This window comes from Lysinibacillus sp. 1 U-2021 (assembly GCF_029916965.1).
GTDB classification, from domain to species: Bacteria; Bacillota; Bacilli; order Bacillales_A; family Planococcaceae; genus Lysinibacillus; species Lysinibacillus capsici.
This window is the reverse complement of record NZ_CP123966.1, coordinates 1,614,805-1,672,475: the sequence shown is the minus strand read 5'-3', so window position 1 is coordinate 1,672,475 and position 57,671 is coordinate 1,614,805. Positions and strand designations below refer to the sequence as shown.

General features: G+C 37.6%; 61 protein-coding genes and 1 pseudogene (2 of these 62 only partly in view). 18 read left to right on the top strand and 44 right to left on the bottom strand.

What is annotated here, in order from left to right:
- The 3 genes from QH639_RS08570 to QH639_RS08560 form a co-directional block, all read right to left on the bottom strand.
- Positions 1–31, bottom strand: partial view of an enoyl-CoA hydratase/isomerase family protein gene (locus QH639_RS08570; RefSeq protein ID WP_016992547.1) — the 5' end (the start) only. It extends 737 nt beyond the left edge of the window; 31 of the gene's 768 nt are visible here — the first part of the coding sequence; it begins with the start codon at positions 29–31; the stop codon falls past the left edge of the window.
- A 163-nt stretch (positions 32–194) separates the two neighbouring features.
- A complete protein-coding gene (gene rpmF, locus QH639_RS08565; RefSeq protein ID WP_004224819.1) occupies positions 195–368 on the bottom strand; it encodes a 50S ribosomal protein L32 in 174 nt (57 codons plus the stop codon).
- 24 nt (positions 369–392) lie between these two features.
- Positions 393–926, bottom strand: a complete 534-nt coding sequence (locus QH639_RS08560) for a YceD family protein (protein WP_004224818.1) — start codon at positions 924–926, stop codon at positions 393–395.
- Positions 927–1,093: 167 nt separating this feature from the next.
- Here QH639_RS08560 and QH639_RS08555 point away from each other — a divergent pair, with 167 nt between their 5' ends.
- The gene (locus tag QH639_RS08555) at positions 1,094–2,305 is read left to right on the top strand and encodes a nucleotidyltransferase (protein ID WP_131521634.1); all 1,212 of its coding nucleotides are present in this window, start codon (positions 1,094–1,096) and stop codon (positions 2,303–2,305) included.
- Positions 2,306–2,349: 44 nt separating this feature from the next.
- On the opposite strand, the gene QH639_RS08550 is transcribed toward QH639_RS08555, so the two are convergent.
- A complete protein-coding gene (locus QH639_RS08550) occupies positions 2,350–3,396 on the bottom strand; it encodes a SepM family pheromone-processing serine protease (RefSeq protein WP_131521635.1) in 1,047 nt (348 codons plus the stop codon).
- A gap of 118 nt (positions 3,397–3,514) precedes the next feature.
- Here QH639_RS08550 and QH639_RS08545 point away from each other — a divergent pair, with 118 nt between their 5' ends.
- Entirely contained in the window at positions 3,515–4,414 is a 900-nt protein-coding gene (locus QH639_RS08545; RefSeq protein ID WP_227744967.1) for a hypothetical protein, read from the top strand.
- Positions 4,415–4,472: 58 nt separating this feature from the next.
- Here the strand turns inward: QH639_RS08545 and coaD are convergent, their stop codons facing one another.
- The 3 genes from coaD to QH639_RS08530 form a co-directional block, all read right to left on the bottom strand.
- Entirely contained in the window at positions 4,473–4,964 is a 492-nt protein-coding gene (gene coaD / locus QH639_RS08540) for a pantetheine-phosphate adenylyltransferase (RefSeq protein ID WP_237899535.1), read from the bottom strand.
- A 1-nt stretch (position 4,965) separates the two neighbouring features.
- The gene (rsmD, locus tag QH639_RS08535) at positions 4,966–5,532 is read right to left on the bottom strand and encodes a 16S rRNA (guanine(966)-N(2))-methyltransferase RsmD (protein ID WP_048394681.1); all 567 of its coding nucleotides are present in this window, start codon (positions 5,530–5,532) and stop codon (positions 4,966–4,968) included.
- 71 nt (positions 5,533–5,603) lie between these two features.
- On the bottom strand, positions 5,604–7,025 hold the full coding sequence (locus QH639_RS08530; protein WP_131521637.1) for an RNA polymerase II: 1,422 nt from the start codon (positions 7,023–7,025) through the stop codon (positions 5,604–5,606).
- Between the two features lie 56 nt (positions 7,026–7,081).
- On the opposite strand from QH639_RS08530, the gene QH639_RS08525 reads away from it, so the two are divergent.
- On the top strand, positions 7,082–7,471 hold the full coding sequence (locus QH639_RS08525) for a DUF7147 family protein (protein ID WP_036077099.1): 390 nt from the start codon (positions 7,082–7,084) through the stop codon (positions 7,469–7,471).
- Between the two features lie 2 nt (positions 7,472–7,473).
- Here the strand turns inward: QH639_RS08525 and QH639_RS08520 are convergent, their stop codons facing one another.
- The gene (locus QH639_RS08520) at positions 7,474–7,746 is read right to left on the bottom strand and encodes a YlbG family protein (protein WP_004224806.1); all 273 of its coding nucleotides are present in this window, start codon (positions 7,744–7,746) and stop codon (positions 7,474–7,476) included.
- 403 nt (positions 7,747–8,149) lie between these two features.
- Here QH639_RS08520 and QH639_RS08515 point away from each other — a divergent pair, with 403 nt between their 5' ends.
- Positions 8,150–9,061 (top strand): glycerophosphodiester phosphodiesterase family protein, encoded by a 912-nt coding sequence (locus QH639_RS08515; RefSeq protein ID WP_131521638.1) that lies wholly within the window; start codon positions 8,150–8,152, stop codon positions 9,059–9,061.
- A 90-nt stretch (positions 9,062–9,151) separates the two neighbouring features.
- Here QH639_RS08515 and QH639_RS08510 read toward each other — a convergent pair whose 3' ends face one another.
- Both QH639_RS08510 and QH639_RS08505 read right to left on the bottom strand, forming a co-directional pair.
- Positions 9,152–10,204 (bottom strand): tartrate dehydrogenase, encoded by a 1,053-nt coding sequence (locus tag QH639_RS08510; RefSeq protein ID WP_131521639.1) that lies wholly within the window; start codon positions 10,202–10,204, stop codon positions 9,152–9,154.
- Between the two features lie 108 nt (positions 10,205–10,312).
- Positions 10,313–10,759 (bottom strand): YlbF/YmcA family competence regulator, encoded by a 447-nt coding sequence (locus QH639_RS08505; protein ID WP_004224800.1) that lies wholly within the window; start codon positions 10,757–10,759, stop codon positions 10,313–10,315.
- Between the two features lie 87 nt (positions 10,760–10,846).
- Here QH639_RS08505 and QH639_RS08500 point away from each other — a divergent pair, with 87 nt between their 5' ends.
- Entirely contained in the window at positions 10,847–11,347 is a 501-nt protein-coding gene (locus QH639_RS08500) for a PaaI family thioesterase (RefSeq protein WP_131521640.1), read from the top strand.
- Here QH639_RS08500 and QH639_RS08495 read toward each other — a convergent pair.
- Both QH639_RS08495 and QH639_RS08490 read right to left on the bottom strand, forming a co-directional pair.
- Positions 11,328–12,800 (bottom strand): UDP-N-acetylmuramoyl-L-alanyl-D-glutamate--2,6-diaminopimelate ligase, encoded by a 1,473-nt coding sequence (locus tag QH639_RS08495; RefSeq protein ID WP_281115954.1) that lies wholly within the window; start codon positions 12,798–12,800, stop codon positions 11,328–11,330. The genes QH639_RS08500 and QH639_RS08495 overlap by 20 nt on opposite strands.
- A 151-nt stretch (positions 12,801–12,951) precedes the next feature.
- Positions 12,952–14,106 carry a CAP domain-containing protein gene (locus tag QH639_RS08490; RefSeq protein ID WP_237899524.1) on the bottom strand — a complete coding sequence of 385 codons (1,155 nt, stop codon included), beginning with the start codon at positions 14,104–14,106 and terminating at the stop codon, positions 12,952–12,954.
- A 147-nt stretch (positions 14,107–14,253) separates the two neighbouring features.
- On the opposite strand from QH639_RS08490, the gene QH639_RS08485 reads away from it, so the two are divergent.
- Both QH639_RS08485 and ytvI read left to right on the top strand, forming a co-directional pair.
- A complete protein-coding gene (locus QH639_RS08485; RefSeq protein ID WP_004224795.1) occupies positions 14,254–14,655 on the top strand; it encodes a YugN family protein in 402 nt (133 codons plus the stop codon).
- Between the two features lie 145 nt (positions 14,656–14,800).
- Complete coding sequence (gene ytvI, locus QH639_RS08480) at positions 14,801–15,862, top strand: sporulation integral membrane protein YtvI (protein WP_131521643.1); 1,062 nt, start codon at positions 14,801–14,803, stop codon at positions 15,860–15,862.
- A 14-nt stretch (positions 15,863–15,876) separates the two neighbouring features.
- Here the strand turns inward: ytvI and QH639_RS08475 are convergent, their stop codons facing one another.
- The 7 genes from QH639_RS08475 to cyoE all read right to left on the bottom strand — a co-directional run bounded on the left by QH639_RS08475 (position 15,877) and on the right by cyoE (position 22,483).
- Entirely contained in the window at positions 15,877–16,338 is a 462-nt protein-coding gene (locus QH639_RS08475; protein WP_016992774.1) for a DUF420 domain-containing protein, read from the bottom strand.
- A 40-nt stretch (positions 16,339–16,378) separates the two neighbouring features.
- Positions 16,379–17,302, bottom strand: coding sequence for a cytochrome c oxidase assembly factor CtaG (ctaG, locus tag QH639_RS08470; protein WP_131521644.1), 924 nt, complete (start codon positions 17,300–17,302; stop codon positions 16,379–16,381).
- Positions 17,303–17,483: 181 nt separating this feature from the next.
- Positions 17,484–17,828 (bottom strand): cytochrome C oxidase subunit IV family protein, encoded by a 345-nt coding sequence (locus tag QH639_RS08465; RefSeq protein ID WP_004224789.1) that lies wholly within the window; start codon positions 17,826–17,828, stop codon positions 17,484–17,486.
- Positions 17,828–18,454 (bottom strand): cytochrome c oxidase subunit 3, encoded by a 627-nt coding sequence (locus QH639_RS08460; RefSeq protein ID WP_004224788.1) that lies wholly within the window; start codon positions 18,452–18,454, stop codon positions 17,828–17,830. The genes QH639_RS08465 and QH639_RS08460 overlap by 1 nt, the downstream gene beginning before the upstream one ends.
- Positions 18,454–20,337, bottom strand: a complete 1,884-nt coding sequence (ctaD, locus tag QH639_RS08455; RefSeq protein WP_131521645.1) for a cytochrome c oxidase subunit I — start codon at positions 20,335–20,337, stop codon at positions 18,454–18,456. The genes QH639_RS08460 and ctaD overlap by 1 nt, the downstream gene beginning before the upstream one ends.
- A gap of 40 nt (positions 20,338–20,377) precedes the next feature.
- Positions 20,378–21,466 (bottom strand): cytochrome c oxidase subunit II, encoded by a 1,089-nt coding sequence (gene coxB / locus QH639_RS08450; RefSeq protein WP_131521646.1) that lies wholly within the window; start codon positions 21,464–21,466, stop codon positions 20,378–20,380.
- 99 nt (positions 21,467–21,565) lie between these two features.
- The gene (gene cyoE, locus QH639_RS08445) at positions 21,566–22,483 is read right to left on the bottom strand and encodes a heme o synthase (protein WP_131521647.1); all 918 of its coding nucleotides are present in this window, start codon (positions 22,481–22,483) and stop codon (positions 21,566–21,568) included.
- A 336-nt stretch (positions 22,484–22,819) separates the two neighbouring features.
- On the opposite strand from cyoE, the gene QH639_RS08440 reads away from it, so the two are divergent.
- Complete coding sequence (locus QH639_RS08440; protein ID WP_048394700.1) at positions 22,820–23,743, top strand: COX15/CtaA family protein; 924 nt, start codon at positions 22,820–22,822, stop codon at positions 23,741–23,743.
- Positions 23,744–24,008: 265 nt separating this feature from the next.
- On the opposite strand, the gene pyc is transcribed toward QH639_RS08440, so the two are convergent.
- The 3 genes from pyc to QH639_RS08425 are packed head-to-tail and all read right to left on the bottom strand — an operon-like array spanning position 24,009 to position 28,979.
- Entirely contained in the window at positions 24,009–27,443 is a 3,435-nt protein-coding gene (gene pyc / locus QH639_RS08435; RefSeq protein ID WP_131521648.1) for a pyruvate carboxylase, read from the bottom strand.
- A gap of 12 nt (positions 27,444–27,455) precedes the next feature.
- A complete protein-coding gene (locus tag QH639_RS08430) occupies positions 27,456–28,637 on the bottom strand; it encodes an FtsW/RodA/SpoVE family cell cycle protein (protein WP_131521649.1) in 1,182 nt (393 codons plus the stop codon).
- Positions 28,638–28,697: 60 nt separating this feature from the next.
- Positions 28,698–28,979 (bottom strand): Fpa/YlaN family protein, encoded by a 282-nt coding sequence (locus QH639_RS08425; RefSeq protein ID WP_004224778.1) that lies wholly within the window; start codon positions 28,977–28,979, stop codon positions 28,698–28,700.
- Between the two features lie 182 nt (positions 28,980–29,161).
- Here QH639_RS08425 and QH639_RS08420 point away from each other — a divergent pair, with 182 nt between their 5' ends.
- Positions 29,162–29,662 carry a molybdopterin-binding protein gene (locus QH639_RS08420; RefSeq protein WP_131521650.1) on the top strand — a complete coding sequence of 167 codons (501 nt, stop codon included), beginning with the start codon at positions 29,162–29,164 and terminating at the stop codon, positions 29,660–29,662.
- 11 nt (positions 29,663–29,673) lie between these two features.
- Positions 29,674–29,877, top strand: coding sequence for a YlaI family protein (locus QH639_RS08415; RefSeq protein ID WP_004224776.1), 204 nt, complete (start codon positions 29,674–29,676; stop codon positions 29,875–29,877).
- A gap of 54 nt (positions 29,878–29,931) precedes the next feature.
- Here QH639_RS08415 and QH639_RS08410 read toward each other — a convergent pair whose 3' ends face one another.
- From QH639_RS08410 to typA, 5 genes are all read right to left on the bottom strand, one after another.
- Positions 29,932–30,726, bottom strand: a complete 795-nt coding sequence (locus QH639_RS08410) for an ABC transporter permease (protein ID WP_004224775.1) — start codon at positions 30,724–30,726, stop codon at positions 29,932–29,934.
- Positions 30,719–31,486 (bottom strand): ABC transporter ATP-binding protein, encoded by a 768-nt coding sequence (locus QH639_RS08405; protein ID WP_004224774.1) that lies wholly within the window; start codon positions 31,484–31,486, stop codon positions 30,719–30,721. Before QH639_RS08405 ends, QH639_RS08410 begins: the two co-directional genes overlap by 8 nt.
- Before the next feature lies 1 nt (position 31,487).
- A complete protein-coding gene (locus tag QH639_RS08400; protein WP_131521651.1) occupies positions 31,488–32,480 on the bottom strand; it encodes an ABC transporter substrate-binding protein in 993 nt (330 codons plus the stop codon).
- Positions 32,481–32,695: 215 nt separating this feature from the next.
- Positions 32,696–33,094, bottom strand: a complete 399-nt coding sequence (locus tag QH639_RS08395; RefSeq protein ID WP_131521652.1) for a YlaH-like family protein — start codon at positions 33,092–33,094, stop codon at positions 32,696–32,698.
- A gap of 30 nt (positions 33,095–33,124) precedes the next feature.
- On the bottom strand, positions 33,125–34,969 hold the full coding sequence (typA, locus tag QH639_RS08390; RefSeq protein ID WP_054549845.1) for a translational GTPase TypA: 1,845 nt from the start codon (positions 34,967–34,969) through the stop codon (positions 33,125–33,127).
- Between the two features lie 138 nt (positions 34,970–35,107).
- On the opposite strand from typA, the gene QH639_RS08385 reads away from it, so the two are divergent.
- Positions 35,108–35,293, top strand: coding sequence for a DUF5325 family protein (locus QH639_RS08385; protein WP_004224770.1), 186 nt, complete (start codon positions 35,108–35,110; stop codon positions 35,291–35,293).
- A gap of 42 nt (positions 35,294–35,335) precedes the next feature.
- Here the strand turns inward: QH639_RS08385 and QH639_RS08380 are convergent, their stop codons facing one another.
- Positions 35,336–36,130: an inositol monophosphatase family protein gene (locus QH639_RS08380; RefSeq protein WP_004224769.1), complete on the bottom strand. Its 795-nt coding sequence runs from the start codon at positions 36,128–36,130 to the stop codon at positions 35,336–35,338.
- A 212-nt stretch (positions 36,131–36,342) separates the two neighbouring features.
- Complete coding sequence (locus QH639_RS08375) at positions 36,343–36,540, bottom strand: hypothetical protein (RefSeq protein ID WP_004224768.1); 198 nt, start codon at positions 36,538–36,540, stop codon at positions 36,343–36,345.
- A gap of 126 nt (positions 36,541–36,666) precedes the next feature.
- Here QH639_RS08375 and QH639_RS08370 point away from each other — a divergent pair, with 126 nt between their 5' ends.
- Positions 36,667–37,293, top strand: a complete 627-nt coding sequence (locus QH639_RS08370) for a YktB family protein (protein ID WP_131521653.1) — start codon at positions 36,667–36,669, stop codon at positions 37,291–37,293.
- 103 nt (positions 37,294–37,396) lie between these two features.
- On the opposite strand, the gene QH639_RS08365 is transcribed toward QH639_RS08370, so the two are convergent.
- Positions 37,397–37,684 carry a UPF0223 family protein gene (locus QH639_RS08365; RefSeq protein ID WP_048394723.1) on the bottom strand — a complete coding sequence of 96 codons (288 nt, stop codon included), beginning with the start codon at positions 37,682–37,684 and terminating at the stop codon, positions 37,397–37,399.
- Between the two features lie 20 nt (positions 37,685–37,704).
- Positions 37,705–38,664 carry an NAD(P)H-dependent flavin oxidoreductase gene (locus QH639_RS08360; protein WP_131521654.1) on the bottom strand — a complete coding sequence of 320 codons (960 nt, stop codon included), beginning with the start codon at positions 38,662–38,664 and terminating at the stop codon, positions 37,705–37,707.
- Between the two features lie 146 nt (positions 38,665–38,810).
- Between QH639_RS08360 and QH639_RS08355 the strand changes: the two genes are divergently transcribed.
- Positions 38,811–40,280 (top strand): aminotransferase class I/II-fold pyridoxal phosphate-dependent enzyme, encoded by a 1,470-nt coding sequence (locus QH639_RS08355; protein ID WP_004224764.1) that lies wholly within the window; start codon positions 38,811–38,813, stop codon positions 40,278–40,280.
- 230 nt (positions 40,281–40,510) lie between these two features.
- Here QH639_RS08355 and QH639_RS08350 read toward each other — a convergent pair whose 3' ends face one another.
- Positions 40,511–41,188: an LrgB family protein gene (locus tag QH639_RS08350; protein ID WP_259419895.1), complete on the bottom strand. Its 678-nt coding sequence runs from the start codon at positions 41,186–41,188 to the stop codon at positions 40,511–40,513.
- Positions 41,181–41,627: a CidA/LrgA family protein gene (locus tag QH639_RS08345; RefSeq protein ID WP_227744968.1), complete on the bottom strand. Its 447-nt coding sequence runs from the start codon at positions 41,625–41,627 to the stop codon at positions 41,181–41,183. Before QH639_RS08345 ends, QH639_RS08350 begins: the two co-directional genes overlap by 8 nt.
- A 162-nt stretch (positions 41,628–41,789) precedes the next feature.
- Between QH639_RS08345 and QH639_RS08340 the strand changes: the two genes are divergently transcribed.
- The 3 genes and pseudogenes from QH639_RS08340 to QH639_RS08330 all read left to right on the top strand — a co-directional run bounded on the left by QH639_RS08340 (position 41,790) and on the right by QH639_RS08330 (position 44,062).
- A complete protein-coding gene (locus tag QH639_RS08340; protein WP_281115953.1) occupies positions 41,790–41,915 on the top strand; it encodes a hypothetical protein in 126 nt (41 codons plus the stop codon).
- A gap of 131 nt (positions 41,916–42,046) precedes the next feature.
- Positions 42,047–42,490 (top strand): tripartite tricarboxylate transporter TctB family protein, encoded by a 444-nt coding sequence (locus QH639_RS08335; RefSeq protein WP_481817323.1) that lies wholly within the window; start codon positions 42,047–42,049, stop codon positions 42,488–42,490.
- A gap of 47 nt (positions 42,491–42,537) precedes the next feature.
- Positions 42,538–44,062 (top strand): annotated as a pseudogene (locus QH639_RS08330) (tripartite tricarboxylate transporter permease).
- A 52-nt stretch (positions 44,063–44,114) separates the two neighbouring features.
- Here QH639_RS08330 and QH639_RS08325 read toward each other — a convergent pair.
- The 5 genes from QH639_RS08325 to pdhA form a co-directional block, all read right to left on the bottom strand.
- The gene (locus tag QH639_RS08325; RefSeq protein ID WP_131521657.1) at positions 44,115–44,897 is read right to left on the bottom strand and encodes an SDR family NAD(P)-dependent oxidoreductase; all 783 of its coding nucleotides are present in this window, start codon (positions 44,895–44,897) and stop codon (positions 44,115–44,117) included.
- Between the two features lie 388 nt (positions 44,898–45,285).
- Positions 45,286–46,701: a dihydrolipoyl dehydrogenase gene (lpdA, locus tag QH639_RS08320; protein ID WP_004224738.1), complete on the bottom strand. Its 1,416-nt coding sequence runs from the start codon at positions 46,699–46,701 to the stop codon at positions 45,286–45,288.
- A 5-nt stretch (positions 46,702–46,706) separates the two neighbouring features.
- On the bottom strand, positions 46,707–48,056 hold the full coding sequence (locus QH639_RS08315) for a dihydrolipoamide acetyltransferase family protein (protein ID WP_131521659.1): 1,350 nt from the start codon (positions 48,054–48,056) through the stop codon (positions 46,707–46,709).
- A 47-nt stretch (positions 48,057–48,103) separates the two neighbouring features.
- Positions 48,104–49,081, bottom strand: coding sequence for an alpha-ketoacid dehydrogenase subunit beta (locus QH639_RS08310; protein WP_004224734.1), 978 nt, complete (start codon positions 49,079–49,081; stop codon positions 48,104–48,106).
- A gap of 3 nt (positions 49,082–49,084) precedes the next feature.
- Positions 49,085–50,200 carry a pyruvate dehydrogenase (acetyl-transferring) E1 component subunit alpha gene (gene pdhA, locus QH639_RS08305; RefSeq protein ID WP_004224731.1) on the bottom strand — a complete coding sequence of 372 codons (1,116 nt, stop codon included), beginning with the start codon at positions 50,198–50,200 and terminating at the stop codon, positions 49,085–49,087.
- A 394-nt stretch (positions 50,201–50,594) separates the two neighbouring features.
- Between pdhA and def the strand changes: the two genes are divergently transcribed.
- The gene (gene def, locus QH639_RS08300; RefSeq protein ID WP_131521660.1) at positions 50,595–51,152 is read left to right on the top strand and encodes a peptide deformylase; all 558 of its coding nucleotides are present in this window, start codon (positions 50,595–50,597) and stop codon (positions 51,150–51,152) included.
- Positions 51,153–51,193: 41 nt separating this feature from the next.
- On the opposite strand, the gene phnX is transcribed toward def, so the two are convergent.
- Genes phnX through QH639_RS08275 form a run of 5 tightly spaced genes read right to left on the bottom strand, consistent with a single transcriptional unit; the run spans position 51,194 to position 56,469 of the window.
- The gene (gene phnX / locus QH639_RS08295; protein ID WP_131521661.1) at positions 51,194–52,006 is read right to left on the bottom strand and encodes a phosphonoacetaldehyde hydrolase; all 813 of its coding nucleotides are present in this window, start codon (positions 52,004–52,006) and stop codon (positions 51,194–51,196) included.
- Positions 51,996–53,096, bottom strand: a complete 1,101-nt coding sequence (gene phnW, locus QH639_RS08290; protein WP_131521662.1) for a 2-aminoethylphosphonate--pyruvate transaminase — start codon at positions 53,094–53,096, stop codon at positions 51,996–51,998. Before phnW ends, phnX begins: the two co-directional genes overlap by 11 nt.
- Positions 53,097–53,109: 13 nt before the next feature.
- Positions 53,110–54,096: an extracellular solute-binding protein gene (locus tag QH639_RS08285; protein ID WP_131521663.1), complete on the bottom strand. Its 987-nt coding sequence runs from the start codon at positions 54,094–54,096 to the stop codon at positions 53,110–53,112.
- The gene (locus QH639_RS08280) at positions 54,093–55,724 is read right to left on the bottom strand and encodes an ABC transporter permease subunit (RefSeq protein WP_131521664.1); all 1,632 of its coding nucleotides are present in this window, start codon (positions 55,722–55,724) and stop codon (positions 54,093–54,095) included. Before QH639_RS08280 ends, QH639_RS08285 begins: the two co-directional genes overlap by 4 nt.
- Complete coding sequence (locus tag QH639_RS08275; protein WP_131521665.1) at positions 55,717–56,469, bottom strand: ABC transporter ATP-binding protein; 753 nt, start codon at positions 56,467–56,469, stop codon at positions 55,717–55,719. The genes QH639_RS08280 and QH639_RS08275 overlap by 8 nt, the downstream gene beginning before the upstream one ends.
- Before the next feature lie 152 nt (positions 56,470–56,621).
- Here QH639_RS08275 and QH639_RS08270 point away from each other — a divergent pair, with 152 nt between their 5' ends.
- On the top strand, positions 56,622–57,377 hold the full coding sequence (locus tag QH639_RS08270) for a DeoR/GlpR family DNA-binding transcription regulator (protein WP_131521666.1): 756 nt from the start codon (positions 56,622–56,624) through the stop codon (positions 57,375–57,377).
- A gap of 58 nt (positions 57,378–57,435) precedes the next feature.
- Here QH639_RS08270 and QH639_RS08265 read toward each other — a convergent pair whose 3' ends face one another.
- Positions 57,436–57,671, bottom strand: the 3' end of a protein-coding gene (locus tag QH639_RS08265; RefSeq protein ID WP_054549831.1) for a Cof-type HAD-IIB family hydrolase. Its footprint extends 535 nt past the window's final position; 236 of the gene's 771 nt are visible here — the last part of the coding sequence; the start codon falls outside the window, past its right edge; its stop codon occupies positions 57,436–57,438.

Here is a 57,671-nt window from a genome sequence, read left to right as displayed (position 1 = left end):
TGCCATCATGATTGTCAATCGTATAAGACATATCACTACCCCCTTTGTCGCAATGAATAAATTGTATCACACAATTATTTCACTATTGTAAAGAACTTCATAATCAACGAAATATTCCGTCTTTTTAAGCAAACAAAAAGGCTAGTAAAGAGCCATGGTCTCTCTACTAGCCTTTTAAGTGAGCAAACACTGTATTATTTGCTTACTACTTCTTTACCTTTGTATTGTCCGCAAGCTTTGCAAACACGGTGTGATAATTTAGCCTCACCACAGTTAGGGCAAGTTACCATACCAGGTACAGATAATTTGAAATGCGTACGACGCTTTCTTTTTGCAGTTTTAGAAGTTCTTCTAAATGGTACAGCCATTGATGGCACCTCCTTACAGATCGTCTATTCGTCTGTTTGATCAAAATACTTAGCTAGAGCAGCTAGTCTTGGATCCACTTTTTGTTCGTCAGCTTTTTTGTGTAGCTCTACGTCTTCATCTGTTGCATAAGACCAATTTTTACCACCATGCACTTGTCCTTCAGAATCTTCCTTGAACACTTGCATTGGTACCTCAAGCAAAACTAATTCCTCAAGAACCGGTTTCATGTCGATGACTTCACCGTCAATATAGTGAATGTCTCCGTCATCGTCTCCTCGTTTATCTTCGTCAATCCAGCTAAAAATTTCAACTGTCTCAACTTCAATTGGAAACTCAACATCCTCCCATGTGCGAGCACATGGTAGTGTTAACGTTGCTGTCACAGTTAACTGACATGTCATTTGCGATGCACCAAAAGTACATAGCCCTTTTACATGAACGGGCGAAATTGCTCGAATATCCTGGTTTCGCTCCATCACTTCGTCCAGCTGGACAAAGGCATCGATTGGCATCCCGTTTTGGCGGTATTTAGATAATTGATGAATTGACCATTTCATTCGTTTAATCACCTCGAGACAACACTGTTGATTATATAATGTGTAAAAATAGATGTCAAGATAATTTCTTGTCACCACTTTAAAACCCACCTATAATTATATACTATGAGAAGTGTATTTACTCCTAACAGTTTAAAATAAAGACACAAATTATAAGGGGGAGAAGCATGCAAGCAGTTGGAATTGTTGTAGAATATAATCCTTTTCACAACGGACATGCTTATCATTTAGAACAGGCTAAAAAAGCAGCACAGGCAGATCTCGTAATCGCTGTTATGAGCGGCACATTTTTACAACGTGGAGAACCTGCCATGGTAGATAAATGGACACGTACTAAAATGGCGCTTTCTGGCGGTGTAGATATTGTTATTGAACTGCCTTATGTCTATAGTACAGCACCTGCCACAGATTTCGCAAAAGGAGCCATTTCCTTATTAAGTGCTGTTGGTTGCAACTCTTTTGCCTTTGGAAGTGAAGACGGCTCTATTCAGCCCTTTCTAAACACTTTTGAGCTGATTGACAGCCACCGTACAGAATATGACCAGTTCATTAAAGACAGCCTTAAAACAGGTGCCAGCTACCCAAAAAGCCTACATTACGCCTATGAACAGCTTTCTCAGATGTACCCTGCTCCATACATCGATCTTGCACAACCAAATAATATATTGGGCTTTCATTATCTTGAAGCAGCGAGGACACTTAACAGCAACATTAAACCACTAACAATTCCTCGCGTTGCAGCAGGATATCATGATGCTTTAAAGGAAGATGCATCAATCGCCAGTGCCACTGGCATACGTAAAGCCCTTGCCTCTACAAATTCTTTACAAAGTGTACAAAATGTTGTTCCTACTGCTACTTTTGAATATTTAACTGACTGGCATACAAAGTATAACCAATTTGCAAGCTGGGAAACATTTTGGCCGTTATTACAGTTCACCATTGTAAGACATACTCCTTCAGAGCTTACTCGTTATGCAGAAGTAACTGAGGGCATAGAAAACGCAATTGTCAAAGCTGCCAAAACCAGTTCTACATTTTATAGCTTTATGGAAAAAATAAAATCTAAGCGTTATACCTGGACCCGCCTTCAACGGATGATAACACATATTTATACAGGGTTTACCAAACAGCAGCTTCAAAGTTTTAACGCGCCATCCTTTATTCGGCTATTGGGTATGAGTTCGATGGGACAAGCTTATTTAGGACAGCAAAAAAAGAATATAGAATTACCCTTAATCAGTCGAGTTGCAGCTACCAATGATGCGATGTTAGCTATCGATATACATGCAGCAGAGCTTTATAATTTAAGTATCGAGCAAGGAACAAAGAATCTTACGCTGCCGAAGGATTATCAAACACCACCTATTCGTTGCTAAAGGCATCAAAAGGGATGCTAAGGTCCTCTTAGCATCCCTTTATATTATTTTGGTTGAAGTTGCTTTAAATAATTGATAGCATCGTCAACGCTCTTCACTGGAACGATTTTCATTTTTGTTTTAATCTCTTTTGCCGTTTTGACAGCCGTTGCATAATTCGATTCTAGCTCTGGATACTTCGCCTTCATTTCTCGAGAGATTTCATCATCTGGTGCAAAGAAGATTTCCATGCCGTCACGATCAGCGGCAATAACCTTATAGTCTATTCCACCAATCCTGCCAACGGATCCATCTATTAGCATTTCACCTGTACCAGCAATTGCATAGCCTTTTGTTAAATCTTCATCAAGCAATTGGTCTAATATTTCAAGTGTAAACATCAGTCCAGCAGAAGGTCCACCGATATCCTCTGTTTTCATCGTTACCTTCGGATTAGTTTCAATCGATTTGCTTTCAGTATAGGAAATACCTAAACCCGCTCTATGTTCTTGGGCGTTAGGAATTTCCTGTAGTGTAATAGTCTCCTGATGTTGTTCTTCATTACGTATAAATTGAATGGTTACCTTATCGCCAAGCTGCTTAGGTTTTAATAGATCCACAAGCATTTGCTGGCTAGTTATTTTTTGACCATCAACCTCAACAATTTCATCTCCAGCTTTTAAAATACCGTCCGAAGCTCCTCCGTCTAAAACGTTTAATATAAATACACCATTAAAAAGAACCTTTGTCTCTAGCCCTGCTCTTTGAAAGGCTACATATTTGGCATTAAATTGTGAATCGGACATTAACTTTAACTGTCGAATATTATATTCCTCATCATCCTCTAAAGGATTTCGTACTTGTTCAATATCCATTAGCTTTTGATATTTTTGAACTTTTGCCCACAAATACGAAAATGGTGTGGCTTGCTGCATAGCAACTGTCATTAAACTTAAAGACCCCTTACTATCTGCCTCTTTACTATCCACAGTAACAAATTTACTGACATCGTAGGCACTTCCAGGTTTCATAATATACGCGTCTAGTCGGTATAACATCATACAACAAATCACGACTATTAACACTGCATAAATACCAATTTTTTTCTTCACTTGAAAACACCTCCTAGGACGCTTGCAAAACCATACGTTCATGTTTTTGCCTTTCTCACATATATTGATTTTAGCATTTGCCTATGTGAATGACAAAAAGTTGAAACGAGATGATAACATGTTTGCTACAATTCAAATAGTGCTCTGCGTAATTCTAATTCTCTTACTCTTGTTATTCCCACAAACTGCTCACAGTGGTACTGATTTAGGCGTAAATCTTTTCATGGAAGCACTTTTTCCGTACTTATTGCCGTATCTTGTGTTAACACAATGGCTTCTGCGTTTAACAGCCCCTATGCGTACCAAAACAAAAAGGGCTTCTTTATACGTACAAGCCTACATTATTAGTGCCCTTGGAGGCTATCCAACTGGCGCAACTACTATTGTTTATTTGAAAAATAGTGGTCAATTACACCCTAAAGAGGCAAATTTCTTGCTAGCTGTTTGTCATGCACCCAGTCCACTTTTTGTATTAGGTTTTGTAAGCCTTGATTTATTACACAGTAATACGTTTGGATGGTTGTTTTTATGTTTACTACATACGTTTAATATTTGTTGCCTAGTAACTGGCTACTTTTTCTTTCGCAAAACTGATTCACCTAATATCTCCGTACACAACACACCACTCTATAGTGCTCCATTTTCGGAAAGTATTAAAGAAACTGCCCCAACCATTCTGCTAGTTGGTACAACCATCATCTTTTTCACAACGATTCAAACCATTGTACAACAAGGCTTAGATCAGCTTATACCAAAGCTTCCCTATACGATTGAGCTTTCCATAGCAGCTGTTCTGGAGGTAACGAACGGTCTTAAAATGACAGTTACAGCATTTCCAGATCTTCCGTATATCCATTTACTTGTTGTGATTTTGTTAACGATGCAAAGTATAAGTATTCACTTACAAATTTTTGTTATCGCCAAATCTGCAAAACTTTCTGTACGACCTTATATTAAATTCCGCCTCCTTAGCATAATCATTGTACCCACTATTTATGCTCTGTTTTTTCTAAAATAACAATCGCTCTAAATATCAAAAAGAGGATGTCATCGATCTTTTGACATCCTCTGCATCCTTAATGTGTAAAACCATATTTTTCTTTTAAAGCCTTTACGACACATGTAGGGACTAGCTCGTTAACATCACTACCATATTTCGCAACCTCTTTTACTATACTAGAACTTAGGAACGAATATTGATTTTTCGTCATGATGAAAAATGTTTCGATTGTTTCATCTAGGAAACGGTTCATGGATGTAATTTGCATCTCATATTCAAAATCCGAAACTGCTCGTAAACCACGAACAATCGCCCTCGCCTTTTTTTCCTTAGCATAATCAATCAATAAGCCTGAAGAACTCTCTATACGAACATTAGGTAAGGTTTTTGTCACTTCAGCCATCAAAGCCATACGTTCTTCTACAGAAAACAAAGGATTCTTTGCTGAATTGTTTAATACTGCTACATATACGATATCAAACACATCAGCCGCACGTTTAATTATATCTAAATGGCCGAATGTTACAGGGTCAAAACTTCCAGGAACTACAGCAATTTTTTCAGACAACTTATTCTCCCTCTTCCTCTGTACAGCGATAAACAGAAATAATTGTTCCGCCATAGGTTTCTTGTCTTGTTAAAACAAACTCCCCAAAATTTTGAGGTAATCCTATCTCTTTTGCATGTTCACATAAAATAATACCATCTTGTTGTATTTTACGGTTATCGACCAAAATCTGTACGAGGTCATAATACTCCTGCTGATGGTAAGGTGGATCTAAAAAAACGAGTTTAAATGTAATATCACGCTTTAATAGCGCTTTCACAGCGCGCTTTGCATCTATACGAAAAAGCTCTGTATATTCTTCATAACGGCATTTTTTTATATTTTCTTGTAGCACCTGGAATGCTTTTGGATCTTTCTCAATAAAAATAGCACGTTCTGCTCCTCTACTTAATGATTCAATCCCCAAGCCGCCGCTTCCAGCAAACAGATCTAGCGCCAAACCTCCATCAAAAAATGGCCCAATTATATTAAAAATGGATTCCTTTACTTTGTCAGTTGTAGGCCTTGTCGTATTTCCTGCTATTGCTTTTAGCGGCATTCCTTTGCGCTCTCCTGCTACAACTCTCATATCAGCATCTCACCGTACTTTCGTCTATATAAAGTATTTTGCAGCGAAAGGTTGGCCCTCCGCTGCAAAAGTTATTGTTGCTCTTGTTTTAATATTTGAATGCGTTCTTCCTTTTTTTGTAGTTCCACTAGGAATAATCGCTGTAACCAAGCTTCTTCTACATAATAATGATCAGCTATCTTTATGATTGGTTCAGAGATTGATGAATACCTACGCTGGTTGAATACATAAAATCCAGGCTCTTTAGGGAAGCGGAATGTACGATGCTCGCTATTTACATAATAGCCATTCTTTCCTTCCTCAGCTGAGTAGCCAAGGTAAGGCAATAATGTATCTGCCGTATACAACACCTGTCCCTCATAGAGAATTACATGAACATCTTCCTTCAATGTATCATCCACATAGACATCACGTGCATCCTCAAATAAAAGTGGATAGGTTCCATTTTGCTGAGCTGCATTTAATGCAAAATAAGATGTCTTGGCATCTAATACCTGTGATAAGTACTTGTCCATTGTATCAGGTGAAATCGTTTCATCTCCAAGCTTTTTTAATGTTTCCTGCCAAGCTTGTTGTTGAGTATCCGTCATGTAATTATTTAATGTCTTGATGATTTTCTTTGTTTTTTCTCCACCAATGGGATCGCTTATTAAATAGGATGCCACAACCTCAGACAACCATTCTGGGGAATCTACAAAATTATATTGTGATTTAATTTGTGATAAAATCACTTCTTGCTCTACAGCTTGTTCAGTAAGTGTTGGTAAAAATAACAATCTTTCGTCATGAACTGCTACTGGACTTTTTTCTTGAATAATTGCAATATGCTCATCACTTAGAAGCTGTAAATTTTCTAATGACTTTAGAAAATCATGAGGGACTTTTTGCTGGGCATAAATTGATAACACAGGTGTCTGTTCTTGCGCTTTAAGCTCCCCGGCTTGCCAATATAAATCTTGAATAGTACCGTTTCCTCTAAACATTGTGTAATTGACAAGTACAAGTTGTTGTTGACCTACTAGGGGCAAACCTGTAACCCATTGTCCTTTCACCTTACTGTCTGTAGAAATTGAAACAATTGAATACGATGCTTCACCATTTATTAGTGTAGCAAAAACATTTTGAAGGAGCATCTTATTTTTTAAGCCACCCTCAATTGGAATTATGTATGATACAGATTGTGATTTTGTCTCCCCTTTTGCAAAGTAAGAAACTTCATCTGATAAACGATCACAGCTTTTTTCATTTTCAATAAAGCAACTCGCGTTTGTTGCTTTTTCAGGCCATTTAATTTTCACCTTTTGATTTGGTAGGTTTTTAAAATGTTGTCGAATATCTAAGCTATTTTCGCGATAGACAATTTCTATTTCCTGAGAATAATGAAAATCCCCTATGCCTGTTTCTAAATCAGATGAATAAGCATGGTATTGAAAAAATACCGTTCCTGTAATGATTAGTGCTAAAATAGAAAAAAAGCTTAATGCAAATTTCATGTGCTTGACCTCCCGCAGCATGATACTATGAGTAGTGGAAAGGATGTGCAATTATTATGCCACAACAATTTATAGAATTAGGTGAAGGCTATGGTGATGTTTACGAGCTACTCGAAATTATTAAAACCAACCAGGAACGTTTTCATCAAGCCTTTTTACTAACATCTACAAAAGAAGACAAGAAGGTGATTTCTTTAGCTGTCGCTCTTAAACCAGTCGGCGAAAGTAAGTTCATGCCTATTTATATTTGTCGAGAGGGCATCCCATACAATGAAGAACAGCCAACACAGCGACAAAAAATGTTTGAAGCACAAATAGAACAACTCGGTCGAAAAGCAGTAGTTGTAGAAATAAAGCACTCATCTATATTTTCGGAATCAAAACTATTTTATCAATACTTAATAGGTATATTAAGACTAAATAACTATATACCCGCATTAACATAAGTTTATAGACCTACTTTATAGTCATATTCCTTTGCTTTATCTGGTTTTGCATTTTCATATTCAGTTTTTACAAAAGGACGATAAGACGCCACAACGTCTTTCACAAATGGAAGGCGTTGTAGTTTTGTTGTCATCATGTCAATATCCTCACGATCGCAGTAAAGCACTACGTATTTTTGCCTTCTAGAAATATAAAGAACATGACCATATTTCCGAAGTGACTTCGCATGTTTTAATTGATGGACGTAAACGATTAGCCCTTGTCGTTCGTTCATAGTGGATTCCCTCATTTCTTACATAAAAGAATACCATAGACCAGAAAATGATAGCAACAGAGTTTAGCTGACAGAACGCTCAATTTTCCGTTATAATGGAAAAGCATACGACGTTGAACATCGTGAAGATGAATCAGTTGTTTTAATTAAATTCAATTGTAGCATCATTACAGGAACAGAAGAATGCTGAAAGATGATCATGCCTCAAATGAACACTTTACAAGACATTTGCACCTCCATAATGATTGTTTTTCAATATGATGGAAAAAATCGGCATAAAAAAAATCATCATTCACTTATACTAGTAACTAATTTTAATAGTAGACCCTGTATTTACTACTATTGATTAAACAATGAATTCACTATTACTTTTTATATGAGATAATTGTTAAGGAGGACGAATATGGGTAAGAAAACAAAAATTGCGCTTGCAATTGCAGCAGCAAGTGCAGCAGCTTGGGCAGGCAGTAAAGCTATTTCAAAACCACAGCAACGTGAAGGTAAACAAGCATTACAATTCGAACGCCCCATAATTCTTGCACATCGTGGCGGAGCTCTTTTAGCACCAGAACATACAATGGTCGCATTTGAAAAAGCTGCACAGCTAGGTGTTGATGGCTTTGAAATCGACATTCGCCTAACGAAAGATGAGGAAATTATTGTTTTCCATGACGAGACAGTTGAACGTACAACGGATGGCTATGGGCTCGTTGCAGATATGACGTTGGCAGAAATCAATGCCTTAAATCATGGCTACCAATTTGAAGATTTAGAAGGAAATTTCCCATATCGAGAGGAAAAATTAGATGTCGTAACTTTACGTGAGTTGCTTGAAACCTATCCAAACATGTTAATCAACATTGATATCAAAGATGCTCCAGATACTTACGAAGGGAGTCTCATGCCTTCTAAACTTTGGCGCTTAATTGAAGAACTACAAGCTGAACAACGTGTTGTTGTGACAAGCTTTTATGGTGAGCAAATAGATCGTTTTAATTTATATGCTCAAAATCAAGTAGCACTTGGTGCAGGTGAATCAGATGTCAGAAAAGCATTTGCTTCCTTCTCAAGTCAGTTTGGACATTTATATCACCCTAAAGTGGATGTTTTTCAAATTCCTCCAAGGTCAGGGGTTATTGCATTAGATTCTCCTAAATTTATTCAGTTTTTAAACAACCTCAATATACCTGTCCACTATTGGACAATCAATGACATAGATACGATGAAAAAATTACTCAATAATGGGGCAAAGGGTATTATTACCGATCGTCCGGATACAGCTGTTGAGTTATTAGAAGTTCAAGAGTCTAAATAAGACAAGGTATGAAAGGGAAGCACACTGAACTGATGTGCTTCCCTTTCATGTAAATGTTAGACCCATTATTACTTCCCATTACAGTAATACTTATGTTAAATAATCTATAATTGCATCCGATACTTCTTGTAATGTGGCAGCCCCACCCAAATCAGGCGTTTTTATACCCCGCGCTAATGTTTGCTCTATAGCATTTAATATCCTTGTTCCCACATCTTGATAACCAAGGAAATCGAGCATCATCTTACCTGTCCAAATTTGTCCAATAGGATTGGCAATTCCTTGACCAGCTATATCTGGTGCAGAACCATGGACAGGCTCAAACATTGATGGATATAGCCCTTCAATGTTTAAATTTGCAGCAGGTGCAATACCTATGCTTCCCATAATGGCACCTCCTAGATCTGTCAAAATATCCCCAAATAGATTGGATGCTACAATAACATCAAAATTTTCTGGCTTCATCACTAAAAATGCCGCTAGTGCATCAATATGATTAGAGGCTTGACCTACCTCTTCATACTCTTTTCCTACTTGATTAAACACTTCATCCCAAAAAGGCATGCTATATGTAATCCCATTTGATTTGGTAGCACTTGTTACATGTCCATTACGTGTTTTGGCTAGTTCAAATGCATAGCGCATCGCGCGTTCTGTACCCTTTCTTGTAAAAACAGCATTTTGGATTGCCACCTCATCTTGACCACTATGTATCCTTCCTCCGCTTTCAGCATACTCCCCTTCAGAATTTTCCCTGACAACTATAAAATCAAAATCATTTGGTTGTCGTAAAGGTGATGGTAACCCTTGAAGTAGCTTTGCAGGTCGTACATTAATAGATTGCTGTAGCTCACGTCGAATTTTAATGAGCAGGCCCCATAATGATACATGATCCGGAACCAAGTTAGGCATTCCGACTGCACCTAAAAATATTTGATCATACTGTTTTAACAGCTCAATACCATTATCAGGCATCATTTTCCCTGTCTCTAAATAGTATTCACAGCCCCATGGAAAAGTTGTCCATTCAAATTGAAAGCGTCCATCTAACAACGCTGCCTGGTCAAGAACTTTTATTGCAGCTGGCACAACCTCTTTGCCTATTCCATCTCCAGGTATTACAGCAATTCGATAAGTTTTCATTAATGCTTCCTCCTTCAATTTAATTATTAAAAAAGACTGTAAACTAACTCAGTTGTTGCCTTCGAGTTGTCTACAGTCTAGAAGAGATATGTTATATACACATCCTATTTACGCTGAGCAAGAGCATGACCCGCCCGAGCCACATCCACCTCCGCAAGATGAACCAGATGCAAAGAATGGATTACTAACAGGAACTTTTACCGCTTCAGAGACCGTTTTTCCTATTAATAGGCTAATCTCATCCAATAAATCCTGAAAATCGTTTTCAGCAATTTTCAAGGCTGAAACTTTCTCATTTAAGTCAAGTGCCCTTTTCTGTTGGCGAATCGACTTCATAATTGTATGGTAGTCCGGATGATATTTTCCGAAACGTTGTACATCTTCGTACTGCTCTTTCATGCGATTAAATGCATATATAGCCTCTACAATTTGTGCATCACTATATACAGCTTCATACGCTTGTTGTAGCGCCATCGCAGGTTCTGAGGAAAGAATCATCTCACAAAGCGCTTCCGCCTCATCCAAAATGATTACCCAGTCAGAGGTCATCATCATCTTTAATTCCCCCAATCTCTTTCCCATCATAACAGATTTTATGGTAATTTTACATTAATGATAATTTTAATGAAAGAGGTTTTCCAAATGATGACAACATCTAAAGAGCAGGTTGAACAGTTAGTGGCTGAGATTTTACAAGACAGTACCGAGGAAGATGAAGAAGTTTTATTACATCTTTTAAATGGCCTACGGGAGAAACAGCAAGGCATTCACCGTCGTTATATTAATGCTACTTTACATATGGTAGGTAAATTTGAGGCTGAGGTCAGTGAGGTCCGTATCCCTATTACACCGGTCATCCACAATACGATAAAGGTGCCGCACGGAGGTATTGTTGCAACGATTGCTGATGCCGCTATGGGAGGGCTTGCTTCGCGCTCTGTACCCGAGGGCTATAATGTAGTTACTACGAATATGAATGTATCGTATATTGCTACCACTACAAATAAAGAATTGATTGCACGTGGTCGCTTTGTTCATAAGGGACGCCAAACGCTAGTCATGGAATGTGATATTGAAGATGAGACTGGTCGCAGGCTTGCCATTGCTACAGGATCGTTCTTCGTTATTCAGCGTCGTCCGTAATTAAACTCGCAAAATAGTCTTTAATACATTGTTGATCGGAAAAAGGGAACTTTTGATTTTTAATTTGCTGTGTTTGTTCATGCCCTTTTCCGGCAACAAGGACAATGTCACCCTTTTCTGCCTTTGCTAATGCTTGATGGATAGCAAGTTTGCGATCTAAATAAATTTCATAATATTGTTGCTCTGTAAAACCAGCAATAATACTTTCATTAATCACAATAGGATCTTCATCACGTGGATTATCTGTTGTTAAATAAATAACATCAGCGTATTTACTTGCTACTGCCCCCATTGCAAAGCGTTTCGCCTTATCACGATTTCCTCCACAACTGAAGACAAGGTAAATTGTTTTAGAGCGATCAAAGGTTTGCAATACCGCTTGTAAAGCTTCTGCTGTATGGGCATAATCTACATAAACATCAATTCCTAATGGATTTTCAATTTTCTCTAGCCTGCCCTCTGGTAGCCTTAATGACCACATATGTCTAACTATATCTTCCATAGGGACACCTAAGCGCCATACAGCCATTAAGGAGGCAACAGCATTTTGCACATGGTATTTACCGACAAAAGGAATTTCTACAATATGCTCACTCGCGGAAGTCTGTAAACATAGTACGGTTTTACCAACTGATTCACTGACGATTTGGATATGTAAATCATTGTGATTATCAAAACCAAATGAGCAAGATTTTTTCTTATCATAAATGCCAACAGAACGGCAAAAATTATCATCTCCATTTAATACTAGCTTTTTTGATAAATCCGCTAAACGTTTCTTGGCACGTTTATAAGCTTCCAACCCTCCATGATCTTCTAAATGATCTTCTGATAAATTTAAAAATACACCACAGTCAATGTCACAATGATCGAGCCTATGCTGCTGCAACCCCATTGAAGAAGCTTCTAATACAACATGGGTCACACCTTTTCGCACACATTGCTTAAGAATGGGCTGTAATTCTTTAGCTTGCAATGTTGTTAATTGCTCATAAGCCGTTTGTTGTTTCTCACCATTGATGAAAAAGCCAACCGTTCCAATAACTGCTGCATGTTTATGTAGTGCATTTAGAAGCTGACTAACAAAATGGCTCACTGTCGTCTTTCCATTTGTACCTGTAATGGCGATAACAGTTAAAGCTTCTGCTGGAAAAGCAGCAAGCTTCGCACTTGCATACGATAAAAATAATGCTGTATTTGGAACCCATACAAAAGGAATTTCTTTATCTATAATTGGCAAAGAGATACTTTCTTCTGAAACGATGGCAGCAGCTCCACGTGCCAATGCCTCTTTGACAAACCGACTTCCCGATGTTTTTTTACCTTTTCGCACAATAAATATATCACCAGGTTGTACCGCCTGCGCATAGTCCTCTACACCAGTAATTTCTGTCCGTATAGATCCTCCCGTCACGCTACATGGCCAGTCTTTTAATAACTCTGCTAATTGCAAACCTCATTCCCCCTTTCAGTTCTCTATCATATGACGGCGTTTGTAACGGTGTGACGAAAAATGTAGAAGCCTAAAAGAAGGAGAAACTCCACATAAAAAATGAAGACAAGCCCGTTTGTTGAAAGCTTGTCTTCATCTGAATATTCTTCTGTTATGGTAAGGTTTGATTTGATTTATCTGTAGATTCTTCGCTATCTTGTTTTTCATTTTTCGTCTCTTCATTATCTTGCTCTTCTCTACCCACTCCTTGTGTAGTAGGTTCAAGATATATTTGCGTATAATAATCTACAAAGGCGCCAGAACCAACGCGGGTATATCGATCATTCAAAAGAACTTTTCTGTGTTCAGGAGAATTTGTCCAGCCATGCATGGCTTCAATCGCATCAAAATAGGCAGTTGCCAGGTTTTCGTTCGCTTCACTATACTCGATTTTTTGCGTCTGTAATCGTTTTTTTAGATCGCCATAGGTTGGAGATTCATGCGCTAAAAAATTTTGCACCTTCATGTCCTCACTATGCATTCTTGCTGCTTCCTCCAATGATTCATCCATTTCTAAAGGAAGTAAATCATGATGGACTCTTGTTACATTTAGCAAATCATCTAATTGTTTAGCGCTAGCCACATCAATTTCTTGCTGTAAGAAAGAGGAAGGAGGAGTACGTCTAACAAGCTCCCCTTGATAGCTCATTTCATATGGCTGATGAAGGACAAGTGTTTCACTATCTGTATATCGTATCCCCTGCAACTCACTTGTTTCCCGATCTATGTAAAGCTGTGCGTAAAGACCATCAAATTTGATAAGTAGCCTTGTTTGCATATCTTCTTCACTCATGGAGAAAATGAAAATATTTTCGCCTACAGTGGCGGCTACCTCATAATCAATGATTGTCATTCTGTATATTTCATCACGTTTTTGGCCCACTTTAAAAGGAAATGCATCAATTTCTTGTCCTGCTATGTAAATTTGTGTCACAATATTATTATCAATACCAATCATAAAAAAAGTTGAAACATCTTCATTATAGACCCACCATTGATAACCAAATGAAGACGGCTCCTTTCTTGCAGGCTCCCCATATCGTTCTAAAACAGCTTGTGTGCCTTTTCCTATCAATGTGGATATACCCGTTTGTGGACGCGTCATTGCTCCTATTGCAGATTCCTGCTTTAGCTGTGTTTGAGGTATGATATTCGAATTGGTATTTGGGCCTTCTAGTGGCTCATTTTCCTTAGGGGTATTAAAAAACATAAAGCCAATTAATGCAACTGCACCACAAACCATTAAAATGCGGAATAAAGCTTTCATAGAGGACTCCTTTTCATCACCATTATTGTAAGTTATTATATCAATTGTAATTGGGTTGACACAATGTTGTCATTGCAACAATGTCGAATATGCTCTATTATAAAAATGAGCGTATACTTTGTACGAGAACCTAAAGGAGGACTATACATGTATTTTGAAAATACTAACCTTGAAAATTTAACAGCTGATCAAGAGCTACTTGTCAGCATTATGAAAAAGCATGGTTTAGAATGTGATGGCGGCTGGGATTACGAGCGTATGACATTCGATAAACGATTCGATACTCGTGAAGGTCGTTATTACCTACGCGTATTCGCATATGCTATTTCTGGTGACGTAGGTGCACACGATGCCATCCTTACATTAATGAAACCAGTCCTTGGTAAATACTATTATCCACATGGTGTTGAATATGGCGATGACGAGGTTTATCCAGCACACCTTGTAAAAAAATGTGAAGAAATCTTAAAAAAGGTTAAATTAGAGTTAGATCAATTCTCAATCGAGCCTACAAATAAAAATAACTTTGAACCTGTTAACGCACGCTAATCTTTCGTACATTGAAGTGACTGCAAGAAAGCGTAAATAGCTTCATGGTTGTAAAAAGACTGGTGGTCCAGTCTTTTTTATTTTGAGTAAAAAATATTTTTTTTCTCATACTACCTATATCTATTACAAGATGTAGGTGAGAAAAATGTTATCATTTTTTAATCGTCCTTTTTTTCGTCATCCCATTATTGTTATCGCAATGGGTATACTGATCCTTTGGTCCATCTCCATATCATTACCAATTTTACTTGCCTACTTAACCGCGTTATTGTTAGAACCAATCATCGTTCGAATGAGTAAACGGTTTAGAAAAAAACGAAAAATCGTTGTCTTCTTCTTTTTTTTGTTTTTTCTAAGTATATCTTTATTATTATGTACACTTATCCTCTATATAAGCTGGAAACAATTTTCATCCTTTATTATTGATATACCTGATTATCTCAATCAATTGTCCGCACTATGGATTCAAATGCAATCTAAGCTCAGCAATTACACCTATCATTTACCTGTAGAGCTAGTTTCACAAATTCAATTTATGATTGCAAAAGCATTAGCATCCATCGAAAAATTTTCTTTATCCTTAACGAACGTCAATGTTTGGTCAACTTTACTGACATATATTCCCACACGTCTTTTTGATATATTTGTCTATTGGATTGTGTTGTATATGTTGCTTTTAGAATTACCAACAATTAATCGTAAATTATTATCGCCCGTTCCTTTTCACTACCATCAAAAAATTATCTTTATTGGCCAACGTGTTAAGCTAGCCTTATTTGGATTTCTGAAAGCTCAATTACTTGTAGGGATAGGGATCTTTGCTATATCATTCGCTGCATTTTATTTTTTAAAAACACCATTTCCTATACTGTTAGCACTTTTACTTGTTGTTTTAGACTTTATCCCTTTTCTTGATTCATTTATTTTATTAGTCCCATGGGCAGTCTATCAGGTCTTTGCTGGCGATTATTTATATGCGGCTGTCTTAATTTTACTAACCATTGGACAATTTCTAGTCCGACGAATGATTGAGCCAAAAATTATTGGCGATAAAATTGGACTTTCTTCCTTGAATACCTTTATTGCCATGTTTATTGGTTTTAAAATCTTTGGATTTATTGGAATATTAATTGGTCCATTACTGGTTGTCGTAGTGCTTTCACTATTCCAACCAACGATAAAAAATCTCCCTCCTGCACAGAAATAAGGAGGGAGATTTTTTTAAAATCCTAAAATGGCTTTAATTACTGATGTTGTTTCACCAGGCTCAAATAAAATATACAATAATAAATAAACTAATACACCTGTTATGGCAACAAAGAACCAAATAATACTTGTAATTGGCCCAATTCGTCTGTGTAATTTTATGTTCATTTTCAAACCTGAAATAATACTAACGATACCAAACACAGCTCCAGATGTCGCTAAAATAATATGGAAAATCAAGAAGAACGTATAATATGGTTTTAAATCTTCTCCACCGCCAAAAGCTGTATTTCCAATAAAGATTGTACGGGACGCATAGATGATAAAGAAAATAAGTGCCGCAACACCTGCAGCAAGCATCACTTTCTTATGTCCCTCTACATTTCTTTTTATAATTAAGCCCCACCCTATCGCTACTAGTACAGCACTAATAACGATAAACGATGTACTAATAGTAGGCAAAATTTGCAATTCCATTGTCAAAACCCCTTACACAAAGTAAATTTCTATTCTTCAATTAATGTTGCTGTTGACTTTCCCACTTCTTTTGGTGGGCAGCTAAAGCGTCAGCAGTGATTTTATCTGGATCTTTTTGCTCGGATCGATACCATCTTGTGAAGATTGTACCAATTAGTACACCAAAAATAAGCTCTTGTAGGATTTTCATTAATACGCCACCTAATTGCTGATCTGCAACTGGTTTCATGTCTGTAAATAGCTCTGGTCCAGATAAAGATAATCCTGACAATGTAGAGGCTGGTACACAAAGCTCCATTGCCTTTAACCATGCATCACCGTTTGTGTATGTCTCATACATTGCATTTGGGGCAAAGATGATTAATCCACAAGCAGGTGTAATTAAAACGGCATTAGCAATAATATACGCCAATTTATGCAAAGGCTTCATTTGATTACTATTTGGCATATTTTGAATTAAAGGCCAGTACATAAACACCGCAGATAGAAATAATACAAATGTATAGGTTCCATGTAATGTTTCGTTTAATTTAATGTAATCCAATATGGACGGTAAATGGTAGAAAGAAAATAGACCGATAAATACAAAGACAGCAACAACTGGTAATGTTAGCACTTTAAACAATGTTCTAACTACTGGTGCTTCAATAGCCACCTTCCAAACCCACCAAGGAATCCCTTTAATTAAGAAAATAGGGACTAGCAATAACAGAATAGCCATTTGCACCATGTGCATGGTAAACATAATATGAGCCATTAAATCGATAGGAGATCCTTTGATAATATAGATGGTAATCATAGCTAAAACAAAGTAAATAGCTTCGCCTTTTTTCAAAGGTTCACTTACTTTAAAATCTTTACGCCACTTTGTTGTGACTAAAAAATAGATGATTGTTATAAAAACAAGAACCCCTATTAAATACGGGCTCCACAATGCTTGGAAACCAAATATACTAAGTGGCATATAGAACGCACTCCTTTAAACTTCAGTACTCCTATTATAAAACGCTTACAGCTATACTGCAATGAACGAAAGGTGAACAAATGTTAAGTTTAACAGTGTTTGCCTCTTTCGATACCTACATAACCTCAAAACATAGGAAAAGCACGTTCGTACAAAATAACGAACGTGCTTTTTTTGGTGATTACCACCAAATGATTGTTAAAAATGCTAAGAAGAATGTAAATGCGATTAAAATTCCCATCCACATGAAGAAACCAATAACGCCACCAAAGTGAGTTTTTTTATCTTCTAAGTGCATGAAAGAATAAAGTTGAAGTACAACTTGAACGCCAGCCAATAATAATACGAATGGCATAATTAAGTATTTAGAAAAATCAGCTGCAACTACTGCGAAGGCGATAAAAGTGAAGAAAATCATAATCGCAAAGTTGATTACTTGTTTACGCATATGAACGGCATTATGATGACGATCATACTCATACTGTGCCTGTGACTTAGCAACTATAGGTGTATCGTGTGAAGACATTATCCGATCACTCCCATCAAGTATACTACTGTAAAGATAAATACCCAAACTACGTCGATAAAGTGCCAATATAAAGCAGCAACGAAGAATTTAGGTGCATTGTACAGGTTTAATCCACGTTTAGCATTACGGATCATTAAAGTACCAATCCATACAAGACCTAAAGTTACGTGGAAACCGTGTGTCCCAACTAAAGAGTAAAACGCTGTTGCGAATGCAGATTGATTAAATGTAAAACCAAGGTGCACATAGTGGTTGAACTCATAGATTTCAAGTGCTAAGAATCCAAGACCTAAAGCTAATGTAATCGCTAACCAAGTTTGCATACCTTTAAAGTTAAAGTTACGCATATGGTAAATTGCGTAAACAGATGTTAGTGATGATGTTAATAATAACATCGTCATAGCAAATGCTAATGGTAATTCAAATAAACCTTGAGTTGTGAACTCCATGCCAGCTGGCCCTTTGTTCTTAAGCGCTAAATAAGTAGCGAATAAACTTGCGAAAAGTACAACTTCACAGGCAAGGAAAATCCAGAAACCAACGACTTTATTTTTACCTTCCATCGTAGCTTGTTCAGGATGATCTGGCCAAGTATGAGGAGTAAATTTAGTATTGAAATCCATTATTTATTTCCTCCTTTGCCGTAAAGATGTTCTTCAATTTCAAGAATTTCTTCTTTGTGTAAATGGAAGCCATGATCGTCTTTAACAGAACGAGCAATCATCGCACCAAATGTAATCGCTAAACCAATGATTAATACATAGATTGACCATGGTTTATCTGCATCTGGATTGTAAAGTGCACCGAATGCTGCAATAAACATACCTAATGAAATAACGAATGGAATCGCTGAGTTATTTGGCATATGGATATCACCTAGTGGCTCAGCAAATGTAACTTCTTTATTACCTTCTTGTTTTTCAATCCACCATGGATCTAAACCACGAACAAGTGGTGTTTGACGGAAATTGTAGAATGGAATTGGTTGTGGAATTGACCATTCTAAAGTACGTCCATCACCCCATGGGTCGCGACCTGCTGGTTTGCCCTTAATAGACATTAAGCAGTTGATTACCATTAAGATAACCCCTACACCCATCATTAATGCACCGATTGTAGAGATATAGTTGAATTGATCCCAACCTTGACCATCCATGTAAGTGAATACACGACGTGGCATACCCATCAAACCTAAGAAATGTTGAAGGAAGAATGTTAAATGGAATCCGATAAAGAATACCCAGAAAGTAATCTTACCAAGCGTTTCGTTTAACATACGGTTGAAGAAAATTGGCCAGTAGAAGTGCGCTGAACCGAATAATGCTGTAACGATACCACCAACGATTACGTAGTGGAAGTGAGCAACGATAAAGTAAGAATCATGTAATTGGTAGTCAAGAGGTGCAGATGCTTGCATTACCCCTGTAACACCACCCGCAACGAATGACGGGATGAAACCAAGTGCATAAAGCATTGGTGTCGTAACTTTAATTGATCCGCCCCAAATAGTTAGGATCCAGTTGAATACTTTCATACCTGTTGGAACCGCAATTGCCATTGTTGCAACAGCGAAGATTGCGTTTGCTGTTGGCCCAAGACCAACTGTAAACATATGGTGAGCCCAAACCATGAACCCTAAGAAACCAATTAAAATTGTAGCGAATACCATTGAAGAGTATCCAAATAGACGCTTACGAGAGAACGCTGGAATAATCTCAGAGAATAAACCGAATGCCGGTAATACTAAGATATAAACCTCTGGGTGTCCGAAGATCCAGAATAAGTGCTCCCAAATTACTGTGTTACCACCCATTGTATGGTCAAAGAAGTTACCACCGAACATACGGTCAAATAACATCATTAATAAACCAATTGTTAATGGAGGGAATGCGAATAAAATTAATGCACTTGATACAAGAGCAGTCCAAGTGAATAATGGCATACGCATAAATGTCATACCTGGAGCACGCATTGTAATAATCGTAACGATAAAGTTAAGACCTGAAATTAAAGTACCTGCCCCTGAAATTTGTAAACCAAGAACATAGAAATCAATACCATGTCCTGGAGAGTATAAAGATAATGATGCATAAGAAGTCCAGCCCGCATCAGGAGCGCCACCCATAAAGAATGACAGGTGAAGGAATACTGCACCTAGGAAGAATAACCAGAACCCTAATGAGTTAAGGAACGGGAATGCAACGTCACGCGCACCAATTTGTAATGGTACAAGCATGTTCATAAATGCGAATAGTAGTGGCGTAGCAGCTAGGAATAACATTGTTGTTCCGTGCATCGTTAATAATTCATTGAAAAAACCAGCTGATATGAAATCATTATTTGGTTTCATTAATTGAATACGCATTAATAATGCTTCAAAACCAGCGATAGCGAAGAACAATGTACCGGCTAATAAATACATCACTGCTAACTTTTTATGGTCAACAGTAGTGATGTAATCCCAGACAGCTGCTCCAAAGCCCTTTTTCTGTGTGTATGAGCTCACAACTTTTACCTCCCTCAAAATTTGTTACATAGAACGAAAATTATTTTTCTACTGATAAGCCCATGATGTAAGTTGCAAGAGCTTCAATTTCTTCATCAGATAAATCACCGTAGATAGGCGCAGTGCCTTCAGCATTCATCATTAAGTTACCTGGTTTAAATTCCTCAGGGTTTTTAATCCAAGCTTTTAAGCTTTCTTCATTATGCTCTAAGAAACCAGCAACACGGTTACGGTCACCAAACGTAGTTAAGTTTGGACCTGGTGTACCACCTGCTCCAGAACCAGAGATAGCATGACAGCCTAAGCAGCTGTTAGCAAAAGTTGCTTCACCAAGATCAGTTGAAGCTTTGTCAGCTGTTTGTCCTTCTGTCGCTTTCATTGCATCAACCCATGCGTCAAATGCATCTGGGCTTAACGTTTTTACTTTAAAGTCCATTAATGCATGTGAAGGTCCACATAATTCAGCACATTTTCCATAAAATACGCCATCTTTAAGATCTTTTGATTCTTTATCGAATACTAAGTAGAATTTGTTTAAGTTTTCTACGTTTGTATCCATTTTACCGCCTACAGCAGGAATCCAGAATGAGTGCTTAACATCGGCAGCTTTTAAATTAAAGTAAACTTTTTCACCTGTTGGTACCACTAGCTCTTGAGCCGTTACGATACCTTGGTTAGGATATTCGAATTCCCACCAGTATAATTTTGCCGTTACATTGATCGTTAGGGCTGTTTTGTTCCCTTCTTCATCTACTTCATCCATTGCAGCTACATCTGCAAATTTATAAGTAGTTGTAACAACTGGTACAGCGATAATTAATAATAAAATAATCGGAATAACTGTCCAAATCACTTCTAAAGTATGACTACCCTCTACTTGCTTAGGGATAACATTTTCACCAACGCGTGAGCGACGGTATTTTAGGAATGCAAGTAAATAAATAACGGATACTATTACTACTACTAGCGTCATAATTACAGTAGTTAACAGTAATAAATTCAATTGTTGTTTACCTACTTCTCCAGATGGTTTTAGTGTAGAAAGATAATCTTCACCACAACCTGAAAGGAAAACCATCATCACTGCTAGAAGTGAAAAAAGACGCCATTTTTTAAGCCCTTTCATCATAGCTTAATTAAACCCCTCTTTCTTTGTTGTATTTTCATGTGTACCTAGGACATCAGTTCTGTCTATATGAATTCTTATAAAAAGAAAGAATCCCTAACTTTAGCTAAACACCGCAAATATTATGATGGATACAAATAGTATGGTCATATGATTCAACGAATAAATAAACATTTTATTTGCCCATTTCATATCATCTTTTGTTGTAAAGCCCTTCAGAGCTAGTATTAACCAACCCAAGTTCAATGCAGTAGCAAGAGTTAAAAAGCCAATTCCAAGCTCTGTTAAAAGGAAAGGTAACGGTAATAATAAAAGAATCCAGAATAACATTGAGTACTTTGTACGTTTAAATCCCTTTATAACAGGTAGCATTGGTATTTTAGCTGCACGATATTCCTCAGTCCGTTTCATTGCAAGCGCATAGAAATGTGGTGGTTGCCATGCAAACATGATAAGGAATAAGGCTAGTGCTCCTGGACCTAAGGCAGGCTCAATCGCTGCGAATCCAATAACAGGAGGAATAGCCCCCGAAATACTACCTACAACCGTGTTACTAACATGCTTCCTCTTTGACCACATTGAATACAGAACGACATAAGCAAATATTCCTACTAGTCCCCACATGCCGGCTGCAAACGATGCCGCAAATAACAAAATTTCACCTACAATTAAAAATGAGAGGGCAATGGTCAACACAAGGTTTGGCTTAAATCTGCCTGTCACTGTCGGTCTTGCCTTTGTTCTTTTCATGATTGGATCTATATCCTGATCAATGAAGTTATTCATTGCACCTGAGCCACCAATGATTAATGCCGCACCCAGCATGGTGTAAAATATGACATCAAGCTCTTGCAAGAAATGTCTACTAGTAAACTGAAAAGCCAGCCACATCCCTGTAAACGTTGTGACAAGATTCGAGTTAACGATTCCAATTTTTATTAGTGCTAAGAAATCTTTTACAACAGATGTTGTTTCTGGACCAGGATTTCTAGTAGCCGCCAGTGTACGACCGTTTGACATAATACCTCTCCTTTCATTTTTGTAAGCATATTCCGCTAACAATAACTATAGCGAAATTTGCGATTGATTTCTAGACATTAAGTGAAATTTAGATGAAGTTGTAAAAATTAGTTTTGTCTAGAAATATAATTAAAAACAACATATCTATAGTAAAACATTTTCTAAAATGAATTGTGAAGGTTAAAGCACGAAATTATGAACAATTTGTGAAATGGAATCGACATCTAGTAGTCCCTTCTCTTTACAAGTTGTTTTTTATACGTATTTTCGATATTATCTAGTAGCAGAAACATTACGTTCTTGTAATGTTGATAGATAAAGTAGGTGACTCATTTTATGCAACACAACAGGTATTTGAAGTGGTTTGCTGTTGCCGCTACAGTAGGGATGCTCCTTATATTACTAGGTGGGGCTCTCGTTACCAAAACAGATAGTGGCCTAGGCTGTGGTCGAAACTGGCCTGATTGTAATGGATCTCTTATTCCAAAGGAGATTACACCAGAAGTCCTTATTGAATTCTCACATCGTCTCGTAACAGGAGTTGTATCTATTTCAATTCTTGTATTAACCGTTTGGACATGGCGTAAGCTCGGACATATTCGCGAAGTAAAACTATTAGGTTTCTTAGCAATGTTTTTCTTAATCGCGCAAGCTCTTATTGGAGCAGCTCAAGTATTATGGGGGCAAGGTGATTTCATCTTAGCACTTCATTTTGGGATATCTCTGATTTCCTTTGCTGCGGTTCTTCTTCTCTCTATGATTGTATTTGAAGTCGATCGGAAATTTGATGCCGATAACGTATTTATCGGTAAAAAGTTACGTTGGCATACAATTGCTGTCACAATTTATTCTTATTTAGTCGTTTATACTGGGGCGCTAGTTCGTCATACAGATTCGAGCTTAATTTGTCCTGATTGGCCATTTTGCTATAATGAAACACCATTAGCACCCCCGAATAATATGTATGAATGGGTGCAAATGGGACATCGATTAGCTGTTCTTATTATTTTCATTTGGATTGCATACATAACTTGGCACGCTGTAAAGGAATATAAACATCAACGTGTTATATACTATGGATGGATAATTGCCTTTACTATAGTAGTTTTACAAGTTATTGCAGGTATGTTAGTAGTCCTTACTAAACTGAATTTAACGGTAGCTTTACTGCATTCATTATTTATTTCCCTTTTATTCGGTTTATTATGCTATATGATCATGCTAGTTGCTCGAAGTAATTATAATGAGAAAAAGAAATAGCCCATTAAAAAAGATTCGCCACCAACGATGTGTCGAATCTTTTTTCTATGACAATTTTGGTTTCTTCATAGCTTCTATAATTCCAACAATGAAGATAATCATGGACACTAGTGCATAATCCTAAAAAAATGTTGGAAAAGAAATGTCAAAATATAGACAAATTAACGTTACGAGTCGGTATAATAATAATTTATCGCTTACACACAATAACAAAGGTTATATAGATGCTAATAAAAGCATCTATATAACCTTTTTTCACGACTATTTATTCAATTTCAATTAATAGATCCCCTGTTGAAATGGCATCTCCTGCACTTGCGTATACCTCTTTAACAATACCATCTTTAGGTGCTTGTACAGTTGTTTCCATTTTCATAGCTTCTGTAATTAACAGGTGATCACCACGTTTAACAGGACTACCTTTAGAAACAACAACTTTCAGCACAGTACCTGGCATTGTAGCACCGATTTGGTTTGGATTGCTTGGATCGGCTTTTAATGCTAGATTACCATCAACTTCAACTGTCATATCCTGAATCACCAATTCACGCGATTGTCCATTAAGCTCAAAGTAAAGGACACGTGTTCCATTGTGTTGTGGTTCCCCGATTGAAACGAGTTTAATAATCAATGTTTTGCCTTTTTCAATTTCGACCTCAATAATTTCTCCAAGCTTTAAGCCATATAAGAATGTCGGTGTGTCAAGAACTGAAATATTGCCAAAGGATTCTGCTGTTTTCGCATATTCCTCAAAGACTTTTGGGTAAAGTGCATAAGCTAGTACATCTTTTTTCGTAACTGGACGATTTAACTTTTCCTCTAGTACAGCCTCTAATTGATCAAACTGAATAGGCTCTAATAATTCTCCTGGACGAACTGTAATTGCTTCACGATCTTTTAACACTACTTGTTGTAATGCCTCTGGGAACCCGCCATGTGGCTGCCCAAGATAACCTTGGAAGAATTCAATCACAGAATCTGGGAAGTCAATCGTTTTTCCTCTTGTTAAGACCGTATTTTCGTCTAGATCATTTTGCACCATAAATAAAGCCATATCACCTACCACTTTTGAAGATGGTGTAACTTTAACAATATCTCCAAATAGTAGATTTACACGGGAATACATGCGTTTCACTTCTTCCCATCGATCACCAAGCCCTACAGCTTTTGCTTGCTGCTGTAAGTTACTATACTGACCACCAGGCATCTCATGCACATAAATCTCAGAATGTGGGCTGATCATGCCACTTTCAAAATCTTTATAGTATTTACGAACATCTTCCCAGTAGTACGATAATTTTTCTAATGCATCGATATCTGCTCGTACCTCACGCTTGCCGCCTTTCATTGCATAGTACAAGGAGTTTGCACTCGGTTGAGATGTTAGGCCTGCCATAGATCCAAGCGCTGTATCAATAATATCAACACCTGCTTCTATCGCTTTAGCGTATAAGTAAATTCCATTGCCACTAGTATCATGTGTATGCAAGTGGATTGGCAGACTTGTCGTCTCTTTTAACTCAGAAATTAAACGGTACGCCGCTTCTGGTTTCAATAAACCAGCCATATCTTTAATAGCTAAAATATGGGCGCCAGCTGCTTCAAGCTCTTTCGCCATATCCTTATAGTATTGCACCGAATATTTCACACGGCTGTCATCGAGGATATCCCCTGTATAACAGATTGCCGCTTCAGCAATTTTTCCTGATTGACGCACAGCATCTATTGCTACTTCCATGCCTTTAATCCAATTCAAGCTATCGAAAATACGGAATACATCAATTCCTGATGAAGCTGATTCAGCGATAAATTCTCGGATTAGATTGTCAGGATAGTTTGTATAACCAACAGCATTAGCTCCACGCAGTAACATCTGGAATAGCACATTCGGCACTTGCTCACGCAGTTTCGCTAGTCGCTCCCATGGATCTTCTTTTAAGAAGCGATACGCTACATCGAATGTTGCACCGCCCCACATTTCCAGCGAGAATAACTGATGCATCATGCGAGCTGTTGCATCTGCAATTTGATACATATCCTGAGAACGAACACGTGTTGCAAGTAGAGATTGGTGTGCATCACGGAATGTAGTATCTGTAAGTAGTACGTCTTCCTGTGCTAAAATCCACTGCACTAAGCCATCTGCTCCCTGTGTATCTAAAATTTGCTTTGTACCTGCTGGAGGTACAATTAAAGGATCAATTTTAGGTTGGTTTGGCTGAACAAAGATAGGTTTTGACTTCTTCTCTACACCAGGGAAGCCATTTAAGGTCACATTCCCTATGTAGCTTAACAGCTTTGTTCCACGGTCTTTACGCACAGGGAACTCGAAAAGCTCTGGTGTTGTATCAATAAAGCTAGTATCAAAGGCACCTGATAAAAACTTCTCATGTGTCACCACATTATTTAAAAACGGAATATTTGTTTTAACGCCACGAATACGGAATTCTTTTAAATTACGATCCATTTTCGCAGCAGCTTCTTTAAAGTTCATACCCGAAGTGGAAATTTTCACCAACAAAGAGTCGTAGTATGGTGTTACGACAGCACCCTGGAACCCATTCCCAGCATCTAATCGCACGCCAAAACCACCACTTGAACGGTAAACCATTAACTTTCCTGTATCTGGCATAAAGTCATTTGCAGGGTCTTCTGTTGTCACACGGGCTTGAATGGCATAGCCAATCATTGGCATATCTTCTTGCTTTGGCATATGAATTTCTTCACTGTGAAGTCCATAGCCTGCCGCTACCTTAATTTGGGCATGGACGATATCAACACCTGTAATCATTTCTGTAATTGTATGTTCTACTTGAATGCGAGGGTTTACCTCGATGAAATAAAAATCGTCTCCTGCGACTAAAAATTCCACTGTCCCTGCATTTATGTACGAGACATTCTTCATTAATTTCACAGCAGCATCGCAAATACGATTTCTTAACTCTTGTGAAATCGAATGAGATGGCGCAATTTCTACCACTTTTTGATGACGACGCTGAATTGAGCAATCACGCTCATATAAATGCACAATATTGCCATGTTTATCGCCAATAATTTGTACTTCAATGTGTTTGGGTTTTATGATTGCTTTTTCTACATATACTTCATCGGAACCAAAAGCAGCCTTTGCCTCAGATTTTGCTCTTTCATAGGAGGAAGCAAGATCCTCTGGCGTATGGACTAGACGCATCCCTCGACCACCACCGCCAAGTGCTGCCTTAATCATAACTGGATAGCCATAATTGCTAGCAAACGTCTCGACCTCTGCTAGATCGGCTACTGGGCCATCTGTACCAGGAATAACAGGAATCTCAGCCGCAATGGCTTGAGAACGTGCTTTGACCTTATCTCCGAACATATCTAAATGCTGAGAAGTTGGTCCGATAAAGACAATGCCCTCTTCCTCACAGCGACGTGCAAATTCCACGTTTTCTGATAAAAAACCATACCCTGGATGAATCGCATCAACATCTGCATCTTTTGCGATGGCAATAATACCTTCAATATCTAAATAAGCATCGATTGGTTTCTTGCCAGCTCCCACTAAATAAGCTTCATCTGCCTTAAAGCGATGAAAAGCACCACTATCTTCTCTTGAATAGATGGCAACAGTTTGGATATTCAGCTCCGTACAAGCACGGAAAATACGAATTGCAATTTCTCCTCGATTGGCTACGAGAATTTTGTTGATTGATTCCATAGGTATCCCCCTTTATGATTGTGTTTTTTTCCTCTCTACCTTTTCAAACATAGAAACATTGATCAATATTCCCATCGCTAAAGATAGAATGATTATAGATGTACCGCCATAGCTTATAAAAGGTAACGTTACACCGGTTAACGGGATTAACCCGGTTACACCCCCAAGATTAATAAACGACTGCCAGCCTATCCAGCTCGCAATACCAGCCGCAATCATGCGTGCCAATGGATCTTTTGTTCGCAATGCAATAGAAAAACCTTTATATACAATAAATCCTAAACCACCTAGGACAATTAAAACTCCCCATATTCCTAATTCCTCCATAATAATTGCCATAATAAAATCTGTTTGTGGTTCAGGTAAGTAACCTAGTTTTTGAATGGATTGACCTAGACCACGTCCCTCTAAGCCGCCTCCGCCAATGGCATAATAACTATTCACCACTTGATGACCACTACCATCCTCATATTCAAACGGATTTAAGTAAGATAATATCCGTCCTTTTCGATTTCCTGTTAGTAGCTCTCCCTTAAATACCCATAGAATACCAAGAATAGCTGTACCAAATGCACCTAATACACCGAAAAATTTCCAAAATGTTTTAAATGGAATACCACTTGAAGCTACCACTGAAACAGCAATACCACATAGAATAATGACTGCTCCTAAGTCTGTTTCAAAGGCTACCCCAGCAACTACTAAAATCCATAGAAAAATTGGATAAAAAATTTCAGTAGGTTGTAGCTTTTCAAACGTATATTTTTGCGCTTTTCGATAAAAAGCAGCTGCAAAATATAAAATTATAAATAGTTTCGCATACTCCGAAGGCTGGAAATTCCCTAATCCTGGGATAGCAATCCAACTTTGAGAGCCTACTTCATCTGCCCCATGACCAAATAATTTTAACCATGTGAATAACACCGCCAATACGACCGTTAGTAACAACATAATATTCTTATTCGCATAATGTTTATATGGGAAAAAGGCGGTCACTATAAAGCCGAGGAAAGCCACCATTAAATTAGTCACTTGTTTTTGATAAAAATAATCAGGTGCCTGTTCTTTCTGTGCAATAGCAACCATCATACTTGAACTGTAAATCATTATTAACCCAAATAAACTTAATAATAGGACCGTAAAAAATAAGGGGTAATCAAAATTTTGTGCATAGCGTTTTAAGTATTGTCTCATTGGAAAACCTCGTTCTAGTAAAAAAACTCAAAGCGCAAAGAAGCGTTTGAGTTTTTCTTTTTATTTGTCTGTATACGCGTCGTGTAGTACAGAAAGTTCCTTCTCGAGTGAATCGAGAATTTCTTTGCCTTTTTCACGTTCAATCAATCCAAGCTTCACAGCAAAGTCAATTTCACGTGATAGACCGAACATTTGTGTATCTAATACTTCCTCATATAAAGGGCATTGTGGCATTGTTAAATGATCCATTTGTACTCGAATAAGGCGAGCAATCTTATCTGCATCAGCAACTAATAGCTCCAAAGCCTTCTCTTGAAAAGAAGTTTGTGATTTCGTATCCATGAGGACGCCCCCATTATCTGATATTTCTTCGATTCTATCTTAATAAAGTTTATCTTTTAGTCGATAAAAATGCAAGTGTCTTCATTGGAAAATAGAGATTTCGAATTATATTTCTTTATTATCTCTAGGCATTAGCGTTATACTATGTCATGGATATACAAGATTTGAGGAGGATTTCTATTATGGAAACAATAATTCCTATCACAGGTGCAGTCACATACCAACTAACATTAGATCCTACTGTGTGGATTTTCGATGATCGTAAATTAGATTTAAACACTTACTTCACTACTCAAAATGTTGAGGAAGATGCTGACGTCAAATATATGCGTGAAGTAGGAGCACACTGGTCACGTGAAATTATGGAAGGAGCAACATTCCCACCTACATTAAAATCAGAAAGGAAATTTGACCGTAAAGGAATGGAGACAGGTACATTTGGTATCGAATTAAGTCATTTCTTGAAAAATGCTGAAATTAAACCAGAAGCGACAACAATCGTCTTAACTTGCAAAGATGGGCAAGAATATCCTTTCACAATTGAAGAAGCTTATACACTTATTTTAAAATATAGCCAAGACGGTAAGCCTCTTTTAGAAGACGGTCCAATCCATGTATTACTAAGAGACGGTTCAAATATTGACAATCCTATTAAAAACGTATCAGCCATTCGCGCTGAATAGGAGGGAATGCAATGCGCGTTAAATGCGTTATTTGCGATACGATTCATAATTTAGATGATAATTTACCTTTAGCCAAAAAATTGCGTAATCGACCAATTCATACTTATATGTGCAATATTTGTCATGATCGCATTTCGGAAAATACTGTAGCACGAATGGAAACAGGCAATTTCCGTTTTTATCGTACTTCACCCCAGATGGATAAAGAATTTTAACTAAAGAACAGATTAAAAAGAGGTGCCTCTATTTTGAGACACCTCTTTTTTCTACTATGCATTATTTTTAATAATCGTCTTTTCAACTAATTCTACAACTTGATACATAATGGTAGCAAAAAAGGCAATGATCAGAAGTGACATAAGGACAAGGTTAAAATTAAATACTTGGAAGCCATAGATAATTAAATAACCAAGTCCTTTTGAAGCTACTAAAAATTCCCCTACAATAACCCCTACCCATGATAAACCAACATTCACTTTCAAGGTCGAAATGATCGTAGGAAATGAGGCAGGCAAAATGACCTCACGAAAGATTTGCCATCTTGTCGCTCCAAAGGTTTGTAAAACCTTACTATAATTTGGATCGACACCTTTAAATGCCGTATATACAACAATCGTTGTAATAATGATGGATATTAATGCACCCATAGCTATGATGGAAAAATAACCTGGACCGAGTGCAACAATCAAAATCGGACCAAGTGCAACTTTTGGCATCGCGTTTAAAATTACTAAATAGGGATCGAGTACTTTTGATAGTAACGGAGACCACCACAAGACAACAGCTATCAATGTTCCTAATAAAGTCCCCGCTAAAAAGCCAATTACGGTCTCCATTAATGTAACACTCACATGCAATGTTAAAGAACCATCGCTGACTTTTTCAATAAATGTATGCCATACATGAGTTGGCGAGCTAAAAATTAACCGATCAATCCATTCTAATCTTGAAAGCAGCTCCCATCCTCCAAAGAATAGCAGTAAAATAATAAGCTGATACACTCGAACATAGCGTTTTTCTTTTTTTAACAATTGCTGATATTGCTTAAATAATGTATTATCCAAGGCTCTCCAGCTCCTTCCAAATAGTTTGGAAAATATCTGCATAGGCTGGATGCTGTCTTACATCAAAAGGTGATAGTTCATTAAGGGCTTTAGGAATTTCAAACACCTTGTGAACTGTCCCCGGATTTGCAGAAAATAGAACTACACGCTCACTCATTGCGATTGCCTCACCAATATCATGTGTCACAAGAATAGCAGTCTTCTTATAAGTTTTTAATGTTTCCACCACTAAATCCTCAAGCTTTAATTTCGACTGATAATCTAATGCAGAAAATGGTTCATCTAATAATAAAATTTTCGGGTTTACAGCTAAGGTACGGGCAAGGGCGACACGTTGCCTCATACCCCCTGATAATTCTCGAGGATAATTATTCCCCACATGCGGTAATCCTACTTCCTGTAATAACGCATTGGCCGTTACTTTATGTGTTTTATGACTTTTCTCCATTATTTTCAAGCCAATTGTGACATTTTCTTCAATGGTCTTCCAGGGAAATAAATAATCCTGCTGAAGCATATAGCCAATGCTTGATTGATTACTTGCTGATAGCTTTTCACCATCTATATAAACATTGCCTTCAGTGGCAGGGAATAATCCTGCAATAATTGATAATAATGTGGTTTTACCGCAGCCACTCGGCCCAATAAACGAAACAAACTCTCCTTCATGAATGGCTAAACTGATATCACGTAATACTTCCTTTGCCTGTGTACTTGAAAAATAACTATGGTGAATATTCTCCAGCTGTAAAAATTCCATATTACTCAGCAGCCTTTTTGGCAAAAGTAGTGTTCACAAGTTTTCCATACTCCACTCGTTGAGGAAGTTCACCTGCTTCCTCCATAATTGTTTGCAAGTTATCCCACTCTCCTTCATCAAGGATTGGGTCAGTAGCATAAGAGCCTTGTGCTTTATATCGCTCAATTACAGTTTCAATTATCTCTATATCCACATTTTCAAAATACGGTTGAATAATCTTTGCTACGTCAGCAGCACTCTCATTTTGCACAAAATCCTGTGCTCGTTTCAATGCATCTGTAAAAGCTTGAACAGTTGAAGATTCATCCTTTAAATAACTACTTTTGGCCATAAAGGACGTGTAAGGAAGATTACCAGACTCCGTTCCAAACGAAGCTACAATATAACCTTTTCCTTCTTTCTCAAAGACACTCGCAGTAGGTTCAAATAATTGAACATAGTCACCAGTACCTGATGCAAAAGCAGTAGCAATGTTGGCAAAATCAATATTTTGAATGAGCGTTAAATCATTTACAGGGTCGATGCCATGTTTTTTCAGCACGAATTCACCTGCCATTTGTGGCATTCCACCTTTACGTTGCCCCAAAAACGTTGAGCCCTTCAATTGATCCCACGAAAAATTATCTATCTTATCTCTTGCCACTAAAAAGGTACCATCCGTTTGTGTTAACTGTGCAAAATTTTGAATAGGATCATTTGCACCTTGTAATGTGACATAAATAGACGTCTCCGACCCAACTAAAGCTATATCAATTCCATCTGACAGTAACGCCGTCATCGTTTTATCGCCACCTGCAATCGTTTGTAGCTCAACTGAAAGACCCTCCTCCTCGAAGAAACCTTTCTCAAGTGCTACATATTGAGGCGCATAGAAAATTGAACGAGTTACTTCTCCTACTTTGACTTTTTCTAGCTCTGCTTTATTACATGCCGTCAAAGAAAGGAGTAACAAAGCAATGACACCTAATAATAAACCTTTTGTAAGCCAACGCATTCCCTTTCCTCCTTGATGTGTTGAAAATAAGCCTATCGACATTAACTTATTCACATAAGAAGATTTCGGTGCCTATCATTTTTTAATTTGTGTAGAGTGTGGGTGTTTTCTTCAGCTTGACTACAGGGAAAACGTACAAAAAAACAGCCTTAGCATTAAAACCGCTAAGACTGTTTATAACAGATAAAAAGTTCTTATTATAAAGTACGTAATTGTTATTGATTGGTAGCTTGTTGCTCTTCTCTTTTTTCACGCCAAAGTCTTGTTTTATAGACAATTAGAATTAAGGCCGCTACAATCAGACCTTCAATCATTGGTAAGAATAGGGCGAAGAATGTAAGCATGATACAACCTAAAAATAGGAACGCATAAATAATAATATTTTGAGATAACTTTAATTTCTTGGCAAAGCCTAGTTTATAGACAATGGCAGAAAGTACAAATACAAGAAGAAATACAACATAACCTGCTATTTCATAGCTTGGTAAATTTTCATATAAAAATCTAGTGATACCAGCCATTCTCCCATAAACTCGTGTTGTTTCATCTGTACCTGCCTGTGCAGCAACTTGAATAACATTTAGTTCACCCAATAAAGCGGACTTCAGATCCAAGACTCCTCTTCCTTTCGTGGAAGCAAAAAATTATTGTTCAGCGTTTTTTAGTTTTTTCGCTATTCTTTCACGTTCATTTTTATCTAGAATTTGTTTACGAAGGCGAATAGATTCTGGAGTGATTTCTAAATACTCATCATCATTTAAGAACTCTAATGCTTCTTCTAGTGTTAATAGACGTGGCTTTTTAATAACGTTTGTTGCATCTTTTGTCGCAGAACGAACATTCGTTTTTTGCTTCATTTTTGTTATGTTTACAGTGATATCATTATCACGTGTATTTTCACCAACAATCATACCTTCATAAATTTCAGTACCTGGCTCAACAAATAGTGTACCACGGTCCTCTACCTGCATCATACCATAAGTTGTCGATTTACCAGTTTCCATTGATACAAGAACACCTTGGTGACGTCCACCAATACGGCCTGGAATATATGGTTGGTAACAATCGAATGTATGGTTAATGATACCGAAACCTTTCGTCATAGACATGAATTCTGTTGTATATCCAATTAAACCACGTGCAGGAACAAGGAATGTTAAACGTACTTGGCCATTGCCATTGTTCACCATATCCAACATTTCACCTTTACGCGTACCAATCGATTCAATAACCGAACCTACATTTTCTTCTGGAACATCAATTTGTACACGTTCAAATGGTTCACATTTTACACCATCAATTTCACGAATGATAACTTGAGGTTTTGATACTTGTAGTTCAAAGCCTTCACGGCGCATATTTTCAATAAGAATTGATAAATGTAGCTCACCACGTCCAGAAACCGTCCATGCATCTGGTGAATCTGTATCTTCTACACGTAGAGATACGTCCGTTTGAAGTTGCGAACGTAAACGCTCTTCTACTTTACGAGCAGTTACCCATTTCCCTTCACGACCTGCAAACGGTGAATTATTCACTAAGAAAGTCATTTGTAATGTTGGCTCGTCTATACGTAATGGTGTTAAAGCTTCTTGATGTTCCACCGGACATACTGTTTCCCCAACGTTGATGTCTTCCATACCTGAAACAGCAATTAAGTCACCAGCTTTAGCTGATTGGATTTCTTCACGTTTTAAACCAAAGAAACCAAATAGTTTCGTTACACGGAATTGTTTCACAGTCCCATCTAACTTCATTAAAGCAACTTGTTGCCCTACTTCAATTGTTCCGCGGAATACGCGTCCAATCCCAATACGACCAACATAATCATTGTAGTCAAGTAATGCCACTTGGAATTGTAATGGATCTGCTGAGTTGTCTACTGGTGCAGGAATTGCTTCAATTACCTTTTCAAATAGACATTGCATATTTTCTTCTTGTTTTGCTGGATCAGCATCAAGAGAAGCTGTACCGTTTACACCTGATGCATACACAACAGGGAAATCTAATTGATCATCATCAGCGCCTAGCTCGATGAATAATTCTAATACTTCATCTACTACTTCTAAAGGACGAGCTGAATCTTTATCAACTTTGTTTACAACTACAATCGGTGTTAACTTTTGTTCCAACGCTTTTTTCAGTACAAAGCGTGTTTGCGGCATACAACCCTCATACGCATCGACAACTAGTAAAACGCCATCTACCATTTTTAAAATACGTTCTACCTCACCACCGAAGTCGGCGTGTCCAGGCGTATCAAGGATGTTAATACGAGTTCCGTTATAGTTTACTGCAGTATTTTTTGCTAAAATTGTAATACCACGTTCGCGTTCAATATCATTAGAGTCCATTGCACGTTCTTCAACATGTTCGTTTGAACGGAATGTACCTGATTGTTTTAATAATTGGTCGACTAAAGTAGTTTTACCATGGTCAACGTGGGCGATAATTGCGATATTGCGAAGATCTTGACGTAAGTTTGTCATTATTCCACTCCATATTCTTTTTTCGAATGTTTAACTGTGATATTATAGCACAAGAAGGATAGAAATGTCCTTATTAGAATTTCCATCATTCTAAAAAATATATTTGATCGACAAATTTTTTATATAGGAGGCTAGGCTATGAATCGTGCAAAAATCGTAATGGCCATCTATGCATTGGCAGCTGTATTAGCAATGTGTTCTATCGGCTACTCTGTTGCAGCTAGTAATGTATTTGGTGTAATAGCTGGTATTGTGGCTACTTGTGTCATTTTCATGACAGCCTTTAAAATGAAGCGTAAACTACGTGCGCAAGGATTACTTTAAAGAACATAAAAAGGAGCTGTCTAATAAATAGACGGCTCCTTTTTATTCATATGGCACTATATATTTTTCTAATAATTCTTTATGAATAGCGGGATTAGCAATAATAAATGTATCCTGATGAAGGAAATCAAAGCCTTCACCATGTAGATTTGTAGCAACTGCTCCAACTTCCTGAGCAATGATGGTCCCTCCTGCAATATCCCATGGCGCTAAACGCATAGAGACATAGGCATCTAATTTGCCACTTACAACAAATGCAATTTCCATTGCTGCGGAGCCATAGGACCGAGTACCGCGGACTTTTCGAACCATATCAATCACCTTTTCATGGTGAATATGTCGATTAGGTGCGACCCAATGTGCATTTATGCCAATGACAGACTCCTCCATTGTAACAGACTGTAGTTTACGCAATGGTGAATCATTATACCATGCCCCTTGCCCCTCTATGGCACTAAATAAATCCTCCCGCATGACATCAAATATGTAACCTAACTTTCCTACGCCATTGACAAAAATACCGATAGAAATCATAAAATGACGATGCTGTTTAACAAAATTCATCGTTCCATCAATTGGATCAATAATCCAAACTACACCATCTAGTGATTTAACCTGTTCGCCCATTCCTTCTTCCCCTAGAATTTTGTGGGTTGGATCAAAGGCTTTAATTTGCTCAATAAAGAATAACTCCGTCTCTCGATCAATATTAGTAACGAGGTCATTTGCACCTGATTTTGTCTCAATTACTAGATTATACGAAAAAGCCTCCCGAATACGTCGCCCAGCTTCAAAAATAATATCTTTTGCAAATTTATCAATTTGTTGTAAATCCACTCATAACCCACCCTTCGAATATAAGAAAAGGCCTTTTATATAAATCGCTCTCGTATGTTTATGCTACCTTTTCCCACTACATCACAACTTTTGCTATATAAAACCTAGTACTACCTTATGATATAATTTCTATTTTACCCTTTGTCACAATAAAAATCACCTGCTGTCGGAATATTCAGCAAGTGATTTTTTAAATGGGTATTAGATTTTGATTACGCATAGGCGTGCAAACTTTCAAGTTCCATCTGAATTTCTGCCAGACGTTTTTTACTTTTTTCAATTTCCATGTCATTTTTTTCATTCATTGCTGCAAAGAGTGAAGCTAATTCATAATCTAATTCTAATTGTAAAATGTGCTCATATTGCTTTTCAATGTCAACTTTACGTATAATTTTTACGAACGGTTTCATAAAAAACACTTCCTTTTTTAAATTTTTTTACAAAAACTTTGCTCATTTGATAAAGTTCTTGTTATAAGATTTTTTCCCAAATTCAGCGTAAAATAAACCTTATAAAACGAAAGGAGTAAAATAAAATTGCCAAAAATAAAGTGGACAAACAAAGACTTTAAAGTTTTTACAATAGACGGTTTAGAACAGAGAATGGATGCTTTAAATTTACATGTACGTCCAAAATTTAATTCGCTAGGTGAAGATTTTTCAGCATATTTCTCTAGCCAATTAGGTGAAGAATTCTTCCCGCATGTGGCTAAACATGCTCGAAGAACCGTTAACCCTCCAAAAGATAGCTGGGTTGCCTTCGCCCCTTATAAAAGAGGTTATAAATCATTGCCTCACTTTCAGATTGGTCTATGGCACACACATTTATTCATCGTCTTAGCTATTATTTATGAAGCGCCTCAAAAAAATGTTATGGCTGAGCGTTTACTAGCTCATAAATCTTTAATTGAGCAGCTTCCCGATGATTTTATCGTGTCAGGAGACCATATGTCCCCTGAGGCTGTTTCTCTCGAAGAGGCAAGAGAAGACAAGCTTGAAGAACTGCTTATTCGCCTACGAGATGTCAAAAAGGGTGAGTTCTTAATTGGGCGTCATATTCCAAAAGAACAAGCAACCAAACTAACAGTAAGCGAATTACATCAATTAACAGAAGACACATTTAACAGCTTACTTCCTCTTTACAATATTATTGTTGGAAAATAGGCTAACCTTATAAAGTTTTTTATTGATGTAGTTTATGCAATATGTCGTTTTTTAACACAAAAAAATAAAGAGTGGATGTGAGTTGATCTCACATCCACTTTTTTTAACGGCCATTTCTTGGGGTAACTTTTATAATCATTCCATCCTCGGCTTCCTTTGTTTGTTTTACAACTGGATAGCTAATGTAGCCACTCGCCTCTTCAAATTCGCGAAAAATTGATTTTTCCTCCGCTTGGGAAGGAACAATCTCTTTAAAACGTCGATATTTAGCTAGCATAACTTCACGCTTGATGCCTTTTTCATAAGCTTTCTCAATTCCCTCAAAGAATTGAACAACATCCACAATCTCCTCTGTGGACCAATCAGTTGAAAACGGATAAGAGTATTCCATTCGACAAAACCACCTTTACGTTATTGCCCCCATTTTAACCGTATACTTTCAGCTTCTGCAACCATTCGCTTAATAAGGTCATCAACGGTTGGGATATCGTGAATCATTCCAGTCACTTGTCCAGCCCAGCCAAAGCCTTGATCCTTATCACCATCGTAAATAAAGCGTTTATTTGCTGAACCACTTATAAATTCTTTCAACGCCTCATATGTTGGTGTCTTTTCCTCAATTTCCAAAATCTTTTCAGTAAATTCATTGCGTAATGCACGAGCTGGTGCACCAATCGAGCGCTTAATAATGGTTGTATCTGCCTCAGTACTTGCAACTAGTGCCTCTTTATAAGCCTCTGAAGCATCAACACACTCTCGTGTTGCTATAAAACGAGTGCCCATTTCAATGCCTTCAGCTCCCAATGCATGAGCAGCCATCCAGCCCCGTCCATCGCCAACTCCGCCAGAAGCAATGACAGGAATACTTACACTATCAACAACTTGGGGAACAAGAACCATTGTACCGACATCATCACGCCCCAGATGACCGCCACCTTCTTGACCCACTACCATTACAGCATCTGCCCCAAGCTGTTCAGCCTTTTGAGCTTGTCTACGAGCAGCTACAAGGACTAATTTTTTTATCGCTGTGCCTGCCAGCAAATTAAATATAGGCGCTGGATTCCCCCCCGTCATTGTAACAACTGGAACTTCTTCTTCGATTGCCACACGCACCATATCCTCATAGCCTGTACCATGCATACCAATCGCAAAATTTACGCCAAATGGTTTATCTGTTAATGTTCTTACCTTATGGATCTCTGCTCGTAATAATTCAGGATCTCGTAAACTCATAGCCGTTATTTGCCCTAAACCACCAGCATTCGACACCGCTGCAGCTAAATCAGCATATGCTAAATAGGCTAATCCCCCTTGAATAATTGGATATTTAACCTGTAAAAGATCCGTCACACGTGTATTCCAATTCATAGTACCTCCCCTTTCGTACAATACTATTTTCTCGGTATCCTGAAAAAAATCCTTTTATTTTTTTAGGAAAAGCCTATTTTTTCGTGTCGTTAGGTGCTATAATTCATTTGTTTTCTTAGATATTATAAAGTGAGGTGGTACCTGCGTTGTCACAATTAGAGACTCCATTGTTCGACGTATTACTAAAACATCGGAACAGACATCCCATTCAGTTCCATATTCCAGGCCATAAGAAAGGGCAAGGGATGGATCCTGCTTTCCGAGAATTCGTCGGCGACAACGTTTTATCAATCGATTTAATTAATATTGCTCCACTAGACGATTTACATTCACCAAAGGGTGCTATAAAAGAAGCGCAAAACTTAGCAGCTGAAGCCTTTGGTGCTGATCATACATTCTTTTCCGTTCAAGGTACTAGTGGCGCCATCATGACGATGATTCTGACCGTCGTCGGTCCAGGTGATAAAATTCTAGTGCCACGGAATGTTCATAAATCTATTATGTCGGCGATTGTATTCGCTGGTGCCATTCCAATTTTTATTCATCCTGAAGTTGACAGCGAATATGGGATTTCTCATGGCATATCCCCTGAAGCTGTTGAAAAAGCATTAAATGCTTACCCAGATACAAAAGCAGTACTTGTTATTAATCCAACATATTTTGGCTTTACAGCTGATTTAAAGCGTATTGTGGAGATTGCTCATGACCGTAATATTCCGGTAGTAGTAGATGAAGCGCATGGTGTACACATAAAATTCCATGATGACCTTCCATATTCAGCTATGGAAGCAGGTGCTGACATGGCAGCAACAAGCGTTCATAAGCTTGGTGGCTCCATGACACAAACGTCTATTTTAAATGTACGTGAGGGTCTTGTTTCTGCAAAACGTGTACAAGCTGTATTTTCTATGTTAACAACTACATCGACATCCTATCCATTACTTGCTTCACTTGACACAGCTCGACGTCAGCTAGCCATTCATGGATACGATTTAATTGACGATGCATTACGTTTAGCAAAGGATGCTCGTAAACGTATCAATCAAATCCCACATTTAAAGTGTGCAGGTAAGGAAAAGTTACATTCTTCTGCAACTTATGATATGGATCCATTAAAACTTCTGATTAGTGTGAAAGATTTAGGTATTTCTGGTCATCGAGCTGAGGAATGGTTGCGTTATAATGCCAATATTGAAGTCGAATTGTCTGACCTTTATAATATCTTATGTTTAGTGACTTTAGGAGATACAAAAAAGGAAATTAATCTTTTAATAAATGCGTTAACTCGTATGTCTAAAGCATTTGATTCTGAAGCGGCTATAACAGAGGCTTTGGTAAATGTTCCAGAAATTCCAGCTCTTGCCATGTCTCCACGTGATGCTTTTTATGCAGATACAGAAGTCGTTCCTCTTGCAGAAGCAGATAACTGTATTTGTGCAGAATTTATTATGGTATATCCTCCTGGGATTCCTATTTTTATTCCCGGGGAAATAATTACTCAAGAAAATATTCATTATATTCAAATGAATATTGAAGCAGGTTTACCCGTTCAAGGACCAGAGGATACAACATTAAAAACAATTCGTGTTATCAAAGAACGTAAGCCAATTTTCTAAAAAATAAAAGCTAGCTCTTCAATAAGATGGGCTAGCTTTTATATTTATAAAATACAGATTAGTAAACATTCTCTTCATTACAAAATCGCTATAATAGAATATTATCTGAAGTATTTTTTTAGTTGATTTTCACAATGACTAACCGCTTCTAGAAATAACTAATTATTACAACAAAAGGGTTGTTCCTATCTTTTTTGGGAAAGCTCCTTTTTCCACAAAGCACGATTCTATTATAAAAATAAATACACAAATAAAGGGCAGAAGAAAGCTCCGATAACAGCCGTTAAGCCCATTGATAAGGAACCCACTGATAATTCCTGTTCCCCATATTCTCTTAATTTCACAAGACCTACCCCATGTGAGGCACTTCCTACTGCCACTCCCCTACTCACAGCAGAGTCGATTTTACCATACTTAATGACTAACGGTCCGATAATGGCCCCTACAAACCCTGCAATCATAACGAAAACAGCCGTTAAAGGAGGAATGCCCCCAATCGTTTCGCTCACCTGCATTCCAACAGGCGTTGTTAATGATTTAGGTAAGGCTGTCAGCATCCAGCTTGGTTCTACACTGATCCATTTTAGTAACACAAAAATTGTCACTAAGCCTGTTATCATGCCGATTACAAGTCCTGATAAAATAGAATACTTATATTTCATAATAATTGCCCGTTGATTATAGAGAGGATATGCAAGTGCCACAACAGCTGGCCCAAGCATTTTCTGAAGCCATTCCCCACCTTGCATATAAGTTGAATATGGAATATCAAACACAAGTAAAATCACTGCACTGACAATCGTAGTCGTGACCAAGGGAATCATGATAGGATGGGGAAATCGTTGATAGAGCTTTGTAAATAAAATAAACATGATGATGGTGCTAAGGACAACCGTTACTTCAATCAACAGTCAATTCCCCCTTTCCTTCTTCTCCCGTAATTTTCGTACCTTCCTTTTTCGCCAATTCTCTTTTTTCAATGAGTTGTGTCAGCAATCCTGTTACATAAATAGAGATTAATGTACTAGCAATAACTGCTAGAATTATGAGCAGACCAGTGATTGACATGAGCTCTGGATAATCAATAACACCTACAGTTGCTGGAATGAAAAACAACGTTAAGATGCCAATTAAAAAACCTGCTCCATCTTGTATATATTCGACCTTAATAATTTTAAAATTGAGTGAAAGTGCTAATAAAAGTAAGCCAATGACACTTCCTGGAAGAGGTATGTGCAAATAAGAAACAATGCCAACCCCCATGTAATAGAAAATAGTAAGTATACCAATTTGCACAATAATCCGAACAACTCGTAACAACAACGCAGCAAAATTTTCGTTCAACATTTCGCCACTTTTCACCCCCTATATCGTTCATTCTACATCTGTAGGAATTTTCTGTCTATTATAATTTTATAAAAATAACAATCAAATGGAGAAATATCCAACCAATTCTATAAAACAGTATTAAAAGTCCTATTCTACAAGAACTTCATAAGACTCAAAAATATGAGTGAAGATGCGATTGCCTATTGGTCTGAAAATTTACAGGCAATGTCTGAATCAAAAGAATGGCAAGCTGAGGTGACCCGTAATGGTTGGCAAGCAGAATACCGGACATTCAAAATAAAATAATCATTGAACTACTAACAGCTCTTGGTATGCAAAAATAACGAATCGTTTTTTAAAAAAAGACACAAGTATTTCCATTAAATATAGAACTACTTGTGTAACTCTATTCTATTTTCAACGGAGGTGTAAAACGGTTGAGCTATACATTTGATAAAACATCTAGCATTATCCTCTTAGCACTTAGCATTTTGTTTATTTTTCAAGCAACTCAGATTTCTGATAGTGCTTATGGGTCTACAGTTGGGCCTAAAATTTTTTCATTAGGTTTAGGTATTATTTTAGGTTTATTAAGTCTTCAATTATTTTATGAATCATGGAAAAAAGCTGTGAGAGAGCGAGTCACAGGAGGATCAACTACTTCTTCTAAAATAGCTTCAACAGAGCTCAAAAAGTTCTTAATCATTTTAGGTAGCGCTCTTGCGTATGTATTTTCCCTTGAAAAAATTGGCTATATAATCACAACATTTTTATTTTTGTGTATTAGTTTCCAAACAATGGAACTACTAAACTTACTTATTCAATTTTTATTGCAGCTGGATTTTCACTCGGCATCTATTATTTATTTACAAGTTTACTAGGAGGATCATTACCTAGTTTCCCAATTTTTTAGTATAGGAGTGAACATATGTCAACATTGCAATTTTTAGCTGATGATTTTGCAGTTGCCCTTCAATGGCAAAACCTTTTATTCGCTCTTGTGGGTGTCATAATTGGTACAGCAGTTGGTGTACTTCCAGGTATAGGTCCAATGAGTGGAGTTGCATTATTAATACCTGTTACAGCAACTATTACAACTGGACTACCTACTGAGGCTGCTGCTACAAGCTCCATTATTTTACTTGCAGGGGTATACTACGAGGCCATGTATGGTGGATCAACAACCTCCATTCTATTAAACACGCCTGGTGAATCGTCATCAGTTGTGACAACATTGGATGGCTATCAAATGGCTAAACAAGGCCGTGCAGGAAGTGCTCTTTCGATCGCGGCCATTGGCTCATTTTGTGCGGGCGTTGTAGCGCTACTAGGTCTGATATTATTGGCAAATCCATTGTCAAAATTAGCACTTAAATTTGGACCCGCAGAATATTTTTCTTTGATGTTATTAGGACTTGCAGTAGTTAGTGGCCTAGCAGGACGTTCTATTACCAAAGCTTTAATTATGACTGTTTTAGGGCTTATGCTCGGGACAGTTGGTATTGATGCCGTATCAGGTATCGAACGTTTTACATTTGGTCAGCCAATGTTGTTCTCCGGCATTGTATTTATAACTATCGCTGTTGGTTTATTTGCATTAGGCGAAGTATTTAAAACCATTCTTGAAAAAGAAGAAGAGGATGGTCAATTAGCCAAAATTAATTGTGTATTACCAACAAAGGAAGATTTAAAGGATAGTGCTGTTCCTATTGCTTGCGGCTCCTTATGAGGCTTTTTCATTGGCGTATTACCCGGTGCAGGTGCAACACTTGCCTCATTCATTTCTTATATTACTGAAAAAAATTTAGTAAAACACCCGAGCAATTCGGAAAAGGTCATATTGCGGGTGTAGCTGGGCCAGAATCAGCGAACAATGCTGCCTCAGGCGGTGCAATGATCCCATTACTAACATTAGGAATTCCCGACTCAGGTACTACTGATATTTTAATGGGTGCACTTATTATGTATAATATTCAGCCAGGTCCATTATTATTTGATGAACATCCTCAAGTTGCTTGGGGATTATTTGCCAGTATGTTCATTAGAAATTTAATGTAACTAGTATTAAATATGCCTTTAGTCCGCATTTTTGCCAAAATCATCGAAACACCTAAAAAATATCTATTGCCTATAATTATTGCCATTTCAATTTTTGGTGTTTATGCCGTGCAATTCGCCACATTTGACGTATTTTTATTAGTAGCTTGTGGTGTTCTTGGTTATCTATTTGCTAAAAATGATTACCCAGTAGCTCCCTTAGTCCTTGCACTGGTACTAGGGCCAATGATTGAAAATAATATGCGCCGTGCATTAACCATTTCGTATGGAGACTTTTCTACTTTTATAACAATGCCTTTATCATTACTATTTTTAGTGATTTCCATTTCATGGTACTTATACCACTGATTATGAAAATACGTGGTAAAAATGTTCTTATTAATGAAGAAGGGTAATTTTTCTTAAAGATCCACTATACTTCTATTTGTATAGTGGATCTTTACTATTTTATAATGCGTGACCAGAGCCACCATCAATATTAACAGCTGTTCCTGTAACATAGCTCGCCGCATCAGATGCTAAGAAAGCGATCACGTTTGCTGCTTCTTGTGTATCTCCTACTCGACCAAGCGGAATTGCTTGTCCCACTTTACGAGAATAATCTTCCCACGATAAATTTGGTGCTTCCTTTTTCCATTTCTTTTCGATTTGATCACTACGAATAAGTCCTATACATACAGAATTTACTCGAATATTATCCTTCCCTAAATCCTTGCTCATCGCTTTCGTCAAGGCAAGCCCCGCAGCACGGCTTACAGTAGTAGGAAGTGAGCTTGCAGGTGGAGTTTTAGCCATCACAGCAGTCACATTAACGATTGCACCGCCACCAGCCTTTCGCATATATGGAGCAGCATATTTTGAACAATGAATAGCACCAAATACCTTTAAATCTAAATCTGCCTGCCACAGCTCACTACTCACCGTTTCAAAGGAATTCGCTGAAGCTGTACCAGCATTATTAATAAGAATATCCACACGTCCAAAATGCTCTACAGTACGCTCAATGAGATACTTACAATCTTTTTCTTTTGTAATGTCAGTTGGAACAATTAATACATCTACGCCTGTTTCGTTTTTTATACATCCTGCAGCCACTTGCAGTTGCTTTTCACCACGAGCGCAAAGTACAACCTGTGCACCCTCTTTAACAAGCTGCATGGCTGTATAATAGCCAATTCCTTTACTCGATCCTGTTATAATTGCTACTTTCCCCGTTAAATTAAGCTCCATTATTAAATCCTCCCTTACTTTCTACAATGCTATCATTATAGCATTTATCGATTATTCAGAATAATCAAAGGAGCTTCTAAATGATAGAAATTCGATTTGAAAGCTATAATGACGGAATTTTTCATGAAGAGCTACTTATTACTTTTCATTATCATTAAAGCCTGTTATGGGAACAAGCTAATATAAAAATTAATTGTTCATAAAAAGATTTAGATTTCTAATGACGGTTTTTATAATAAAAATTTCCGTTTTTCACTTCAATCGGAGAGCACATTTTCGAGTTGTTACCCTTTCTTACTCACCCATCTGTTCTTAATAATACAGTGGCATCAAAAAAGGAGTGTAGATAAGCGAATGATCCCGCTTTATCTACACTCCTTTATTCAAATTATTTTTTCGCTACAATGTGGATTGGGTTGCCAAGTAATACTTCAGCAGTTTCCATTGTAATTTCACCTAATGTTGGGTGAGCGTGAATTGTTAATGCGATATCCTCAGCAGTCATGCCGCCTTCAATCGCTAAGCCCATTTCAGCGATCATATCAGATGCACCAGCACCTACGATTTGAGCACCAATTAATAAGCCATCCTCTTTACGAGCAACAAGTTTCACGAAACCTTCTGATTGGTTTAATGCAAGAGCACGACCATTTGCTGCGAATGGGAATTTCGCTGCAGTGTATTCAATGCCTTCAGCTTTTGCTTGTTCTTCATTGTAACCAACTGTCGCCATTTCTGGATCTGTGAAACATACAGCTGGCACTGCAAGATAATCAACAACTGATTTTTCACCCGCAATTGCTTCAGCAGCAACTTTACCTTCGTAAGATGCTTTATGTGCAAGCTGAGGACCTGCTACGATATCACCGATTGCATAGATGTTTGGAATATTTGTACGACATTGTTTGTCAACATTGATTAGACCACGTTCACCGAATTCAACTCCGATTTCAGCAAGGCCCATTTCATCTGTATTTGGACGACGTCCTACAGTAACTAATACGTAATCAGCTTCAACTTTTTTCTCTTCTCCGCCTACTTCATAAGTTACTACTACGCCGTTTTCAGTTTCTTCTACGCCTTTTGCAGATGCGTTAACTTCAATTTCAACGCCTTTCTTTTTAAGGCCTTTTTTCACGATTTGCGTCATTTGTTTTTCGAAGCCAGCTAAAATATCTTTTCCGCCTTCAATAATTGTTACTTGAGAGCCAAGGTTCGCATAAGCTGATCCAAGCTCAGTACCAATATAACCGCCACCGATAACAACTAATTTACCAGGTACTTCTTGTAGAGAAAGTGCACCAGTAGAATTTAATACACGATCAGTGAATTTGAATGTTGGAATTTCAACTGGACGAGAACCTGTTGCAATAATGACATTGTTAAATGTGTAAGTTTGAGCAGATTCACCATTGATGATACGCACTGAATGAGCGTCAACGAAATAAGCTTCACCTTGTACAATTTCAACTTTGTTACCTTTAAGTAAGCCTTCAACACCGCCAGTTAATTTCTTAACAACGCTGTCTTTAAATGCTTGTGCTTTTGAGAAGTCTAATTTCACATCAGAAGCGATGATTCCCATGTCATCTGAATGTTTAGCTTGCTCAAAACGGTGACCTACTGAAATTAATGCTTTTGATGGGATACAACCTACGTTTAAGCACACTCCACCAAGTACATTTTTTTCAACGATTGTTACTTTTTGGCCAGTTTGAGCTGCACGAATTGCTGCTACATATCCTCCAGGACCTGAACCAATGACAAGAGTATCTGTTTCGATTGGGAAATCTCCTACTACCATTTTTGTTACGCCTCCATTAATAATAATTCTGGCTCACTTAACAAACGCTTTAAATGATTTAAAGCATTTTGCGCAGTGGCTCCATCGATCATACGATGATCAAAGCTCAATGATAATGCTAACACAGGTGCGGCTACAATTTCACCATTTTTTATTACAGGTTTTTCTGAAATTCGACCAATACCTAGAATTGCTACTTCAGGATGGTTAATAACTGGTGTAAACCATTGTCCTCCTGCAGAGCCAATATTCGTAATGGACATGGAAGCACCTTTCATTTCATGTGGTGCTAGCTTACCTTCACGGGCTTTTGTCGCTAATTCATTAATCTCATTAGACACTGCAAATACAGATTTACGATCTGCATGCTTAATAACTGGTACTAGTAAGCCTCTTTCAGTATCTGCTGCAATACCAATGTTATAGTAATGCTTTTGGATAATTTCTTGTGTTGCATCATCTAAAGAGCGATTAAATTCTGGGAACTCGCGTAAAGTTGAAATAAGTGCTTTCACTACATATGGTAAGTATGTTAATTTAACACCTTTTTCGGCAGCGATATCTTTGAATTTTTTACGATGTGCTACAAGAGCTGTTACATCGACTTCATCCATTAGTGTAACATGAGGAGCCGTTTGTTTCGAGTGTACCATTGCTTTTGCAATCGCTTTTCGAATACCTGACATTTTTTCACGAGTCTCTGGGAAATCCCCCTCAAGAACTACTGGTGCTGCTGGTGTAGACGTTTCTTGTTGAACTGTATCTTCTGATGTTTCGATATTTGCAGTTTCAGCCTCTACAGTGCCGCCACCTTTTAAGAAGTTTTCAATATCTTCTTTAAGGATTCGACCATTTTTGCCTGTACCCTTCACTTCACGAATATTTACATCGTTATCACGGGCAAATTTACGTACAGAAGGCATCGCGATCACACGTTTTGTTTCATCAACTACTGTCTCCACTTTTTCTGGAGCATTTTCAGGAGCTTTTTCTGGTGCCTTTTCCTCTTTAGCAGGAGCTTTTTCTACGTTTTGACCAGATTCAGCAGTTGCTTGAACTTGTGCCTCTGTTTTTGCTTCGGCATGATCGTCACCTTTTAGCTTTAAGTCTTCATAGCCAGGTGCGTCTAATCGGATTAAAACATCGCCAACTACGGCAACTGTTCCTTCTCCTACTAAAACTTCCTCTACTGTTCCTTCAACTGGTGAAGGGATTTCTACTACTGCTTTATCATTTTGTACTTCACAAAGAATATCGTCTTCTTTTACTGTATCTCCAGCTTTAACGAACCATTTCACAATCTCGCCTTCGTGAATACCCTCGCCAATATCCGGTAATCTGAATTCAAATGCCATGTGTACCCATCCTTTCTATTTACTGTTGTTCAAGTTTAGAAGCTTTATTAGAATGTTAAAACTTTTTTCGCTGTTTCCATTACATCTTTGTAGTTTGGTAACCAAACACCTTCAGCTTGTGGGAATGGGTACACAGTATCTGGTGCAGCCACACGAAGAACAGGAGCCTCTAAGCTTAAAATTGCACGCTCTGTAATTTCTGCTACTACGTTCGCAGCGATACCTGCTTGTTTTTGAGCTTCTTGGACAACGATTGCACGACCTGTTTTTTCAACAGATGCGATAATTGTTTCCACATCGATTGGTTGAATTGTACGTAAGTCAATTACTTCTACAGAATGTCCTTCTTTTTCAAGTTCTTCTGCAGCCTTTAAGCTTTCATGAACCATTAAACCGTAAGCAACAATTGTTAAATCAGTACCTTCACGTTTTACATCCGCTTTTCCTAGTGGAATTTCGTATGCTTCCTCAGGCACTTCTTCACGGAATGAACGGTATAGTTTTAAATGCTCTAAGAAAATAACTGGGTTGTCATTACGAATAGAAGAAATAAGTAAACCTTTTGCATCATATGGTGTTGATGGAACAACAACTGTTAGTCCTGGTTGTGCTGTCATTAAGCTTTCTAAGCTATCTGAGTGCATTTCAGGTGTGTGTACACCACCACCAAATGGTGAACGGATTGTTACTGGAGCATTGTAGACGCCACCACTACGGTAGCTCATACGTGCTAGCTGGCCACTAATTGAATCCATTACTTCATAAACGAAACCAAAGAATTGAATTTCAGGAACTGGACGGAATCCTTGAAGAGAAAGGCCAACTGCTAAGCCACCAATACCTGATTCTGCTAATGGTGTATCAAATACGCGGTCAACCCCAAATTCTTTTTGTAGGCCTTCTGTCGCGCGGAATACCCCACCGTTGACACCTACATCTTCCCCGAATACAAGAACGTTTTCATCATTCTTTAATTCTGTGCGAAGTGCATCTGTAATTGCTTGAATCATCGTCATTTGTGCCATAGGTTATTTCGACTCCTTCTCTTTATAGATTTCATACTGTTCTTTTAGATTAGATGGCATTTCGCCTTTATACATATTTTCCATTAATTCTGTTACTTTTTGTTTTGGAGCAGCATCTGCTTTTTTGATTGCTTCTTTAATTTCTTCTTTTGCTCGCTCAATAACTGCTTCTTCTTTTTTCTCATCCCATATACCTTTTGCTTCTAGGTATTTACGGAAGCGAACGAGAGGATCTTTTTGAGCCCATTCATTATCTGTATCAGAAGTACGGTAACGAGTTGGGTCATCCCCAGCCATTGTATGAGGACCATAACGGTAACACATTGTTTCAATTAATGTTGGGCCTTCACCATTAACCGCACGCTCACGAGCATCACGAGTTGCTACATAAACTGCAAGCGCATCCATTCCATCTACTAAAATACTTGGTAAGCCTGCTGCTACACCTTTTTGTGCAATTGTTTTAGCAGCTGTTTGCAATTCACGAGGTGTTGAGATTGCATATTGGTTATTTTGTACGATGAAGATTGCTGGAGATTTAAATGCACCTGCAAAGTTAATGCCTTCATAGAAGTCTCCCTGAGAAGAACCACCGTCACCAGTATAAGTTACTGCAACAGCTTTTTTCCCGCGTTTTTTAATACCAAGTGCTACCCCAGCAGCTTGAATATATTGTGCTCCAATAATAATTTGTGGAGCTAAAACGTTTACACCTTCAGGAACCTGATTGCCCATGAAGTGACCACGTGAGAATAAAAATGCTTTTTCAAGAGGTAAGCCATGCCATACAATTTGAGGTACATCACGGTAACCTGGTAAAATCCAATCTTCTTGTTCTAATGCAAAGTGAGAAGCAAGTTGTGAAGCTTCTTGACCAGCAGTCGGTGCATAGAAGCCTAAACGTCCTTGACGATTTAATGAGATTGAACGTTGATCTAAAATACGTGTGTAAACCATACGTGTCATTAACTCAACTAGTTCCTCATCTGATAATTTCGGATCTGCCTCTTTATTTATAATTTCGCCTTCTTCATTCAAAATTTGAAACATTTCAAACTTATCTTCGATTTCAGTTAGCGTTTGTTTAGCATCAAAAATATTATTGTTTTTCTTGCTCATTTGTCACATCTCCCTTTCAGCTGTATTAAAATAAATCACCTTTTTAACTAGTACAACTTATTCTTGACACTCAGTATACTGAATAAAATACTGTCGGTCAATCATCTATTACTGCTATATACAAAGATTTTTTCTAGAATAACAATCAAACACCGCTGTCCTATACTGTATTACTAATATTCAAATTCTGTATTACAACACCTTACTCACACCATACAACTCTTACGTTTTCCAACAGGTTTTCCCCTAGTAGAATACCCCATTCTCGAAAATCTAATAGCATTAGAAAAATTTTTTGAGTATATTCAAATAAGGACTTTTTTCATGGGATTGTACGAAAACGTGATGTATACTTATTAGTAAGCACTACAAAGTTGAAAGGAAGATTACTATTATGATTTTAATGGATGATATTATCCGCGAAGGTCATCCGACTTTACGCACAAAAGCAGAGGAAGTTAAATTCCCTTTAACTGAAGAAACAAGAAAGCTTGCTGAGGATATGCTTCAATATTTAATCAACAGCCAAGATCCTGAAATGGCAGAAAAATATAATTTGCGTAGTGGCATTGGTTTGGCTGCCAATCAGGTAAATAGCTTACAGCGTATGTTTGCTCTTCATTTAAAAGATGAGGCTGGTGAACAATTAAGCTTTGTAGCCATAAATCCAAAGATCGTTAGCCATTCTGTTGAAAACACATACCTATCATCAGGAGAAGGTTGTCTTTCTGTTGACCGTAATATTCCTGGGTATGTACCTCGCCATGCACGTATCACAGTAAAATTTAAAACAGTTGATGGTGAAGAGAAAAAAATGCGCCTTAAGGGCTTGCCAGCGATTGCCTTTCAGCATGAATTAGATCATCTAAATGGCGTTATGTTTTATGACCGCATCAATGAAAAGAATCCATTTGCAGAAATACCAGATTCAATCCCATATGAGCGCGACTAAAAACAACCTCGGCAGTTTTTTACTTCTGCCGAGGTTAATTATTATTTATATTCTAATTGTCTATCCATATTTAACCGAGCATTGATCGTTTCAATTAATGCTGGCAACTCCGCCATTGTTTCAATTGTATAATGAGCGCCAGATTCTTCAAAAACACATTTTGTTTTCTCTATGATTTGTCGCTGTTCTTCTGAAGATAGGGCATTGAATTCTTCTTCGGATAGTCCCATTTCTGAGCTTCCAATAATAACGCCAACAGCCCAAACACCTGCATTTAAGGCTTCCTTTATATCTGATGTTGTATCGCCAACCTTCACAACTCGCTTCGTCGCTTGCGAACCTAATGCCTCCATATTTTTAAAAATCATATATGGATATGGTCGCCCTTTATCACCAACCTGTGTTGGTGTTACAAGAAAATCAGGTTGATAGCCCTTGTCAGTAGCATGCTTTGTCACTACTTCCATCATTGCATCTGTATAGCCAGTTGTAGAGCCTATTCGAATACCTGCATCTCTTAATTGCTGTACGGTTGTTTTCACGTGCTGGATAGGATCTGTATAGGTCGCCAAAGACTCCATTAATTTTGTTTCAAAATGATTATACAATACATGTACATCCTTTTCAGTAAAGGATTGTCCATGTACACGATGCCATTCTGCTTTAATTCTTGGCATTTCTAGCATGGTGCGGATATGATCAATTTTCAGCATCCCCATTGGTTTACGAGCCTCTTCCAGTGTAACTATTACACCAGCATCTTCAAAAATTGTTAAAAAAACATTAACAGGGGCAAAACAACCAAAGTCAACTGCTGTGCCTGCCCAGTCCAAAATAACCGTCTCAATTTTCATTGTTTTTCACCACCATATAATTTTCAATGCTTTCACATAATGCAAGAATATCTTCCTCATGAATATCACCAATATTGCCAATACGGAATGTATCGGCATCCGTCAGCTTACCTGGATAGATAACGAAACCTGCATTTTTTATTTCTTGATAAAAATGCTCAAAAGAAAACTCTTTATACGGGAATAAAAATGTTGTGATAATTGGTGATTGAAGCTCCTCCGAAATATACGCTTTAAATCCCAGCACTGACAAGCGAGAGCGAAGTAGTTGATTATTATACGCATAGCGTTTGTAGCGGGCATGAATTCCGCCTTCTTCATTCAACTCTTCAAGCGCCTTAGCAAAAGCTGCCACTACATGTGTAGGCGATGTGAAACGCCATTTCCCATCTTGCTTCATTACTTCCCACTGACTATGCAAATCTAATGCAACACTTCGAGCTTGTCCCTTACATTTTTCCAGTGCTCTTGTATTCGCGATAACAAAACCAAAGCCTGGCACACCCTGAATACATTTATTGGCACTACTAATACAAAAATCAATATGCAAGCTTGATAAATCCATTGGTACGCCTCCAAAGCTACTCATGGCATCTACAATAAACGTTTTGTTGAACGAATGAACAACTTCCCCAATTTCTTTAATAGGATTTAAAATACCAGTAGTCGTCTCACAATGTACGAGAGCTACATGAGTAATACTCCTATCTCTTTCAAGGAAGGATTGAACTTCTAACAAGGAGGGCTGTTCATCAAAAGGAGCACTATAAACAACATGCTGTAACTTTAAGGCTTTAGCCATTTCAACAATTCTTTCACCATAAGCACCATTTGTTAGTATCAGCAACTTATCATTTTCACCAATTGCTGTTGTGAGTACAGACTCTACTACAAAGCTTCCACTTCCTTGCATTAGTACCGTAGTGTAATCAGCTTCATCAACTTTTGCTAATTTTAAGAGTTGCTTACGAATCACTTGTGTCACATTTTTATAATCATCATCCCATGTACAACGATCTTTTAACATTTCTCGTTTCACTGCTTCAGTTGTTGTCAATGGACCTGGCGTCAATAATTTATAGTTACTCATCTGCTATAACTCCTTATCGCTGCGCTTCTTTAAAGAAGGCTTGGTGTTTTTCTAATAAATCTACGGTTAAGGTTGTATCCCATTTTTTCAAATAGGTAGGAACGTGCTCGTCCTTTACTTGTTCTCCTTCATATAGAGCTACAGGATATTGCTCTAGAAGACCATCACGAGCCTCTGTTGCAATTACCTTTGCAATTTCTTTTGCTAATGCTTCCTCACCTTCTTTATCTACAACAGCGACAGATTCCGTTAAAGTGAAATTACCTTCTGTCGGGTCAATATAATCAATCGGTAACCCTTCGTTTTTGGCATCAATAGCTTGGATACGTAAACCAAAGCCTGCAGCAACTTCTCCTGTTTTCACCTTTTTAATAGGGCCAGAGCCTGAACTTTCAATATGTGGTCCTGCATTTTTAATTAACTCTGCTAGAACTTTTTTCCCTTCCTCTTCACCATATTCCTTTATAATAGCTTGTACTAGAAGCCACCCTGTTGAGGAGTCCATAATGTTTGGGAATGACACTAAATCCTTATAAGCAGGGTCTGTCAAATCTTTAATGGATTTCGGAATAGATAGCCCCTTTTGTTGTAATACCTCTGTATTAATAAAGATAGAGCCTACATTGCCTAAAATCGGTAATGCATACGTAACACTCCCATCAAGAGGCTTTAAGTCTGAAGAAATATCCACAAACATGGATTTTGAGGTTTGTGCACTTTCTATAAAATAAGAAGCCATTGTTACAACATCTGCTTCAATATCTGTCCCTTCCGCCATCATTTTTCCACCTAACTCAGAAGTACCAAACGACTGGATTAAATACTTACCTTTATAGCCCTTGTCATCCAATGTAGTTTCCATCACTTCAATAGCTTCATCATCAGCATTTGAATAAATGATAACTTGCTCTTTGGAATCTGCTGCTACCCCTCCACATGCAGCTAAAACGACTGCTGCTGCACTTACTGTCCCTAACATCATGCCTGTTGACTTCTTCATTTTGTAATCTCCTCCGTTTTTTCTTTATGTGCTGCTATATAATCACAACCTAATTTCACAATGAGGTTTGTACATAAAATGAATATCGATAAAACAAAAATATCAGTGTACTTTGCGAAATGCTGTAGCTCTTTTATCCTTGTCGATACAAGCATTGTCTTTGTGCTGACAAGAAAAATAACACCGCTTACTGTAACCATCGCATTTAAAAAATAGTAGCTAAACATTTGATAAATCGTTGGCCTAATATTCGGTAAAATAATTCGTATCACGGTTTTTAACCACGAATCCTTTAACAGCTCAGCTGTCACTTCCCACGTAGGATCCATTTTTTGCAATGAATTTTTCGCCATTAAATAAGGTGTCGTAAAAAAATGCACGATATTACATGCGATAATGATCAGAAAAGTACCCTTTAAAGAACTTCCATTAAAGAAAAATAAGTAGGATAATCCAAGTACCATACCTGGAACTGTATTTGTCATCATAGAAGTTACATCTAAGCTTTTTCTTCCCTTTAATGGTGTCCTTGTATTAAGAAGCGCCGACATAAATGTTATGCCCACACCGAATATGGCTGTTAGAACCGCTACGATGAGAGAATTGATATAAACCTTCGTTAAATCTTTTTCTGCAAGTACATTTTGAACGTGCTCTAATGTAAAGCTGAAATCGTACGGATAGCCTTTGGTAAAAGGCACAATAAACATGGTTGAAAAAATAATACATACAGCTGTTACACTGAGAATTGAATAAATTGTAAATAGCGCGTCTCGTAAACGATGCTTTACAAGTTCACTTTGCCCAACCTGTTTATATTGAAAATTGAAGCGCTCTAAAATCGTTAGCATGACAACACCTAATACAGCAGGTACTAGCATTAACACTGAAATGACTGCTCCACGTTCAAAATGTACAATGGAACCTAACATGGCTTGGTAGAGCTCAGTAGCTATTACCCTGTAATTGCCACCAACTGATGCAGGGATTCCAAAATCTGTAAAGCTTAAAACAAATGTTAAAATAAATGCCCCGCCAATTGTCCCAACCATAGGGCGGTATACGGTATGATAAAAACGACGCATTGGCTGATCATGCATTAATATTGAAACAAGTAAAAACCGCTTATCGATATATTGCATGGAGTTTTGCATTAATATAAAAGCAACTGGTAATGTGTATAAGACGTAACCGATCACCAAGCCGTTATACCCATAGATTGTAAAAAGAGGCTGCCCCACTAATTTTGTTAGAATTCCTTGATTCCCAAATGTATAAATCAATACAAAGCCATAGGTGATGGTTGGCAGTAGCATCGGCAAGGTTATTCCAATTTGAACTAGCTTTTTTGTATGGCGATGCATCGTAGTAAAATGAACAGCATAGGCCAACCAAAAGGCTAAAATGGTTGTAATCACTGATGCTACAAAAGAAACTTTAAAACTATTCGTAAAAGCTTCACGAATTTCGATATTCCGTAAAGCTTCTATATAATTTTGAGTGGTCACGACATTGCCTATTTTGAATGACTGCCAAAACATATAAAGCAATGGCACAATTAAAAAGAATAGAAAAAATAGTAGAATCGGTAGAAAAATTAATTTCATTATTTTATTCGTTTTAAGCATATGTTTCTCCAAATAATTGATAGATGTTATGGCGCTTAATATGAAGCTGCCTTAAGATAAAATCCTCTACAAATTGATTTTTGGGCGCTGTAACAATTTCATGAGGTGTGCCAAATTGAGCAACTGTACCTTCATTAATAATGATGACTTTATCTGATAAGGTAAGGGCTTCTTCTGGATCATGTGTCACGATAATTGTCGTCAAATTAAATTCACTGGCGATAGATTTAATACGCTCCTTTATAGATTCTTTTATAACGCCATCTAGTGCACTTAGTGGTTCGTCTAATAATAGAATTTTAGGTTGCATCACGAGTGTTCTTGCAATGGAAACGCGTTGTTTTTGCCCACCAGACAATTCATGAATCTTCTTATGCAAATGAGGAGCTAGCTCTAAAAAATCAATGTATTCTTGTATCTCCTCTTTGGACATTTTCACGTTTTTATTTTTTAATCCATAAATGATATTGTCGTATGCATTTAAATGAGGAAATAACGCAAAATCCTGAAACACTATATTAAATCCTCTTTCTTGCATTGATTGCTTGGAAATATCTTGTCCATTGTAGACAAGCTGACCAGCAGTTGGATCTACAAGTCCTAAAATGATATTAAGCAAAGTAGTTTTACCGCAGCCACTCGGCCCTAGCAATGAAATAATCTCACCTGATTCGATGGTTACATTGATATCTACTAAAACTTTTTTATTTTTATAGCTTTTTGAGATATTTTTTAGCTCTAACAAATTGGGTCACCTCACTCAGTTCTTAGCTTCAGTATAGAGACTATTTGTAAAGGAAAATGCTTATTTGTGTAAATGTTGGGTAAATTCTGACAAACTGTTGACAAAGTTATGATTGTTTTGAGTAAATATCTAGTAGAGGTGATGAAATGTATATGATAGAAAGGCAACACCAAATTTTGCAGTTTATACGTCAACATAAGGTAGTAAAATTAGTAACACTTACAAAAGAGTTTAACGTTTCAATGGAAACGATCCGTCGTGATGTCCAACAGTTGATGCAAGACAAAAAAATTGAAAAATTTTATGGGGGCGTTAAATATATTGAGCCAGTAGAAGGACTAATGGATCACCGACTTCACGAACAGTTAACAGAGAAAATCGCCATTGCCAAAGCATGTGCTTCGCTCGTTCAAGATGGGGAATGTATTTTCATTGATAGCGGAACAACTACCTATCAAATGACACCATTTTTATTGGACAAGGAAAAACTAACAGTGGTGACAAATTCACTACCTGTAGCATTTGATCTAATCGGCTCTAACATTGAGGTTATACTGCTTGGGGGTAAAGTACGCCATTCTGAAAAATCAGTGACATCAAATGAATTTTTATTTCGCTTCGAGCATCTTAATATCAATAAAGCTTTTATTTGCGCTAGTGGCGTTTCAATTGAAAAAGGCATATCTGATTTTAGCTTGGATGAAGCGATTACTAGAAAGCAAATTATTTCTATCTCTCAAAAAGTCTACGTAGCTACAGATTCCTCAAAATTTAGTAAAGATGTTGCGATTCAAGTTTGTCCAGTGGATGACGTAGATGTCATTATCACAGATGACGCACTATCCAAAAAGACGATTCAACATTTTTCGGAAAAAGGTGTTCAAATAAAAGCCGTCAATATGGCATAGACCATTAATCAATAAAAAACAACTAGTTGTAAATTTCGCAACTAGTTGTTTTTCATTTTTAAATAATGGATAGCTTACGCATTATTTTAGAGAGACCATCCTCGTCTACATGGTCTGCAATATGATGAGCGACTGCCTTCACTCGCTCATGGCCATTTCCCATAGCCACACTTGTCCCAACTGCCTGTAGCATCTCAATATCATTTATGCCATCGCCAAAAGCAAAGGCATCTTGTAAAGTGATGCCCATTTTTTCAAGCACCTTTTCAATACCAGCAGCCTTCGAACCTCCCT

Bases quoted from the DNA above. Each gene is read 5' to 3' on its own strand.
- QH639_RS08310 (WP_004224734.1), bottom strand. From the start codon at position 49,081: ATGGCACAAATGACGATGATTCAAGCAATTACAGATGCACTTCGCACA.
- QH639_RS08485 (WP_004224795.1), top strand. From the start codon at position 14,254: ATGTATTTTGAAAATACTAACCTTGAAAATTTAACAGCTGATCAAGAG.
- QH639_RS08400 (WP_131521651.1), bottom strand. From the start codon at position 32,480: ATGCGTTGGCTTACAAAAGGTTTATTATTAGGTGTCATTGCTTTGTTA.
- QH639_RS08340 (WP_281115953.1), top strand. From the start codon at position 41,790: ATGAGTGAAGATGCGATTGCCTATTGGTCTGAAAATTTACAGGCAATG.
- QH639_RS08440 (WP_048394700.1), top strand. From the start codon at position 22,820: ATGCAACACAACAGGTATTTGAAGTGGTTTGCTGTTGCCGCTACAGTA.
- ytvI (WP_131521643.1), top strand. From the start codon at position 14,801: ATGTTATCATTTTTTAATCGTCCTTTTTTTCGTCATCCCATTATTGTT.
- def (WP_131521660.1), top strand. From the start codon at position 50,595: ATGATTTTAATGGATGATATTATCCGCGAAGGTCATCCGACTTTACGC.
- pdhA (WP_004224731.1), bottom strand. From the start codon at position 50,200: ATGAGCAAGAAAAACAATAATATTTTTGATGCTAAACAAACGCTAACT.
- QH639_RS08505 (WP_004224800.1), bottom strand. From the start codon at position 10,759: ATGATGATGACCTCTGACTGGGTAATCATTTTGGATGAGGCGGAAGCG.
- lpdA (WP_004224738.1), bottom strand. From the start codon at position 46,701: ATGGTAGTAGGAGATTTCCCAATCGAAACAGATACTCTTGTCATTGGT.
- QH639_RS08460 (WP_004224788.1), bottom strand. From the start codon at position 18,454: ATGGATTTCAATACTAAATTTACTCCTCATACTTGGCCAGATCATCCT.
- QH639_RS08430 (WP_131521649.1), bottom strand. From the start codon at position 28,637: ATGAGACAATACTTAAAACGCTATGCACAAAATTTTGATTACCCCTTA.
- pyc (WP_131521648.1), bottom strand. From the start codon at position 27,443: ATGGAATCAATCAACAAAATTCTCGTAGCCAATCGAGGAGAAATTGCA.
- rsmD (WP_048394681.1), bottom strand. From the start codon at position 5,532: ATGAGAGTTGTAGCAGGAGAGCGCAAAGGAATGCCGCTAAAAGCAATA.
- QH639_RS08545 (WP_227744967.1), top strand. From the start codon at position 3,515: ATGTTTGCTACAATTCAAATAGTGCTCTGCGTAATTCTAATTCTCTTA.
- QH639_RS08525 (WP_036077099.1), top strand. From the start codon at position 7,082: ATGCCACAACAATTTATAGAATTAGGTGAAGGCTATGGTGATGTTTAC.
- QH639_RS08415 (WP_004224776.1), top strand. From the start codon at position 29,674: ATGCGCGTTAAATGCGTTATTTGCGATACGATTCATAATTTAGATGAT.
- rpmF (WP_004224819.1), bottom strand. From the start codon at position 368: ATGGCTGTACCATTTAGAAGAACTTCTAAAACTGCAAAAAGAAAGCGT.
- typA (WP_054549845.1), bottom strand. From the start codon at position 34,969: ATGACAAACTTACGTCAAGATCTTCGCAATATCGCAATTATCGCCCAC.
- QH639_RS08465 (WP_004224789.1), bottom strand. From the start codon at position 17,828: ATGTCTTCACACGATACACCTATAGTTGCTAAGTCACAGGCACAGTAT.
- QH639_RS08405 (WP_004224774.1), bottom strand. From the start codon at position 31,486: ATGGAATTTTTACAGCTGGAGAATATTCACCATAGTTATTTTTCAAGT.
- QH639_RS08270 (WP_131521666.1), top strand. From the start codon at position 56,622: ATGATAGAAAGGCAACACCAAATTTTGCAGTTTATACGTCAACATAAG.
- QH639_RS08280 (WP_131521664.1), bottom strand. From the start codon at position 55,724: ATGCTTAAAACGAATAAAATAATGAAATTAATTTTTCTACCGATTCTA.
- QH639_RS08385 (WP_004224770.1), top strand. From the start codon at position 35,108: ATGAATCGTGCAAAAATCGTAATGGCCATCTATGCATTGGCAGCTGTA.
- QH639_RS08510 (WP_131521639.1), bottom strand. From the start codon at position 10,204: ATGAAAACTTATCGAATTGCTGTAATACCTGGAGATGGAATAGGCAAA.
- QH639_RS08315 (WP_131521659.1), bottom strand. From the start codon at position 48,056: ATGGCATTTGAATTCAGATTACCGGATATTGGCGAGGGTATTCACGAA.
- phnW (WP_131521662.1), bottom strand. From the start codon at position 53,096: ATGAGTAACTATAAATTATTGACGCCAGGTCCATTGACAACAACTGAA.
- phnX (WP_131521661.1), bottom strand. From the start codon at position 52,006: ATGAAAATTGAGACGGTTATTTTGGACTGGGCAGGCACAGCAGTTGAC.
- QH639_RS08500 (WP_131521640.1), top strand. From the start codon at position 10,847: ATGATGACAACATCTAAAGAGCAGGTTGAACAGTTAGTGGCTGAGATT.
- QH639_RS08520 (WP_004224806.1), bottom strand. From the start codon at position 7,746: ATGAACGAACGACAAGGGCTAATCGTTTACGTCCATCAATTAAAACAT.
- coxB (WP_131521646.1), bottom strand. From the start codon at position 21,466: ATGATGAAAGGGCTTAAAAAATGGCGTCTTTTTTCACTTCTAGCAGTG.
- QH639_RS08560 (WP_004224818.1), bottom strand. From the start codon at position 926: ATGAAATGGTCAATTCATCAATTATCTAAATACCGCCAAAACGGGATG.
- QH639_RS08285 (WP_131521663.1), bottom strand. From the start codon at position 54,096: ATGAAGAAGTCAACAGGCATGATGTTAGGGACAGTAAGTGCAGCAGCA.
- QH639_RS08345 (WP_227744968.1), bottom strand. From the start codon at position 41,627: ATGTTGAACGAAAATTTTGCTGCGTTGTTGTTACGAGTTGTTCGGATT.
- QH639_RS08365 (WP_048394723.1), bottom strand. From the start codon at position 37,684: ATGGAATACTCTTATCCGTTTTCAACTGATTGGTCCACAGAGGAGATT.
- QH639_RS08420 (WP_131521650.1), top strand. From the start codon at position 29,162: ATGGAAACAATAATTCCTATCACAGGTGCAGTCACATACCAACTAACA.
- QH639_RS08325 (WP_131521657.1), bottom strand. From the start codon at position 44,897: ATGGAGCTTAATTTAACGGGGAAAGTAGCAATTATAACAGGATCGAGT.
- QH639_RS08555 (WP_131521634.1), top strand. From the start codon at position 1,094: ATGCAAGCAGTTGGAATTGTTGTAGAATATAATCCTTTTCACAACGGA.
- ctaG (WP_131521644.1), bottom strand. From the start codon at position 17,302: ATGCCACTTAGTATATTTGGTTTCCAAGCATTGTGGAGCCCGTATTTA.
- QH639_RS08530 (WP_131521637.1), bottom strand. From the start codon at position 7,025: ATGAAATTTGCATTAAGCTTTTTTTCTATTTTAGCACTAATCATTACA.
- QH639_RS08360 (WP_131521654.1), bottom strand. From the start codon at position 38,664: ATGAATTGGAATACACGTGTGACGGATCTTTTACAGGTTAAATATCCA.
- cyoE (WP_131521647.1), bottom strand. From the start codon at position 22,483: ATGTCAAACGGTCGTACACTGGCGGCTACTAGAAATCCTGGTCCAGAA.
- QH639_RS08425 (WP_004224778.1), bottom strand. From the start codon at position 28,979: ATGGATACGAAATCACAAACTTCTTTTCAAGAGAAGGCTTTGGAGCTA.
- QH639_RS08475 (WP_016992774.1), bottom strand. From the start codon at position 16,338: ATGGAATTGCAAATTTTGCCTACTATTAGTACATCGTTTATCGTTATT.
- QH639_RS08375 (WP_004224768.1), bottom strand. From the start codon at position 36,540: ATGAAACCGTTCGTAAAAATTATACGTAAAGTTGACATTGAAAAGCAA.
- QH639_RS08515 (WP_131521638.1), top strand. From the start codon at position 8,150: ATGGGTAAGAAAACAAAAATTGCGCTTGCAATTGCAGCAGCAAGTGCA.
- QH639_RS08490 (WP_237899524.1), bottom strand. From the start codon at position 14,106: ATGAAAGCTTTATTCCGCATTTTAATGGTTTGTGGTGCAGTTGCATTA.